We start from the raw sequence: 56,179 nt of genomic DNA on the forward strand, positions 1-56,179 counted from the left end.
CTCGCGGACCACCACCGCGCAGCGGTCGGCGTCCGGGTCGTTGGCGATCGCCAGGTCGGCGTCGGTGGCGTCGGCGAGGGCCACCAACCGGTCCACCGCGCCGGGCTCCTCCGGGTTGGGGAAGCTGACGGTGGGGAAGGCCGGGTCCGGTTCCGCCTGGTCGGGCACCACCCCGGGGGTCGGAAAACCCGCCCGGGCGAAGGTCGCGGTCAGCACCGCCGCCCCCACCCCGTGCAATGGCGTGTACGCCACCCGCAGGTCACGTGGTCCGCCCGCTTCGATCACCGCGACGGCCCGTTCCACGTACGCGGCGACCAGGTCGTCGCCGAGCACCTGGCCGGGCGGCCCCAACGGCACCTGCGCCAGCGGGCCGACCGCCCGGATGGCCGCCTCGATGCCGGCGTCGGCGGGCGGCACGATCTGCGCCCCCGCGCCGAGCGCCCCACCGAGCTGGGCACCCAGATAGACCTTGTAGCCGTTGTCCTGCGGCGGGTTGTGGCTGGCCGTCACCATCACCCCGGCCACCCCGCCGAGCCTGCGCACCGCGTACGCCAGCACGGGGGTGGGCAGCGGCCGGGGCAGCAGCAGCGCCGGCCGGCCCGCGCCGGTGGCGACCTGGGCGGTGCGCTCGGCGAACTCCCGGGAACCGTGCCGGGCGTCGTACCCGATCACCAGCGGACCCTCGCCGCCCTCGGCGGCGAGCCAGCCGACCAGCCCGGCCGCCGCCCGGGTGACCACCGCGAGGTTCATGCCGTTCGGCCCGGCGCGCAGCGGGCCGCGCAGCCCGGCCGTGCCGAAGGTCAGCGGGCCGGCGAACCGGTCGGCCAGCTCCGGCGCGCTGGCCGGCAGCCGGTCGAGCACGGCCCGCAGCTCGTCCCGGCTGGCCGGGTCGGGGTCGTCGTCGAGCCAGCGTCGAGCCTGGTCGCGCATCCGGTCGAGGTCAGTGCTTTCCGCCACCATTGCCTCTTGATAGCACGACGGCGGAACACCGCGTCCGGTCGACCCGGATCACCTTGCCGGGCGGGCCGGTCCGGCCCGCCCCACGAGCCGGCTCAGCTGGAGCCGGTGAGCTGGAACGACTTGACCATCTCGTCGAAGATCGGCTTGCTCTCGGCGAACTTGGCGTCGTTGGCGGTGAGATAGAACGAGTAGACCTTCCCCTCGTGCACCACCCCACGCCACACCCCGTGCCGCTTGTCGCCGCCGTCGCCGCAGGTGTACTCGAACTCGGCGGCCGACTTGCCGGCCAGGTTCTTCTCGCCCATCGCCAGCTGCTCGTAGGGCCTGGCGCAGGAACTCGTCCGCTTGCGGAGGCCGTCCGCTGCCACTTCGACCCAGCGGCTCGAGGAGCCGCCGAACTTCTCGGTGAGGATGCGCACCTTGCGCCCCTTGTCCTGCGGGTCGACGTAGTCGATGTAGACCCCGCCGGTCGCCCGCTGCCAGCCCTTCGGCACGTTCACCCGGATGCCCCGGGCGCTGTGCTCCTGCATCGGCGGCAGCTCGCCGCCACCCGCAGCCGGTGCGCTCGGGCCGGCCTGCGGGGGTGGGGTCGACTCCGGGTCGCCGCCGCTGAACAGGGCCACCGCTCCGATCAGCAACACCACGGCCAGGCCGCCGGCCGCCGCGAGCTGGAGCTTGCGCGGCCAGCCCTTGACCGTGCCGACGAGTCGACCGCCGGCACCCTTCGCCCGGCCGAGCGCGCCACCGTCGGCCCCGCCCGGCGGCGCGGGTGGCGACGTCCACGACTGGCCGGTGCCGGGGATGGACCACTGCCCGCCGTACACCGCCTGGGTCTGCTCGGAGTTGCCGCCACCGCCGTAGATGGCCTGGGTCGGCTCCGCCGTCCCGTAGCCGGCCCGGGCCGGCTCGGGGCCCCCGCCGATGCGCTGGGTGGCGTCGGTGGTGCCGCCACCGATGCGCTGGGTGGCCTCCGGGGCGGCGCTCGGGGTGATCCCGCTGGGTGGCCTCCGGCCGGCCGTACGTCCCGGCGGTCGGGCGGGTCGGCAGCGGGTCGACGGTGGGCCCGCCCGATGCCGGCATCGCATCGGTCGGGGTGTGCAGCGGGCCGGCGAACGCGTCGGCGCTGGTGTCGTCGAGGGCGGCGGCCGAGGTCGCCACCGGCTCGGGGCGTTCACCCCGGCGCAGCTTCGCCAGCCGGTCGGTCAGCGACTCACCGGCGGCCAGCATCGCCCGGCCACCGATCTGCCCGCTCGGCTTCGACTCGGCCGGCGGCGCGGTGACGGCCGGCGGCCCCGACGGGCGCTGCACCGGCACCACCGAGTACGGGTCGGTGATCGAGTTGACCGCCGTCGCCGTGCTGGTCAGCGGGCCGGCGAGCAACTCGCGCAGCATCGCCCGCGCAGTGTGCACGTCGAGCCGGCGGGCCGGGTCCTTCTCCAGCAGGCCCATCAGCACCCGGGTCAGCGGGCCGCTGCGCTGCGGGGTGGCCGGCGGGTCCTCGACGACCGCGTGCATGGTCTCGATCGGGTCGCCCTTGTCGAACGGGGGCCGCCCCTCGACCGCCGTGTAGAGGGTCACACCGAGCGAGAACAGGTCGCTGGGCGGGCCGAAATCCTGCCCCATGGCGCGCTCGGGGGAGATGAAGTGCGGCGAGCCGAGCACCATCCCGGGGGTGGTGAGCTGGACGTCGGTGGGCATCCGGGCCACCCCGAAGTCGGTCAGCACACAGCGGCCGTCGGTGCAGATCAGCACGTTCGCCGGCTTGACGTCACGGTGCAGCACCCCGTTGGCGTGCGCCACCTCCAGCGCGCCGAGCAGCGCGATGCCGATCTTGGCGACCGCGCGTCCGGCCACCGGGCCGTCCTCGATCACCATGTCGGCGAGGCTGCGGGCGTCCAGCAGCTCCATCACGATCCACGGCCGGCCACCCTCGGTGACCACGTCGTAGACCTGGACCACGGCCGGGTGCTGGATCGCGGCGGCGGCACGCGCCTCGCGCAGGGTGCGTTCGTACATCGCGTCCCGGTCGCTGGGGGCCAGCCCGGGCGGCAGGACGACCTCCTTGACCGCCACGTCGCGCCGCAGCAGGGTGTCTGTCGCGCGCCAGACCGTGCCCATGCCGCCGTTGCCCACCGAGGAGCGCAACTCGTACCGGCCGCCGATGATGGTGCCGGGTGCTGCGCGTCCGTTGGGAGGACTCACTGGTCCGCCGCTCCACGTCGGGATCTGAGTCACAGGAAAAGCCACCGGGAAAGTCGAGGGGGCTGGGACACAACGTCTCTATCTTGCTGGTTCCGACGCCCGATGCGAAACCCGACGCGGCGGACCTTTGTCCTATCCGACGCTACCGACCGCCATGCCGAACGGTGTGTACCTGGCCGTTCACCTGCCGTCGACCGATGCCGAACCGAGATGTGCGCCATCCCTCACCCCACCGATGCCGCCGGGCGTCCTACCATCCCTGGATGAGTGAAGCGCGGGCGAGCGAGTCGGGGTTCCCCATCAAGGGCGTCTACACGGCTGCGGACCTCCCCCCGGAGCTGGACTCCCGCCTCGGCGAACCGGGCCAGTACCCGTACGCCCGGGGGGTCTACCCGACGATGTACACCTCCCGGCCGTGGACGATGCGCCAGTACGCCGGCTTCGGCACCGCCACCGAGTCCAACGCGCGCTACCACCAGCTGCTGAAGGCCGGCACGATGGGCCTGTCGGTCGCCTTCGACCTGCCCACCCAGATGGGGTACGACTCCGACGACGCCATCGCGAGCGGCGAGGTGGGCAAGGTCGGGGTGGCGATCGACTCCATCGAGGACATGCGGCTGCTCTTCGCCGGCATCCCGCTGGACAAGGTCTCCACCTCGATGACCATCAACGCGCCCGGCTCGGTGCTGCTGCTGCTCTACCAGCTCGTCGCCGAGGAGAACGGCCTGTCCGGCTCGGCGCTCAACGGCACCATCCAGAACGACATCCTCAAGGAGTACATCGCCCGGGGGACGTACATCTTCCCGCCGAAGCCGTCGCTGCGGCTGGTCGCCGACACCTTCGCGTACTGCCGCAAGGAGGTGCCGAAGTGGAACACCATCTCCATCTCCGGCTACCACATGGCGGAGGCCGGGGCGACGCCCGCGCAGGAGATCGCGTTCACCCTGGCCAACGGGGTCGAGTACGTCCGGGCGGCGCTGGCCGCCGGGCTGGCGGTCGACGATTTCGCCCCCCGGTTGTCGTTCTTCTTCGTGGCCCGCACCACCCTGCTGGAGGAGGTCGCGAAGTTCCGCGCCGCCCGGCGGATCTGGGCCCGGCTGCTGCGTGACGACTTCGGCGCGAAGGACCCGAAGTCGATGATGCTGCGGTTCCACACCCAGACGGCGGGGGTGCAGCTGACCGCCCAGCAGCCCGAGGTGAACCTGGTCCGGGTGGCGGTGCAGGGGCTCGCCGCGGTGCTCGGCGGCACCCAGTCGCTGCACACCAACAGCTTCGACGAGGCGATCGCGCTGCCCACCGAGAAGGCCGCCCGGCTGGCGCTGCGTACCCAGCAGGTGCTGGCGTACGAGACGGACCTGACCGCCACCGTCGACCCGTTCGCCGGGTCGTACGTGGTGGAGGCGATGACCGCCGAGATCGAGGCGGCGGTCAACGACCTGATGGACCGGGTCTTCGACCACGGTTCGGCGGTGGACGCGATCGAGGCCGGGTTCCAGAAGCGGGAGATCGAGCAGTCGGCCTACCGGTTCGCCCAGCAGATCGACGCGGGGGAGCGGGTGGTGGTCGGGTTGAACCGCTTCCAGATCGACACCGAGGAGCCGTACGAGCCGCTGCGGGTGGACCCGACGATCGAGGCGACCCAGGCGGAACGGCTGGCCCGGCTGCGGGCCGAGCGGGACGCCGGGGCGGTCGAGCGGGCGCTGGCCGAGCTGCGGGCCGCCGCCGAGGGGGACGAGAACGTGCTCTACCCGATGAAGGAGGCGCTGCGGGCCCGGGCCACGGTGGGTGAGGTCTGCGGGCTGCTGCGCCAGGTCTGGGGGACGTACCGCCCGAGCGACCGTTTCTGACCCCGGTCCGACCGCTGCGGTCCCGGCCGGTGTGCCGCCCGCGACCCGGCGGGTGGGCCGAGCCCCACGTTGATCCGCACGGCGACCTCCGCCGGCAGTCCGCTGCCGGCAGGGGTCGCCGTCGTCGTCCGGTCTGGGCCGCTAGGGGTCGCCAGGCCGACGCGCCCGGGGCTACCGTCGGTGACAGCCTGCGGTGGTGTGCCAGGTCGGCCCGGCAGGCGGCGGGGCGGCTCGGGTGGCCGGGGCGTGCGGTGCGGGGTTCGTGGGTAAACCCGGACGGGTGGACGGGGCGGACAGCATGTCCGCGCGGGCCCGGAGACGCCGTGTCACCGTCGGGCACCGGCTGTTCACCCGGCGGCGTCGGCTAATTGTCGGACCGGCGGTCGACCGGGGCGACCAATGCGACAATTCGGGTACGACGGCCCCGGATCGACGCCGATTTCGCGACCGCCCAATCGGTTACGCGTTGTAGGAGGTGGGGGGCAGATGACGGCGTCCGACCGCGATCTACCTGCTGTCCCGCAGATATTTGACCCCTCCCACCAGGGCTTACGTGACGCTGTGCGCTCCGATCACTACCGTAACGAGGTTGCGCAGCGTCACCGTCGGAGGTCTAGGCTGTCTGCTGTCCTCCCCGATGATCCATCCATTTCTAGTGATCGAGAATTCGACGTGACGAGTGCGTTGACGCTGCCGAACGGCAGCCAGCTGGCGTCGTCCTGGGCGGAGGCGCCGTCCGGGTCCCAGCCCCTGCCCCACGATCTGGATCACCTGCTCGCGCTGCGGGTACCCGGCCTGATCGCCACCCGCCGCCACCTCCACTCCCACCCGGAACTCTCCGGTGAGGAGTTCGAGACGGCGGCGCTGATCGCCCGGGAACTCACCCTCGCCGGGCTGCATCCCCGACTGCTGCCCAAGGGCAACGGGGTGATCTGCGACATCGACGGGCGGCCCGACGGCCCGGTCGTGGCGCTCCGCGCCGACATCGACGCCCTGCCGCTGACCGACGTCAAGGACGTCTCCTACCGGTCCACGGTGGACGGTGTGTGCCACGCCTGCGGCCATGACGTGCACACGGCCGTGCTGCTCGGCGTCGGCATGCTGCTGGCCCAGCTCGCCGACGCCGGCCAGCTCGACGGCCGGGTCCGGATGATCTTCCAGCCGGCGGAGGAGATCCTGCCCTGCGGCTCCCTGGAGGTCATCGAGGCCGGCGGCCTGGACGACGTGGTGCAGATCTTCGCCCTGCACTGTGACCCCAACCAGCCGGTGGGCCGGGTGGGGTTGCGGGTCGGTCCGATCACCGCGGCGGCCGACAACGTCACCGTCAAGCTCACCGGGCCGGGCGGGCACACCGCCCGCCCCCACCTGACCGTCGACCTGGTCGACGCGCTCGGCCGGCTGGTCACCGAGGTCCCGGCCCTGGTCACCCGCCGGGTGCCGGCCAACAGCGGGCTGCTGCTGGTGTTCGGCCACGCCTCGGCCGGCACCCGGTACAACGTCATCCCGTCCGAGGCGTGCGCGGCCGGCACCCTGCGGGTGATGGACCGCGACACCTGGGAACGGGCCCCGGAGATCGTCGCTCAGGTCGTCCGGGACGTCCTCGCGCCCACCGGCGCCACCGTCGACCTGGAATACCTGCGCGGCCGGCCACCCGTCAGCAACGACGCCCGCGCCATCGGCATCCTCACCGCCGCCACCGCCGCCGCGCTCGGCCCGGAGGGGATCGCGGAGACCCCGCAGAGCATGGGCGGCGAGGACTTCTCCTGGTATCTCGAACACGTCCCCGGTGCGCTGGCCCGGCTCGGCGTGGGCCGCGCCGGGGGCCCCACCATGGACCTGCACCGGGCGTCCTTCGACGTCGACGAGCGGGCCATCCCGGTCGGCGTGCGCGTCATGGTGCAGACCGCGTTGCGGGCACTGGCGGCGGCCCGGTAGGAGCCGGCGGGTGACCCCCGCCGCCCGGTCCACCAGGCATCGGTGCGCGTCCCCCGCCGACCGGCCCCGCCGGCGGCGGGGGCTGCCGCCGCCGGCCCCGCCGCCGCAGCACCACCACGAGCGCCGTCACGGGCACCCCGATGATCAGCAGCCAGGGCAGCAGCGCCCCGAGCACAGTGAGCAGTACGCCCATCGAGGCGAGGAAGACGGTCCAGCCGCCGCGCAGGCCCACCATGAACCCGGTCCGGTCCGCCGGTTCGTCGTCGGCCGTCGAGGCGTCCCGGCCGACGAAGGTCACCGTGATCGTGGAGAGCGCGGTCAGGTCGGCCAGCCGACGCTTCTTCGCCTCCAGCGAGGCCAGGTCCGCCTCCCGGCGGGTCACCTCGTTCTCCAACGAGACCAGCTCCGCCACCGTGTCGGCCCGGGCCAGCAGCCGGCGGGCGCTGTCCACCCGGGCCCGCTGGGTGACGATCCGGGCGTCCAGGTCGACGGTCTCCTCGGTGACGTCCTGGGTACGGATCTCCCGGCGCTGCTGCCGACCGTAGGTGGCCAACTCGTCGACGAGCGCGGTGAACTTCGCCGCCGGCACCCGCAGTTGCAGCTCCGCCTGGGCGGACGCGTCGACACTGCGACGCTGGTCGCCGCCGACGAACCCGCCGGTGGCGGTGACCGCGTCCACCGCCCGCCGGGCGGCAGCCTCCACGTCGTCCACCTGCACCCGCATCGTTCCGGTGTAGATGATCGCGCGCTGGTCGACCCGCAGGTCGGCCGCGCCCGTACCGGCCTGTCCGTTCGCCGCATCGCGGTCCGGCGCCGCGCCGCCCGGTGCCCCCTGCGCCGGCGCCTTCTCCTGCGGCGCGGAACCGGCCGAACTGCCGTCGCGGTCGCCCGCCCCGCACCCGGCCAGCAGCAGCGCCGCCAACCCGATCGCCGCCAGGGCCCGTGCCCCACCGGCCGCTGTCCCCAGTGTCATCCCCGCTCCCGTCGTCGTCCGTCCCCCGGTTCCGGGGCGATAGCTCGGACGCGGCGCACGGCCGCCCCGGTTCCGGCAGACTGCGCTGAGGACATCACGATTCGATAAGCGAGGAGTCACGATGCGGCTCACCAAGTTCTCGCACTCCTGTCTGCGCATCGAACGCGACGGGGCGGTGCTGGTCGTCGATCCGGGCGTGTTCAGCGAGGCGGCGGCGCTGGACGGGGCGGACGCGGTGCTGGTCACCCACGAACACCCCGACCACCTCGACACGGCGGCGCTCGCCCGCCGGCTGGACCGGGAACCCGTCCCGGTGTACGGCCCGGCGGCGCTCGGTGCCGTCCTCGGCGACGCCGCGGCGGCCCTCACCCCGGTCACCCCGGGTGACACGTTCACCGCCGCCGGCATCCCGGTGAGCGCCGTCGGTGGCCGGCACGCCGTGATCCACCCCGACATCCCGGTGGTGGACAACATCGGTTACCTGATCGACGGCACGGTCTACCACCCCGGCGACGCGCTGTACGTCCCCGAGGGGGTCGAGGTGGACACGCTCTTCGCCCCGATCCACGCACCCTGGTCGAAGTTCTCCGAGGTGGTCGACTTCATCCGGGCGGTCGCCCCGCGCCGGGCGTACGCCCTGCACGACGCGCTGCTCAACGACAACGGGTACGGCGTGCTCGACCGGCAGTACACCGCGCTGTCCCGCACCGACTACCAGCGGCTGGAGCCGGGCAGCCGGATCGACGCCTGAGCCGTGGCCGTCGACGAGTCCACGCTGGCCCGGCAGCTCTACCGCACCCCGCCCGACCGGTTCGTGGCCGCCCGGGACGCCGCCGTCGCCGAGGCCCGCCGGGTCGGGGACGTCGCCACCGCCCGGCGGATCGCCGGATGGAAGCGGCCCACGGTGGCGGCCTGGCTGGTGAACCTGCTCGCCCTGGACCGGCCCGAGCTGGTCGCCGACCTCGGGCCGCTGGCCGAGGCGCTGCGCACCGCCCAACGCGATCTCGAGGGTGCCCGGCTGCGGGAGTTGTCCGCCCAGCGGCGGGAACTGGTCGCCGCGCTGGTCACCGAGGTACGCCGGATCGTCGCCGACATTCCCGACGCACCGCCGGCCACCCGACTACCACTGGCCGAGGTCGAGGCCACCCTGCACGCCGCGCTCGCCGACACCGGGGTGGCCGGGCAGGTCCGGTCCGGACGGCTGCTGCGGGCGGTGCACCACTCCGGGTTCGGCGAGGTGCCCCGCCCCCAGCTGCGGCTGGTCACCGGCGGCGTCGCCGAGGAGGCGACCGGTGGCAGGGCGGCGGCTGGTGGTGGCGCGCGGGCGGCCGGGGGTGGGACGGCGGCCGGTGGTGCCGGGACGGCGGCTGGCCGCGTACCGGCGCGGGAGGCGGACCGGGGCGGTGCGCGACGGGCCCGTGACGAGCGGGTGGCGGCGCGGGCCGCCCAGGCCGAACGGGCCAGGCGTCGCCGCGCGTTGGACCGGGAGTTGGCGGCGGCACGGGCCGCCCAGCGGCAGGCGGAGCAGGACCTGGACGGTGCGGCGACGGCCGAGCGGGCGGGTGCCGACGCGCTCGACCGGATCGAGGGGGAACTGGCCGAACTGGAACGCCGCCGGGCCGCCGCCGAACAGGAGCTGAGCCGGGCCAAACTGGCCCGTCGGGCGGCTGAGCGGGCACTCACCGCCGCCCGCCGCCGCACCGGGGAGGTCGAGGGGGTGATCGAGGCGGCGGACGCCGAGGAGGCGGACCCCACGGCGGACGCTGAGGGGGCAGACTGAACACGATGAATGCGTGCATCGGGCGGTCGGGATGACGCCGGAACAGGTCGCCGCCGGCAGCAAACCCGCCGTGCTGGAGCTGGGGGAGCTGTTCAGCCGCTGCCCGGGGACCCTGCGGCGGGCCAGGACGATGGGCATTCCCGGCTGGGCGTTCTATGTCACCGGGCGGGCCGGCGCGTTGGGTGACATCCGCGCCGAGACGGTGGCGGCGGCGCTGGGGTTCCTCGCCCCGGAGGCCGTCGCCGACGGGTGGGACACCGCCGTGCGGGTGGTCCGACCGTTGGAGGTGGCCACCGCGAACCTGACCGAGTGCTGCCGGTGGGGTGCCCAGCACCTCGACGACCTGCCCGACACACCCCGGCTGACGGCCCTGCTGGAACGGGTGGTGGCCGCCGCCGACGCGACCGGCATGCCGCTCTTCGCGGCCTGGCGGGCCATGCCGCTGCCCGAGCACACCGAGGGGGCCCGCGCTGCCGTGGCACTGCTGCTGTTGCGGGAACACTTCGTCGGGGCCTACCTGCTGGCGGTGCGGGCGGCCGGGATGACACCGCTGGAGGCCGTACTGGCCGGGCCGGAGGGGGAGGCCGGGGCGGCGGCGTGCGGGTGGTCTCCGCCGTACCCGCCGGTCGGGCCGTTGGTGCGGCGTCGGCTCTGGGCCGAGGCGGTGACCGACCGGTTGGCCTCGGCCGGGTTCCGGGCGCTCCCCCCGGCCGAGGGCCGGGAGCTGATCGAGTTGCTCACCGACGTGCGGGCCCGGCTCCGCGCCGAAGCGGACGGCTGACCGATCCCGGCCGGCCCGGTGCGGCCGGTCCCGGCGCGGCCCGGTGCGGCCGGTCCCAGCCGGCCCGGTGCGGTGCGGCCGGTCCCAGCCCGGTCCGGCCCGGCCCGGTGCGACCGGCAGTTCGGTGCGACCGGTCGGCGACCCGAAAAATCAGCGGCGGGGTGGCGGGCTGGCTGCCAGGATCTGCGGCGTGACGCTCCCCGCCGGCTGGACCGCCCGCCGCCCCACCCTGGACGACGTGCCCGCGCTGCTCGCCGTGGTGCACGCCGCCGACACGTTCGCCATCGGCCACCCCGACTTCGACGCCGACGACGTCCGGGCCGCGCTGACCGCGCCGTTCTTCGACCCGCAGCACGACTCCTGGGTCCTGACCGATCCTGATCAGCAGGTGGTCGGCTGGACCCTTGTCGACAACCCGACCGGGGTGGGCCGCGAATACCTCGACGTCTTCGTCGATCCGGAGCGCGCGACGGAGCAGCGGGCCGTGCTGCTCGACCGGATGCTGCGCCGGATCGCCGAACGCGCCACCGAGCGGGGCCGGCCCGCGCTGACCGTCCGCGCCGCCGCCTGCCCGCCGGAGACCCGCTGGGCCGGTGAGCTGACCGCCGCCGGTTTCACCCGGGCCAAACGGTACCTGCGGATGAGCCGGTCGCTGGCCGACCTGCCCGCCGAGCCGCCACCTCCACCCGGGGTGACCGTCCGGCCGCTGCGCCCCGACGACGAGGCCGACCTACGGCTGTTCCACCGGATCCACGACACGGCGTTCCGGGACACCCCGGACTACGAGCCGATCGGCTTCGAGGGCTGGCGGGACCGGCTCACCGACGGCGGGCGGGTCTGGGACGAGTGGTTCCTCGCCGAGGTCGACGGCGAGCCGGCGGGCGCGCTCAACTCGTCCGACCAGGCGCTGGAACAGGACATGGGCTGGGTGCGCACGCTGTCGGTGCTGCCCGCGTACCGGCGGCGCGGGGTGGGGGCGGCGCTGCTGCGGCGGGCGTTCGCCGTCTACGCGGCCAAGGGCCGGGGTCACGCCGGGCTGGGGTTCGACCTGGCCAACCCCACGACGCCGGTCACCCTCTACCGCGCGGTGGGGCTACGCGAGACCCGCTGGATCGATCTGTACGAGCGGAGCGTGCCCGCCACCTGACCGGCCCGGCACGCGCCGGCCGCCCCGGTGCGTGCCCGGCTGTCCCGGCCGGCCCGGTGTGTGCCGGAGCTGACGCCCGACGGGGTCGCCGTCGGGCGTCAGCGACGCCGGTAGCACACTGGACGGGTGCGACACGCGTTACGCCGAGGCGGTGCCGGTGGGGCGGGACCGCAGCTCGGAGACGTAGTCGTCGGGTGCGCCCGCCTTCTCGGCGGCGTTGGCGATCTCCGACAGGTACCAGGCGGTCGGCAGGCCGCCCTCGTAGCCGTCGAAGACGTACACCCAGGCGGTCACGTCACCGTCCAGCGTCAAGACCCGCACGGTGAGTTTGCGGTACGTGCCGGCGGTGACGCCCTCCAACTCGTCGAGCTGAGCGGCGTCGTACGGGTCGATGTCGTAGAGCGCCACGAAGACCCGGTCGCCCGGGGACTCGACCACGGTGCTGACGGACCCCTCCCAGCCGATCACGTCCTCGCCCGCGAAGGTCAGCCGCCACCCCTCCAGCCAGCCGACGCCCACCATCGGCGAATGCGGACAGTAGGCACGCATCCGGGCAGGGTCCAGGTTTGAGCCGTAGGCCGCGTAGTGACGCACGGCGATGACGATAGCCCGGCAGACGGGTGGGGGAGAATACGACGGTGCGTGTCGCACGGGTTCGGGAGAAGAAAGTCACTGTGAACACCGAGAGAGGGCGAGGGCTGTGAGCCACATCGTGATCATCGGCGGGGGGCCGGCCGGCTACGAGGCGGCCCTGGTCGCCGCCCAGCTGGACGCCGACGTCACCGTGGTGGAGGCCGACGGCGCCGGAGGTGCCTGCGTACTCTCCGACTGTGTCCCGTCGAAGACCTTCATCGCCAGCTCGGAGGTGGTGACCGGCTACCGGGACACCGAGGCGTTCGGCATCCACTCCGACGGCCTGGAGGCGGTCACGGTCGACGCCCGGGCCGTGCACGAGCGGGTGAAGCGGCTCGCCCTGGCCCAGTCCGCCGACATCCACGCCAAGCTGATCAAGGCCGGGGTGACCTTCGTCGCGGGCACCGCCCGACTCGGCGAGGACACCCTGGGTCACACCCACCGGGTCGTCGTCACCCCGACCGACGGTGGCGAGGAATACTCGATCGCCGCGTCCACCGTGCTGGTCGCGACCGGCGCCACCCCGCGTCAGCTGCCCACCGCGTTGCCCGACGGGGAGCGCATCCTCACCTGGCGGCAGGTGTACGACCTGCCCGAGTTGCCCAGCCACCTGATCGTGGTGGGGTCCGGCGTCACCGGTGCCGAGTTCGCCAGCGCCTACCAGGCGATGGGGGTCGAGGTGACGTTGGTCTCCAGCCGGGACCGGGTGATGCCGCACGAGGACGCCGACGCGGCGATGGCCATCGAGCAGGTCTTCCGCAGCCGGGGCATGAGCATCCTCAACAACTCCCGGGCGGACGCGGTCCGGCGTACCGACGACGGGGTGGAGGTGGTCCTCTCCGACGGGCGGGTGGTGACCGGTTCGCACGCCCTGATCGCCGTCGGCTCGATCCCGAACACCGCCGGCCTCGGCCTGGCCGAGTACGGCGTCGAGCTGGCCAAGGGCGGTTACGTCACGGTCGACCGGGTGTCGCGTACCAACGTCCCCGGCATCTACGCCGCCGGCGACTGCACCGGCGTGCTGCCGCTGGCCAGCGTGGCCGCCATGCAGGGCCGGATCGCGATGTGGCACGCCCTCGGCGAGGCGGTCCGGCCGCTGCGGCTGCGGACCGTCGCCGCGAACGTCTTCACCGACCCGGAGCTGGCCACCGTGGGTGTCTCGCAGGACGAGGCGGACGCCGGCCGGACCCTGGCCCGTCAGGTGATGCTGCCGCTGACCGGCAACGCCCGGGCGAAGATGGACGACCTGGCCGACGGCTTCGTCAAACTGTTCTGCCGTCCGTCGACCGGTCAGGTGATCGGCGGGGTGGTGGTGGCCCCCAAGGCCAGCGAGCTGATCCTGCCGATCACGATGGCGATCGAGAACAACCTCACCGTCAACGAGTTGGCCCAGACCATCACCATCTATCCGAGCCTGTCCGGTTCGATCACCGAGGCGGCCCGCCAGCTGATGCTGCACGAACTCGAATGACCCGGTGACCTCGGCGGGCGTCGGTCGAGCAGCTGACCGACGCCCGACCGTGCGACGTCAGCCGCAGTGGAGGCTGACGTGCGTTGCCGGTCGACCGACAAGCCGACCGGCGGTGGCATCTCAGGCCACGTTGAGTTGGATGTTCCCGATGCGGACGACCACGTCCACCTGGCCGCCAAGTCCGGTGACGTACGCGCGAAGGGTCTCCAGGCTGGTGTGTTCGCCGGTCTCGATCTGGCTGATCCTGGCCTGGGACAGGCCGGATGCTTCGGCGAGTTGCTGCTGGGTCATGCCGAGCTGCCGGCGGATCTCGGCCAGTTGCGCGCCGCTCACCGAGGCGAGCATCTTTTCGCGGAACCGGCTGCGCCGGGCGATCCGCTCGGGGTCCTCCCAGGAGGGGTCCAGCTCGCGGGCCTTGGCTTTGACCTCACGCCAGTCGGATCCGTTGCTCATCGTCCACCTCAGGATGCAGTCTGATGTCCCACACCCCGTCAATATAAGCAAACCTTATGCCGGTGGGGATGTGGACGCGCTCAGGTCGGTGCGGGTGTCCCGGCTGGCGGCGCGGGCGCTGAGCAGGGTCATCGTCCAGCCGGCCGCCCCGAACCCGACCGCCGCTGCTGCCGCGACCAGCCCCAACCGCCAGGCCGATCCGGTGAGCGCGGTGCCACCGAGGTGGCCCACCATGGCCCCGTAACTGGCCCAGCCGACGGCGGCCAGCGCCTCGTAGCAGAGGAACAGCCGGTAGGGGTAGCGGCTGCGGCCGGCGGAGAAGCAGGCCGCCATCCGGCCGCCGGGCACGAACCGGCAGAGCAGGATGGTCAGCGGTCCGGGGCGGCGCAGCCCCCGGGTGACCCGACCGGCGACCCGACGGGCCCGACCGGGTGCGACGTGCCGGGCCTGTCGCCGGTCCGGGGCGCTGCGGCCGAGCAGGTAGCAGGCGAGGTCGCCGACGAAGACGCCGAGCGCCCCGACGCCGATGGTCAACGGCAGGCTCAGCCCACCCACCACGGTGAGCGCACCGCCGGTGATCATGACGGCCTGGGTGGGGATGACCGGCACGAAGGCGTCCGCGACGAGCAGGCCCATCAGCAGCAGGTACGCCAGCAGGGGCGATGCGACGTCAGTGAGTAGCTCGGGCACGACTGCCACCTCGCCGGTCAGGGCCGATTCCAGGCACCGAGCCTCCCGGTGGCTTCGCCCGCACCGGCGACCGGACCGGCCGGTGGTGACCACGGACACCACCGGTGCCTGCTGGGGAGACCGCGCGACTGCGCGCCGTGTGCCACCGGTAGCAGCGGGGAGGGCCGCCTGCCGTCTGCCGCTCGCGGTCCGCCGTTCGCCGCTCGCCGCCCGGAGGGGGTCGGCGGATCGTCGGTCGTCGGCGTACCGTTGGGTACGCGGCCCCCCACCCGTCGGGTCCCCCGTTCCTGACGAGCGGGCCGCCGTGGGTCGCCGGCAGGTCCCGTGCCGGCGACCCTCCTAATCTCCGCCCCGGTGAACCCGGACAGCCGCGTGCTGACCAGCGGGAACGCCACACCGGTGAGCGTCGGATCCGGTCCGGTCCCCCGCTCTGCGCCGGCCACGGATGATGATCGTTGATCATGACGGCTGTCGATTCTGACGATGGCAACTGAGCCAACCGTATCGCCGTCACCGGCCCGGACCCGGTGATTGACCCCAGCCGCGCGGCGACGACCCGGCGGGTCGGACCGGTGCCGCCGGCCCGACCCCGGCTGCGCCGGTCACCCGCACCCGGTCGAGCCGGGCACCCTCCCCCTTCCCGGCGGTCGGCCGCGCGGGTCGTACGACGTCTCACGGCCGTCACAGCGGCGTCGCGCCGCTACCGGCCGACCGGTGATCATCGTTCGGACACACCGGCTGTCGGCCCGGGGACACGACGCCCCACCCGCCGGTGTCGCCCGGATAGCGTTCCGGGCTCAACCGACATTCCTTTCGGAGGCTCGTAGATGGTTTCCATCCTGGTGCGGGGCGCGCTCGCCGTGACCCTGGCGCTCGGCAGCACCCTCGTCGTCGTGACCGGCCCGGCCGAGGCGGCGGCGACGAAGTACAAGAACTGCACCGAACTGAACAAGAAGTACAAGCACGGGGTGGGCAAGAAGGGCGCGAAGGACAAGGTCCGGGGCAGCACCAAGCCGGTCACGAACTTCACCGTGTCGGATTCGGTCTACGCGAAGAACACCCACCTGGACCGGGACAAGGACAAGGTCGCCTGCGAGAAGCGCTGACCGTGCCGCAGCGGATCGCAGGGCCGGACCGCAGCGCCGGACCGCAGCGCCGGACCGCGCCGCGCCGCGCGCCGTGCCGGACAGCGCGGGGCCGGGGGGACCGCGCGCCGCAGGCCGGTCGGCCGTAAAGCGTTCGCCCCGGGCGTCGCCGGGCTCGTACGGTGACGGTATGCGCAGTGCTGTGGTGACCACGACGCCGGGAGATCCCGGCGTGCCGCACTGACGTTCACCGTCGACGAGGCCCCGGGCGATCCGCCCGGGGCCTCGTGGCGTCGCGGGCACGGTCGCCTCCGGGTCGTACCCGATCAAGGAGCGCGACATGATCGACCACCGTAGGCTCGGCCGCGAACTGGACCTGTTCGTCTCCGATCCGCTCGCGGGGGCCGGGCTGCCGATCTGGCTGCCGGCCGGCGCGGCGGCCCGGCACGCCGTCGAGGAGTACGTCCGCGAGCTGGAACGCCGGGCCGGCTACCAGCACGTCTACTCGCCACCGCTGGGCCGGCGCGAGTTGTTCGCGCTGTCCGGGCACCTCGGCCACTTCGCCGACGAGATGTTCCCACCGATGCGGATGGGTGACGACGAGTTGCTGCTCCGGCCGGCGCTCTGCCCGCACCACGCACTGGTCTACCGGGCCCGGGGCCGCTCCTACCGGGAGTTGCCGCTGCGCGTCGGCGAGCTGGGCGGGATGTACCGGGCGGAACGGTCCGGGGTGCTCGGCGGGCTGGCCCGGGTGCGGGCGATCTCGCTCAACGACGCGCACAACTTCTGCACCCTGGAGCAGGTCGGCGACGAGGTGCGGGAGATCCTGCGGCTGATCCACCAGGCGCACGCGGCGCTCGGCGTCCGCCCGGCCGGGTTCCGGTTGTCGCTGCGCGGGCCGGGCGCGAAGTACGTCGGGGACGACGCGTCCTGGGCGCGCGCCGAGGAGCTGCTCCGGGCCGCCCTCGACGGGGTGGACCACGTGGAGGTCCCCGGTGAGGCCGCCTTCTACGGCCCGAAGATCGACATCCAGATCGTCGACGCGGCAGGCCGGGAGTCGACCATCTCCACCGTGCAGATCGACTTCGACAAGCCGGAGAAGTTCGACCTGTCGTACACCGATGCGGCCGGTGCCCGGCGACGACCGGTGCTGGTGCACCGCAGCCTGGTCGGGAGCATGGAGCGGCTGTTCGCCTACCTGATCGAGGCGCACGAGGGCGCCTTCCCGCCCTGGTACGCCCCGGTGCAGCTGCTGCTCCTGCCGGTCGACGCCGGGCAGGCCGACGCGGTGGACCGGGTGGCCCGCCGGGCGGTCGACGCCGGGCTGCGGGTCGAGGTGGACGCGGGCGGTTCGCTGGGTGCCCGGGTCCGCGACGCGGCCCGCCGCCGGGCGCCGTACGTCGGGGTGGTCGGGGCCCGCGAGGCCGCCGACGACGCGGTGGCCCTGCGGCTGCGCGACGGTCGCAGCCTCGACCCGATGCCGGCGGCGGACGCGGTGCGGCTGATCGGCGCGGTGGTCGCGGCCCGCTCGGCGCAACTGCTCCCCGCCGGCTGACGGTGCGGGGGCCGGAGGGTCGTCCCCCCGGCCCCCGCACCGGTCTGTCACTCAGCCCCGGGCCGGTGCCGGTGCCGCCGCTGCCGGCGCAACCTCGTCGTCGACCACCGCCGCGGCGAACTGCGCCTGGTAGAGCCGGTGGTACGCCCCCCGCGCGGCGAGCAGTTGCTGGTGGGTGCCCTGCTCGACGATCCGCCCGTCCTCCATCATCAGGATCAGGTGGGCGTCGCGGATCGTGGACAGCCGGTGCGCGATGACGAAGCTGGTCCGGTCGGAGCGCAGCGCCGCCATCGCCCGTTGCAGCAGCACCTCGGTACGGGTGTCCACCGAGCTGGTCGCCTCGTCCAGGATCAGCAGCGACGGCTCCGCCAGGAACGCCCGCGCGATGGTGATGAGCTGCTTCTCCCCGGCGCTGACGTTGCTGCCCTCCTCGTCGATGACGGTGTCGTACCCGTCGGGGAGGCTACGGACGAACCGGTCCACGAAGGTGGCCCGCGCGGCGGCGAGGATCTCCTCCTCGGTGGCGTCCGGCCGGCCGTAGGCGATGTTGTCCCGGATGGTGCCGCCGAACAGCCAGGTGTCCTGGAGCACCATGCCGATCCGGCCGCGCAGGTCGTCGCGGCGCAGCGTGGTGATGTCCACCCCGTCGAGGGTGATCCGCCCGGCGTCCAGTTCGTAGAAGCGCATCACCAGGTTGACCAGGGTGGTCTTGCCGGCGCCGGTGGGGCCGACGATGGCGACGGTGTGGCCGGGCTCGGCGACCAGCGACAGGTCGTCGATCAGCGGCTTGTCCGGGTCGTACCGGAAGGAGATGTTCTCGAACTCGACCCGGCCGTGCGGTTCGACGACCCGGGCCGGCGTGGCCGGGTCGGGGCTCTGCTCGTCGGCGTCGAGGACGGCGAACACCCGTTCGGCGGAGGCCACCCCGGACTGGAGCAGGTTCGCCATCGAGGCGAGCTGGGTGAGCGGCTGGGTGAACTGCCGCGAGTACTGGATGAACGCCTGCACGTCACCGAGGCTCATCGACCCGGAGGCCACCCGCAGCCCGCCGACCACGGCGATCGCCACGTAGCTGAGGTTCCCGACGAACATCATCGCCGGCATGATGATCCCGGAGATGAACTGGGCGCCGAAGCTGGCCCGGAACAACTCCTCGTTCTTGGCGTGGAAGGTGGCCTCCACCTCCGGGGAGCGACCGAAGACCTTGACCAGTTCGTGGCCGGTGAACGCCTCCTCGATCTGACCGTTCAGCTCGCCGGTGTGGGTCCACTGGGCGATGAACTTCTGCTGCGACCGCTTGGCGATCTGCTGCGTCACGATCACCGACAGCGGCACCGCGACCAGCGCGACCAGCGCCAGCAGCGGCGAGATCCAGAACATCATCGCCAGTACGCCGACCACGGTCAGCAGCGAGGTGAGCAGTTGGCTCAGCGTCTGCGACAGGGTCTGCGAGATGTTGTCGATGTCGTTGGTGACCCGGCTGAGCAGCTCGCCGCGCGGCTGCCGGTCGAAGTAGGGCAGCGGCAGCCGGTTGAGTTTCTCCTCCACCTCGGCACGCAACCGCAGCACGGTGGCCTGCACCACCCCGTTGAGCAGCCAGCCCTGCCACCACATCAGCAGGCTGGCGGCGACATAGAGGCCGAGGGCGAACAGCAGCGTCCGGCCGAGGGCGTCGAAGTCGATGCCGGCCCCGGGGACCACGTCCATCCGGGCGACCATGTCGGCGAGGTTGTCGTTGCCGGCGGCCCGCATCCCGGACACCGCCTGGTCGACGGTGGTGCCCGCAGGCAACTGCCGGCCGATCACCCCGGCGAAGATGATGTCGGTGGCGTGGCCGAGGATCTTCGGCCCGATCACGCTGAACCCGACGCTGGTCACCGCCAGGGCGATGATGCCGGTCAGCGTCACCCGGTGCGGTCGCAGCCGGCCGAGCAGCCGGCGGGCCGACGGCCCGAAGTTCATCGACTTCTCCGCCGGCATGCCGGCGCTCATCCACGGCGGCCCGCCGGTGCGCCGGCCGGCCGCCGGCAGCCGCTTCGGCGTGGTCTCCTCCGGGGCCTTCTTCTGCTCGGGTACGGCGGTCATGCCGGCACCCCCGTCGTCTGCTGGGACGCCACGATCTCGGCGTACGTGGGACAGTCGTCGAGTAGTTCGTCGTGGCGGCCCATCCCGACCACGCCTCCGTCCTCCAGCACGATGATCTGGTCGGCGTCGATGATCGTGGAGACCCGTTGGGCGACGATCACCACTGCGGCGTCGGCGGTGACCGGGCGCAGCGCGGCCCGCAACCGGGCGTCGGTGCCCAGGTCGAGCGCCGAGAACGAGTCGTCGAACAGGTAGATCTCCGGCTTGCGGACGAGCGCCCGCGCGATGGCGAGGCGTTGCCGCTGCCCGCCGGAGACGTTCGTCCCGCCCTGCGTGATCGGGGCGTCCAGCCCGCCGGTCATCTGGGCCACGAAGTCCCGGGCCTGGGCGATCTCCAACGCCGTCCACAGCTCGTCGTCGGTGGCGTCCGGGTTGCCGTAGCGCAGGTTGCTGGCCACCGTGCCGGTGAACAGGTAGGGCTTCTGCGGCACCAGGCCGATCCGCCGCCACAGCTCCTCGGGGGCCAGTTCGCGGACGTCGACCCCGTCGACCAGCACTGTGCCGGCGGTCGGGTCGACCAGCCGGGGGATCAGGGTCAGCAGGGTGGTCTTGCCGGCGCCGGTCGACCCGATCACGGCGGTGGTCCGCCCCGGGGTGGCCCGGAACGAGATGTCGTGCAGCACCGGCGCGCTGGCCCCCGGGTACTGGAAGGCCACACCGCGCAGCTCCAGCTCACCGTGGCCGTCGACCCGGGTGACCGGGTCGGCCGGTGGCACCACAGTGGACTCGGTGTCCAGCACCTCGGTGACGCGTTCGGCGCAGACCGCCGCGCGCGGCACCATCATCAGCATGAAAGTGGCCATCATGACGGCCATCAGGATCTGCATCAGGTACGCCAGGAAGGCGGTCAGCGCGCCGATCTGGATCTGCCCGGAGTCGACCCGCTGCGCCCCGAACCACAGCACGGCGACGCTGGAGACGTTGAGCACCAGCATCACCACCGGGAAGATCAGCGCCATCAGCCGACCGACCCGCAGGGCGGTGGCGGTCAGGTCGGCGTTGGCCACCCCGAACCGCTGCGTCTCGTACGGCTCGCGGACGAACGCCCGGACCACCCGGATGCCGGTGATCTGCTCGCGGAGCACCCGGTTGACCGTGTCGATGCGGGTCTGCATGAGCCGGAACCCGGGCACCATCTGGCGGATGACCAGGCCCAGCGCGATGGCGAGCACCGGCACGCTGACCAGCATCAGCCAGGACAGGCCGATGTCCTCCCGCAGCGCCATCACCACCCCGCCGACGCTCATGATCGGCGCGGCGACCAGCATGGTGCAGCTCATCAGCACGAGCATCTGCACCTGTTGCACGTCGTTGGTGTTGCGGGTGATCAGCGAGGGTGCGCCGAAGCGGGCCACCTCGCGGGCGGAGAACCGGTTGACCTGCCTGAAGATCGCCGCGCGGACGTCCCGGCCGAAGGCCATCGCGGTACGCGCGCCGAAGTAGACCGCCGTCACCGCGCAGGCGATCTGGAGCAGGCTGACCAGCAGCATCCAACCGCCGGTACGGATGATGTAGTCGGTGTCGCCCCGGGCCACCCCCAGGTCGATGATGTCGGCGTTGAGGCTCGGCAGGTAGAGCGAGGCCATCGTGCCGACGAACTGGAGCAGCACCACCGCGCCCAGCGGCCGGTGGTAGGGCCGCAGGTAGCGGCGCAGCAGACTGATCAGCACGGATGGCTCCCGGGCCTCGGGTCGTCGGTCGTGTCCTGGTGCTGTGTTGTCAACCTCTTGTCCTCCCCGTCGGACATGGTCGTGATGACCTCGATCAGAAAATCCCGGATCACCGCGCGTCGGGCCGGGTCGGCGTCGACGGAGGTGAGCGGGGTGTCGGTGCGCATCCGGTCGACCAGGGAGCGGGTGTGTTCCCGCCCCTTGTCGGTCAGCGCCAGTCGGACGGTCCGCCGGTCGGCGTCGTCGCGGCGGCGCTCGACGAAGCCGTCCCGTTCGAGGGTGTCGACGATCCCGGTGAGGGTGGCGGGCCGGACGAAGCAGCGGTCGGCGACGTCCCGGTGGGTGGCGTCGTCGAGATGGGTCAGGGTGAACAGCACCCGCATCCCGGCCGGGGTGAGGCCGTGGTGTTCGGCCAGGTAACGACCCCAGTGCTGGTCGACGAGGTGGCCGGCGACCGACAGCAGCCGCCCGAGCGGCACGCTGCGGAGCACGTCGGGATAGGCAGCCAGTGGTTCCATCTGCACGCTGAGTATGTTAGCCCCCAGACCGTCAGGGGCCAAACGAAATGGCCAGGGCTGCTCCGACGTACAGGATCTGGAGCGCCGTACGCGGACCGAGCGGGGTGACGGGTCGACCGGCCAGGGTCAGGCCGCGTCGGGCCGCCGAGACGTTCGCGGGGAACATCGCCACCATCATCAGGGCCAGGCCGGCGGCGACCGGGCGGGCGGTGACCGGGATCAGCAGGCCCACCGCGCCCGCCAGCTCCAGCGCTCCGGTCATGGTGACCAGGGCGCCGGGGAAGGGCAGGCGGGGCGGGACCATGGCGATCAGACCCTCCCGGCGGGGCGAGGTGAAGTGGGCGAAACCGGTCAGCACGAAAAGTAGTGCCAGGCCGACGCGGAGCGCGGGGTGCCAGCCGTCGAGCGCGTCCACGCCCGCCAGGCCGACCAGGCGTGCGACGGCGGTGCCGACGAGCAGAGCGATGAACGGAACCATGCGAACCTCCTGAGGCGCAAATCTTTATATTGCCAAGATAGCCGCCCCGATCGCTTTCTTGTCAACGTAAAGATACGATCGTGTCATGACCGTCACCCGCGCCTACCACCACGGAGATCTGCCTCGCGCCCTGCTCACGGCGGCGGTGGCGGCGATCGAAGAATCCGGCCCGGCGGCGCTCAGCCTGCGCGACCTCGCCCGCCGCGCGGGCGTCTCGCACGCCGCCCCGACCCACCACTTCGGTGACAAGGCCGGGTTGCTCACCGCCCTCGCCGTCGAGGGGTTCGACCTGCTGGCCGCCGCGCTGACCGCAGCCGGTGGCGACCTGCTCGACGTCGGGGTGGCCTACGTGGACTTCGCCGTCAGTCACCGGGCGCACTTCGAGGTGATGTTCCGACCCGACCTGTACCGGGCCGACGCCCCCGAGGTGCGGGCCGCCCGGGAGCGCGCGGGTGCGGCGCTGCACCTCGGCGTGGCGGCCCTGCCACCGCACCGGGCCGAGCCGGGCGAGTCACGGACGGACGCGTTGGCCGCCTGGTCGATCGTGCACGGCTTCGCCACGCTCTGGCTCTCCGGCGCGCTACCCCCCGACGTCGACGCCGACCCCCGCGCCGCCGCCCGCACCGTAATCCGCCACCTAATCCCCCCACCCTGACCCACCCACCCCCACCCCCACCCCGCCCCACCCCACCCCCGCCCCCGCCCCCGCCCCCGGGTGAGTTGATCAAGAGGTTTACGTCACCCCGTCCACCCCAGCTGACGCAAACCTCTTGATCACCCCACCGTCTGAGTGCCTGAGTCGGTGATCAAGAGATTCGCGTCAGGAATTCCGTTGCCGGTGACGTAAACCTCTTGATCACCCGAGCAGAGCGGGTTGGTGAGGTGGTGATCAAGAAGTTTGCGTCGGGAATCTGGCGGTGGGTGACGCAAACCTCTCGATCAACTCGTCCGGGGGCGGGGCGGGGCGGGGGGGTGGGGGCGAGGGGTGGGAGGGGGAGTGGGAGGGGGAGGGGGGTTACCAGCTGGTGGGGAGGGGCATGCCTTCGGTGTAGCCGGCGTGGCTCTGGACGCCGACCAGGGCGCGTTCGTGGAACTCGTCGAGGGTGCGGGCGCCGGCGTAGGTGCAGGCGCTGCGTACCCCGGAGATGATCTCGTCGATCAGGTCCTCGACACCGGGGCGGGCCGGGTCCAGGTACATCCGGGCGGTGGAGATGCCCTCCTCGAAGATCGCCTTACGGGCCCGGTCGAAGGCGCTGTCCTCGGCGGTCCGGGCGCTGACGGCCCGCGACGAGGCCATCCCGAAGCTCTCCTTGTAGCGTCGGCCGTCCGGCTCGGTGTAGAGGTCACCCGGTGACTCGTAGGTGCCGGCGAACCAGGAGCCCACCATCACGTTGGACGCCCCGGCGGCCAGCGCCAGCGCCACGTCCCGGGGGTGGCGTACCCCGCCGTCGGCCCAGACGTGCCGGCCGAGGGCGCGGGCCGCCGCCGCGCAGTCCAGCACGGCGGAGAACTGGGGTCGGCCGACCCCGGTCATCATCCGGGTGGTGCACATCGCGCCCGGCCCCACCCCGACCTTGATGATGTCCGCGCCCGCCTCGACCAGGTCGTGTACCCCCTCGGCGGTGACCACGTTGCCGGCGGCCACCGGGACCGGGGGGTCGAGTTTGCGGACCGCCCGCAACGCGGACATCATCCGTTCCTGGTGCCCGTGCGCGGTGTCCACCACGAGGGTGTCGACGCCCGCCGCGAGCAGCGCCTCGGCCTTTCCGGTGACGTCACCGTTGATGCCGACCGCCGCCGCGATGCGCAGCCGCCCCCGGTCGTCGACGGCCGGCCGGTAGAGGGTGGCCCGCAGCGCGCCCTGCCGGGTGAGCACCCCGACCAGGCGACCGTCGTCGTCGACCACCGGGGCCAGTCGCCGCCGTCCCGCGTTGAGCCGTTCGAATCCGGTACGCGGGTCCGCGTCGGCCGGCACCGTGTGCAGCTCGGTCGACATCACGTGTTGGAGCTGGGCGAACCGGTCCACCTCGTGGGTGTCCGCCTCGGTGACCACCCCCACCGGCCGACCGGCCTCGTCGACCACCACCACCGCGCCGTGGGACTTCTTGGGCAGCAGGTGGATGGCGTCGCCGACGGTGTCGGTCGGGCCGAGCGTGATCGGGGTGTCGTGCACCAGGTGCCGCTGCTTGACCCAGTCGACCACGGTGGCGACCACCTCGATCGGGATGTCCTGCGGGATGACCGCGATCGCGCCGCGCCGGGCCACCGTCTCGGCCATCCGCCGGCCGGCCACCGCCGTCATGTTCGCCACCACCAGCGGGATGGTGGTGCCGGTGCCGTCACCGGTGGACAGGTCGACGTCGAGCCGCGAACCGACCTCGGACCGGGCCGGGGCCATGAAGACGTCGTTGTAGGTCAGGTCGTGCGCGGGCACCGCGCCATGAAGGAACCTCACCCCGCCATCATTCCCGCTTCCGCCCCGTCCCGCCGCCGTCGGTGGCCCAGACCACCCCACCGCTGCGGGGGCCGTCCGGCGGCGGGGGGCCGGGGATCTGCCGGCCCACCGGGGGTACGGCCGGAAGGCGGAACAGGCGGCGGGCCGTGGAGCGGGTCAGGCGATGGTGCAGATCGCCGCGCCGGCGGTGAGCACCGCACCGACCTCGGCGGCGAGCCCCGCGACCGTGCCCGCCTTGTGCGCGTGCAACGGCTGCTCCATCTTCATCGCCTCCAGGACGACGACCAGGTCCCCCTCGGCGACGGTGTCCCCGTCCGCGACGGCGATCTTGACGATGGTGCCCTGCATGGGGGAGGTGAGCGCGTCGCCGCTGACCGCCGTACCCGTGCCGGTGCCGCCACCGCGACGGGCCGGCCGGCGGGCGGCGGGGGCGGCGGTGGTCGTACCCCCGGTGAGGCCGGCGGGGAGGGTGACCTCCAGCCGCTTGCCGCCCACCTCGACCACGACGGTCTCGCGTGCCGCCGCCGTCTCGGCGGGGCCGGCGGTCGGGGTGAACGCCGGGACGGTGTTGTCGAACTCGGTCTCGATCCATCGGGTGTGCACGGTGAACGGCTCGGTGGTGAACGCCGGGTCGCGGACGACGAGGCGGTGGAACGGCAGCGCGGTGGCCATCCCCTCGACGACCATCTCGTCGAGCACCCGGCGGGCCCGTTCGATCGCCTCGGCGCGGGTCTCGCCGGTGACGATCACCTTGGCCAGCAGCGAGTCGAAGTTGCCGCCGATCACGTCGCCGGCGCTGACCCCGGTGTCGACCCGGACGCCGGGGCCGGTGGGCAGCCGCAGCGCGGTGATGGTGCCGGGGGCGGGCAGGAAGTTGCGGCCCGGGTCCTCGCCGTTGATCCGGAACTCGATGGCGTGCCCGCGCGGGGTCGGGTCCGCGGTGAACCGCAGTTTCTCGCCGTCGGCGATCCGGAACTGTTCGCGGACCAGGTCGACGCCGGCGGTCTCCTCGGTGACCGGGTGCTCCACCTGGAGCCGGGTGTTGACCTCCAGGAAGGAGACGGTGCCGTCGCCGCCGACCAGGTATTCGACCGTGCCGGCACCGTGGTAGCCGGCCTCCCGGCAGATCGCCTTGGCGCTGTCGTGGATCTGGTTGCGCTGCGCGTCGGTGAGGAACGGCGCGGGGGCCTCCTCGACCAGCTTCTGGTGCCGGCGTTGCAGGGAGCAGTCCCGGGTGCCGACCACGACGACGTTGCCGTGCCGGTCGGCCAGCACCTGCGCCTCGACGTGCCGGGGCTGGTCGAGGTAGCGCTCGACGAAGCACTCGCCCCGGCCGAACGCGGCGACTGCCTCCCGGGTGGCCGACTCGAACAGGTGGGGGATCTCCTCCAGGGTGCGGGCTACCTTGAGGCCCCGCCCGCCCCCGCCGAAGGCGGCCTTGATGGCGACCGGCAGGCCGTGCTCCACGGCGAAGGCGGTCACCTCGTCGGCGTCGGCGACCGGGTCGGCGGTGCCGGGGACCAGGGGTGCACCGGCCCGTTGGGCGAGGTGCCGGGCGGTGACCTTGTCACCGAGGTCGCGGATCGCCTGCGGGGTCGGACCGATCCAGGTCAGGCCCGCGTCCAGCACGGCCTGGGCGAAGTCGGCGTTCTCGGAGAGGAAGCCGTAACCCGGGTGTACGGCGTCCGCGCCGGCCCGCCGGGCCACCTCGATCAGCTTGTCGATGCGCAGGTAGCTGTCGGCGGCGGTGTCGCCACCGAGGGCGTACGCCTCGTCGGCGAGGGTGGTGTGCAGGGCGTCCCGGTCGGAGTCCGCGTAGACGGCGACGCTGCCCAGACCCGCGTCGCGGCAGGCCCGGATGACGCGGACGGCGATCTCTCCACGGTTGGCGATGAGTACCTTGCGCACCTTGGTGCTCCTCCCGGGGTCGTTGCCTCGGGAGTGTATCGGCAGCCCGGAGGCCCCCTAACGATCATTCAGTGTGGGATGCCGCACTGTGGTCGCGGTCGACTAGTCAAACTTGGTTATTACGCTTGTACGGTGTCTGCGACTCGGTTGATGATCCTGGGGCTGGTTCGGTGGATGCAGCCCGTGCACGGCTACGACGTACGCCGCGAGCTGTTGAGCTGGGGTGCCGACAAGTGGGCGAACGTGCAGCCCGGCTCGATCTACCACGCGTTGCGCAAGCTGACCGAGGAGGGCCTGTTGCGGGCGGTCGCCACCGAGCAGGTCGGTGCCCGTCCGGCGCGCACCACCTACGAGGTGACGCCCAAGGGGGGCGAGGAGTTCGAGACGTTGCTGCGGGCGCAGTGGTGGCAGCTGCACGAGGTGCCGGACCCGTTCGCGGCGGCCTTCTCGTTCCTGCCGGCGATGCCCCGCGAGGAGGCGGCGGCGGCGCTGCGCAACCGGGCGAACCTGCTGCGCGCCGGTGTCGAGTCGATGCGTGCCTCGTTGGACTCCGACTGGGTGCGCGACAGCAAGCCGGTGCACGTGACCTGGATGTTCGAGCTGTGGCTGGCCCGGGCCGAGGCGGAGATGGCGTGGTGCGGGCGGATCGCCGAGCGGATCGACTCCGGGGTGTCGTACCTGCCTGCTGGGCTGACGGGGGCGGGCGTCTGGCCCGGCTGGACCGACGGCGCTCCGCAGCGCGGCACGGCCGAGGGTGCTCTGCCGCCCGGCACGACCGACGGTGCTCCGCCGCCCGTCGAGAAAAGCAATAATCAACGTTGACCATAGAAGCTATATCGCGTTAGCCTGCTTCCGGCCCGTTGCGGGAGTGCGCCGCACGGCGTCACGGGGGCAGACGACGGCCGGCACCACCCGGCCCGGACGACCAGGAGCAGAGATGATCGAGACCAGAGGGCTGCGGAAGTCGTTCCGCTCCCGGCAGGGTCGGGAGACGAAAACGGTCGACGCCGTCCGGGGGGTGAACCTCCAGGTCCCGGCGGGAGAGATCTTCGGTTTCCTCGGCCCCAACGGCGCCGGCAAGACCACCACCCTGCGGATGCTCGCCACGCTCATCGAGCCGGACGGCGGCGAGGCCACCATCGCCGGTGCCGACCTGCGCAAGGACCCGGCCGAGGTACGCCGCCGGATCGGCTACGTCGCCCAGGGCGGCAGCACCTGGGACGAGAGCACCGCCCGCGAGGAACTCGTCCTGCACGCCCGGATGTACGGCATCGGCAAGGCCGACGCGCACCGCCGCGCGGTCCGCGCCCTGGAGGCCTTCCAGCTCACCGAGTACGCGGACCGCAAGTGCAAGACCTACTCGGGCGGCCAGCGGCGACGGGTGGAGATCGCCCTCGGCATCATCCACGAGCCGAAGATCGTCTTTCTCGACGAGCCGACCACCGGCCTCGACCCGCAGAGCCGCGCGCACATGTGGGACGAGATCCGCCGGCTGCGTACCGAGGGGATGACCGTCTTCATCACCACGCACTACCTCGACGAGGCCGACGCGCTCTGCGACCGGATCGCGATCATGGACCACGGCGAGGTGGTCGCCGAGGGCACCCCGGCCGAGCTGAAGCGGGAGATCTCCGGCGACGTCGTGCTCGTCGGACTCGACGTGGCGAGCACCCCGCAGGCCGCCGAACTCCTCGACAGCGAGGAATACCTCAACAAGCTGGAGACCGTCGACGAGGGCGGGCTGCGCCTCTACGTCGACGAGGGCACCACCGCCATCCCGCAGGTCCTGCGCCGGCTCGACCACGCCGGGCTGGTCATGAGCTCCATCGAGCTGCACCGCCCCAGCCTCGACGACGTCTTCCTCACCAAGACCGGCCGCTCGCTGCGCGAGTCCTGAGACACCGGAGACCACGGATGAAATTCGCCCGCGACACCTGGCTGATCTTCCAACGCCAACTTCAACTGCTGCTGCGCAACCCGGTCTGGGTCTTCGTCGGCGTCTTCCAGCCGGTGATGTACCTGCTGCTCTTCGCCCCGCTGCTCAAGCCGGCGCTGAACGCGCCCACCCAGGCCGCCGCCTACAAGATCTTCGTACCGGGCCTGCTGGTGCTGCTGGCCATCTTCGGCGGACTGTTCCAGGGCTTCGGCCTGATCGCCGAACTGCGCGCCGGGGTCATCGAGCGGTCCCGGGTCACCCCGATCAGCCGGCTCGCCCTGCTGCTCGGCCGCTCCCTGCGCGACGTCGTCTCGCTGATCGTGCAGGCGATCATCATCACCCTGCTGGCGCTCCTGTTCGACCTGCGGGTCTTCATCGGGGACCTGCTGCTGGCGTACCTGATGCTGGCCCTGATCGCGCTGATGACCTCGGCCGTCTCGTACGGCGTCGCGCTCAAGGTCAAGAGCGAGGACGCGCTCGCCCCGTTGATGAACACCGTGGCCCAGCCGGTGCTGCTGCTCTCCGGCATCCTGCTGCCGCTCACCTTCGCCCCCGGCTGGCTCCAGGGGGTCGCCGAGTGGAACCCGTTCTCCTGGGCGGTCGACGGCACCCGGGCGTTGTTCGCCGGTGACCTCGCCAACGACAAGGTATGGCAGGGGCTGGGCATCATCGCGGTGCTCGCCGCCGCCGGGGTCTTCTGGGCGGCCCGACAGTTCGCCCGCAGCGTCCGCTGACGATCCCCACCCCGGGCGAGGCCCGGTCACGGGCTCGTCGCGTCAGACCGTCGCCCCACCTCCCCACGACTCCCCACCTCCCCACGGCATCCCGGCTTCCCGGCCGGATGCCGTGGGGAGGTGATCGACTGTGTGCCGCCGAGCGGTATCGGTGCGAGGTGGACACCGCAACATCGGCCCAGGGGAGCCGAACTCGCCATTCCCCCGGCCGGCCGGTCAGTGCACCCGGGCGAGGGTGACGCCGTCGGCCAGGGGGAGCAGCACCGCGTCGACGCGTACGTCGGCGAGCACCTCGTCGTTGAAAGCGGCGATCGCCCGGTCGGCGGCGTCACGGGGGGCGAGCACCCGGCCGCCGCGCAGGGTGTTGTCGACCGCGATGACCGCGCCGGGCCGCATCCTCGGCACCAACTCCGCCCAGTACACCGGGTAGCCGGTCTTGTCGGCGTCGATGAAGGCGAAGTCCAGGTAACGCTCGTGCGGCAACTCCCGCAGCGTCTCCGCAGCCGGGCCGATGCGCAACTCGATCCGGTCGGCCACTCCGGCGCGCTGCCAGTAGGACCGGGCGATACCGGTGAACTCCTCCGAAATGTCGAAGCAGGTGAGCCGACCGTCCTCGGGCAGCCCACGGGCGATCGCCAGCGACGACAGCCCGGTGAACGTGCCCACCTCGACGGCCTGCCGGGCACCCAGCAGCCGGGTCAGGAAGGTGAGGAACGCCGCCTGCTCCGGCGCCACCTGCATCTCGGCGTGCGCCGGCAGCACCGCGCGGGTCTCCTCAGCCAGATCGCGGATGATCTCGTCCGGCGGAGACCCGTGGGCGACGAGGTAGGCGTGCAGTTCCGGCGTCAGCGGCAGCGACTTCGTGGTCATGACCGGACGTTAGCCCAGCGGCTCGATCTCCTGGGCGCCCGGCGCGACCTTCGACCACAGGTCGGTGATGCTCAGCTCCAGATCGCGCAACAACCCACGGAGCAGCGGCAACGACAACCCGACCACCGTTCCCGGATCACCCTCGATCCCGTTCAGGAACGCCCCGCCCAACCCGTCGATGGTGAACGCCCCCGCCACCGCCAACGGTTCACCCGTGGCCACGTACGCGGCGATCTCCGCATCGGTGACGTCCGCGAAGTGCACGACCGTCGAGGCCACCGCCTCCGCGCGGGACTCACGCACCACGTCGAGCAGACAGTGCCCGGTGTGCAACACCCCGCTGCGCCCACGCATCCGCTCCCACCGTCGGGTGGCGTCGGCCGCATCCGCCGGCTTGCCGAGAATCTCACCGTCGAACGCGAGCACCGAGTCGCACCCCAACACCAGAGTCCGCTCGTCCGCAGTGGTACGCAGCCGGTCGGACACCGCCTGCGCCTTCAGCCGGGCCAACTCCAGGCAGAGATCCTCGGCCCGATCCGCGACCACCTGGGACTCGTCGACCCCACTCACCAGTACGTCCGGCTCGATCCCGGCGGCCTGGAGCAACTTGCGGCGGGCGGGGCTCTGCGAGGCGAGTACGAGGCGCAGCGGCAAAGAATTGGACACGGGCCGACGCTACCGGCTGATCCGTGGTGGCGGGTCGTCGGCACGTCGGCGACGACGCCACACCAGGAACCCGCACCCGGCAGCCACGATCACCCCCAACGTCGCCCACCCCCGTGCGGCGGCACCGCCATCGTCGTTCCCACCGGACGATGACGTGGCTGCGCTCGTCGTCCCTGCCTGCGGGGGAGCGGCGGTGACGCTCTCGAAGCCGAGGGGTGGGACATCGGCGGTGAGCGCGGCCACCAGGTCGATGACGCCATAGCCGTACTCGTCGTCCCGGCCGGGAGGACCTTTGTCGACAGCTGTGGCCGTCAGCCGGTGTACGACCTCGGCGGCGGGAAGGTAGGGGTACTTCGAGCGGACCAGCGCCGCCGCCCCGGCAACAATGGCCGTCGCATCGGACGTACCGGTTCCCTTGCGGTACTTGCCGTTGATGCTGGTGCTGTAGATGTCGACAGCCGGCGCAACAACATCAACCTCGGGACCACTCACAGAAATGGAAGCATGTTCCCCTTTTCGACCGACGCCAGCAACTGCCAACACGCCATCCTCCGCTGCAGGGTAGATCACGGCGTTGTCGTCGGGTGCATTGCCTGCTGCTGCGACAATAACTACGTTGGCCTGCAGTGCGGCTCTAACTGCCTGTCGCAGATTGGCATTTGAGGCTCCGCCGCTTGAGATGCAAACCACTTGTGCGCCTTGTCGGGTCGCATATGCGATGCCTGCCGCCATCGCATCCGCCGTCGCACCTCCTTCCGATGTCACATGTATGGGGAGAATCTTGGCTTTCGGTGCTATTCCTAAAACTCCTTGGTGGCCCTTGCCGTGGGCTGCTATTAGGCCAGCCATGCCAGTTCCGTGACCGCTTCGGTCTCGTCTCCCGTCGGCACCTTCTTCTGTTAGGTCTACTCCTTGAAGAAGGTTTCTGGCTAAGTCTGGATGTGGTGATACGCCGGTGTCCGGAACTGCGACTATTACTCCTTCTCCCTGGTTGATGGCTTGCGCTTCTGGTGCTTTAAGGTAGTTGAGGTGCCACTGATCTTTTCGAACCCGAACGGAGCTGTCCGTTGAAAACTGGATATTCGGGAATGAGGCGGCAAGAAATGCAGTCGTGATTGCCAAGATGATGGATTGAAATTTCATCTATTATGACCAATTGCTGGACCCGGGTCTATCGGGCCTCCGTCGTCGGGTGGGCGGACGACTGGCGGTACGCCGCCTTGAACTTCCCATGGCTGATCGGGGTTCCAGTGCCGACCGATCTCGTCGGGTCGACGACTCTGGCTGCCCCATCCTGACGTCGTGCCCATGGAGCCGAGAGGGCCGCCGCCGAAGGGAGGAATTTGAGTGCCGCCCGTTTGTCGTCCGCCGCCAGGTCGGGAGCCGGCGCCTCCGGTTGGTGTAGTTCCGGCTGCGCCGCCACCGATTACACCGCCAATTGGATTGATTTTTCGTGGCGGTGGTTGTGTTGGTGGCTGGGTGAAGCCGATGCTGGGAGTGCTGCCGATTAGGCCATTCGGGTGAGCCGGAAATGTTGGTTTTTTCTGGGAAACTCCTCGGCTCGTTTCTGGCGATGATCGAATGGGGCTTGCGTTCGACCGATTTCTGACTTCGGTATAGTTTGAGGTTCCTTGGGGTGGTGTTGTTGGCGGTATAGGCAATTGCCCGCCGTTTGGATTTGGTGTGGTTGGGGGAGTTGGTGTTGTTGCGGTGTTAACCAGTTGGCTAGGCGCAACGCCTGTGGTGCCAAGCACTGGACCGCCTTGAGAAATAGGTGGAACTGGAACGCCCCGCCTTGCAGTCGATGATCTTCTGTCCTTCGTGCCGCTGCTTCCCGAAATCGGGATAGGGGCTATGGGTGGAATTGCTACGGGGGGTGCCGTGATGCCGTAGGCATCCGAGTTTGACGGGTCCTTCGAGGGGAGCTTAGGAGGTAAAGATGGAGGTTTTTGGAGCATTGCTTGGGCTTGTTGGAGTTCACCACTGAGCCCGAACATGATCCCGCGTGCTTGCACGTTCAACCGCTCCAGGTCGCCATCGCTCACCGGTGGGTCCACCACCCGGCTGCCCATCGCCGCCTTGGGGTCGGCCAGTGTGGCTTCGTACCCCCGCTTCTGCTGGAGCTTCGTCGCGTACTCGTCGTGCAGCCGCTTCAGTTGCGGTCTGGTGCTGTCGATGGCGCGGGCGGCGGCGGCGAGGGCGTCGTGGTTGGCGGCGGCGGTGTCGTGGGTGTGCTGCACCCTGCTGATCAGCTCGTCCAGTTCACCGAGGTACGCCTTGGCGGCGTCGTTGGTGGCGGGTGGCCATGCCTCGGCGAGGCCGCTGCGGTACTGCTGGAGTCTCCGCAGATGAGCCTGGGCGAGGTCGCAGACCTTGCGCCATCCCGCGACGTGTTTCCAGTGCCCCTGGGTCTCCTGGTCCTGGAGGCAGGCCCACATGCTGAGCACGTCCATGAGTTGCCAGTCGGTGAGGCCGGAGGTGCGGCCGCTGCCCCGTTCGATCACGGCAGCACCACCGGGCCCGGATTTTCGGGGCTGTTGGGCGCGGGAGCGGTCCACGAGGAACGGCCGGTGAGAGTGGATGCGGTGACCTGTGCGCCGTGCAGGGCGCGTTCGACGTCGGTCACCCGGGCGTGGGCGAAGGCGTCGGCACCCTGGTAGTCGGTGGCGATCCGGTTGGCGGCGGTCGCCAGCCGGCCGGTGGCGCCGGCCAGGCCGTGCACCAGGTCGGAGGTGGCCTGCTGGGTCTCCCAGTGCGCCTGGAGGAAGTGCACCAGCTCGATGAACGCGTCGCACGGGTTGGGTACGGCGGCGGTCATGTCGTCGGCGATGTAGCGCAGGTGTGGCGTGTAGTTCCGTTCGACCTCGGCCTGGAGTTGGTCGGCGAACTCCCGCATCTGTCGGATGTCGGCCTCGATGCCGCCGTAGTTGCCCAGCCAAGAAGCTGGGCGGCCCTCCTCAGGGATCACTGGTCCTCCCGAACGTCACGACACCGTCTCCCAGAGTGAGGCTAGTGGCTGTTCGGCGATCCCGGCAGCCCCGGCACTGGCCCCGGCCGCCCTCCGCCAGTCAGCAGCCCGGCACTGGCTCCGGCCGTCCTCGGCCAGTCAGCAGCCCCGGACGGCCGCCGTCGGCCGCCGGCCGTCGGCCGGCAAGCCTGGCCCGGTGGCGTCGGCTGTCAGCGGGGCAGGCCGGAGGTGCGCCAGGCGTCACGACCGGGCACCGGGACCACGCCGACCGGACGGGCGCTACGGGCCCACGTGGACCCTACGGCGGGCCTGGGTGTGCCGGCCGGCCGGGAACGGAGGGTGATCGCGCCCACGAGCGCGGCCAGTTCCTCGGCGGTGGGAACCCCCCGGACTACCCGGAACAGCGGCTCTTCGGCAGACATGTCGCCAGGGTACGCGTCGACAAGTTGACCCACGTCGCACAGTGGCGTGCCGGCGGTGTGCGCGTTGGTGCGGCCGGGTACCGTCTCACCGATGTCTGACGTGCCTTCCCAACTCGTCGCTGACCGGTACCGGCTGCTCGCGCCGCTCGGTCAGGGTGGCATGGGCCGGGTCTGGAGGGCACGTGACGAGGTGCTGCACCGGGACGTCGCCATCAAGGAGTTGGTCCCGCCGCCCAGCCTGACCGACGACGAGCGGCGCGAGATGCGGGAGCGGTCGCTGCGTGAGGCGCGGGCGATCGCCCGGCTCAACCACGTCAACGTGGTGCGCATCTTCGACGTGCTGCGTACCGACGGTGACCCGTGGATCGTCATGGAGTACGTGGCGTCGAGGTCGTTGCAGGACACCCTCGCCGAGGACGGCCCGGTGCCCCCGGCCCGCGCGGTGGAGATCGGCCTGGGCGTGCTGGGCGCGCTGAAGTCCGCCCACAAGGCCGGGGTGATGCACCGGGACGTCAAGCCGGGCAACGTGCTGCTCGGCACCGACGGTCGGGTGGTGCTGACCGATTTCGGACTGGCCACCATTCCCGGCGACCCGAACGTCACCCGGACGGGAATGGTGCTGGGCTCGCCCGCGTACATCGCGCCGGAGCGGGCCCGCGACGGCACCGCCGGGCCGGAGGCGGACCTCTGGTCGTTGGGGGCGACGCTCTACGCGGCCGTGGAGGGCAAGTCGCCGTACGCCCGGCCGTCGGCGATCGGCACCCTGGCCGCGCTGGCCACGGAGCCGCTGCCGCCGGCCAGGAACGCCGGCCCGTTGAAGCCGGTGCTGACCGGCCTGCTCCGCAAGGACCCGACCGAGCGGATCACCGCCGAGGTCGCGGAGCGCATGCTGCGCCGGGCCGCCGGCAAGCGCGCCAGGGGCATCTCACTGCTCGACGGGGTACGCCGGCCGGGGCCGAACGGCCCACGTGAGCCGCGTACGCCGGTGGTGCCGGCACCCCGCCCGGCGCAGGGCGGGGGCGCGAAGACCTCGTCGTCCCTGGCCGCCGCGGCGGGGGCCGCCACCGGCACCGCGGCGGCGAAGGCGGCGTCGGACAGTGCCGCCGCGCGGGCCACGGCGGGTGGTGCCACCGCTACGGGTGGCGCTGCGGAGGCGACTGTCGTCACCGGGGCGTCGACCACGGGTGCGGACGTCACCACGAAGATGTCGGCCGGTGCGGACGCCGGGCCCACCACGAAGGTCACCCCACCGGGTGGTGTCGACGACGCGCCGACCAGCATGGTGGAGTCGGCCGGGACTACGCCCACCGGTGGGGCTGCCGCGTCGGTGGCTGCGGATGCCGCACCGACCGGTGGGGTCGTCCCGTCGAGCGACGCGGACGCCGCACCGACCACCCGGGTCCCCGGGTCGACGCCTGCGGAAACCGCGCCGACCGGGAAGGCCGGTGTGCCGACCGATGCCGGGCCGTCGGGCGCGGTCGCCCCGGCGGCCCGCGCCGGCCTCGACCCGGCCCCGCCGGCCAACCCTACCGCCGTGCTGGACACGCCGGTCAGCCCGTCCGCCGGGTCCGCCGGAGTCGTCTCCGTCCCGGTGTACGACGAGACGCCACCGGACCACAAGCGACGTAACCTGCTGATCGGCGCGCTGGTCGCGGTGCTGCTGGTGGGATTGGCGCTGGCCGTCCCATTGCTGACCAGCTCCGACGAGCCGGGGGACGGCACCCCGCAGGCCGACCCGACGAGCGTCGCCGCGTCCTCCGCCGCCCCGACGTCGGCTCCGGCGGCTCCGCCCCCGACCAGCGCCGCGCCCAGCCCGACGCCGTCGGCCACCCCTTCCACCGACCCGAACGCGCTGCCTGAGGGTTGGGAGATGTACCAGGGGCCGACGTTCAAGGTCCCGGTGCCGAAGGGCTGGCGGCGCAGCGTCCGTTCCGACGCGGTGGTCATCACCGAGCCGAACGGGGTGCGGGAACTGTTCATCCAGTGGACGTCCAGCCCGCTCAAGGATGCGGTCGCCGACTGGAAGAACAAGGAACCGGACCGCAAGAAGTTCGTCAACAACTACCAGTACCTCGACATCAAGGCGTGCGGCGGTTACCGCACCTGCGCCGACTGGGACTGGTTGGAGAGCCGGGACAACACCCGCATCCACGTCCGCAACCGGGGTTTCGTCACCGCCACCAACCGGGGCTACGGGCTGCGGTGGGAGGTGGCGGCGAAGGACTGGAACGCCAACCTGGACAACTTCGCCCTGATCACCAGCCGGTTCGTGCCGGACCGGAATAACTGACCCGGGGGATTCCCGCCGGGGGTGAAATCGTTTCGCATGACTTTCCGTCATCCGGGGTATCTGACCCGGGACGACGGAAGGAGGTAGCGAGATGAGTTACCGACGCAGGGATGCCCGGCCGAGACTGGCACTGTGGATGCTCGTCGCCCTCGGCGATGTCGTCCTGCTGCTGTTGAGCGCCGGCGTGGCCGCGCTGGTCGTGTCGATCGCCGTCGTGACGGTCGCCGCCGCCGGGGTCGCCGCCTGGCGGCTGAGCCGACGGACCGCGACGCCCGCCGCCACGGATGCCGTGACCATGCCGTTGACCAGCCGGAAGAGCGCCTGACCCGACGGGGTCCACGAACCGCGACGGCGGCAGCCGGACCAGCCATCGACCCTACGGTGATGACCGGTCCCGCTGCCGCCGAGCCGGCTGCGGGGGCGGTCAGGTGTTGTTCGCGAGCGCGACCAGCCGGGACCGGGTGCCGTTCCAGTAGTTGCGGTCGACGTTGCCGCTGATCCCGGAGACGCTGCCGGTGCTGGTGTACTGCCAGAAGCTCCAGACCGAGGCGCCGGCCGGCAGGGTGCCGGGCGCGCTCGCCCAGCGGGCCACCCAGAGCGGGTGGTTGGCCCACGGGGCCGTCCAACTGCCGGTGCACTGGTTCCACCAGCTCGTGGTGGTGTAGATGACCGCGTACCGGCCGGTGCGGGAGCGGTAGGTGTTGAGGAAGTCCTGGATCCAGTTGCGCATCCCGGTGGTGGACAGCCCGTAGCAGGTGCCGCCGCTGTACGGGTTGGCCTCGACGTCGAGCGCGGCCGGCAGGGTGCGGCTGTCCGCCGACCAGGCCCCGCCGTTGCTGGCGAGGTAGTTGGCCTGGGTGGCGCCGGAGGAGATGTTCGGCCGGGCGAAGTGGTACGCGCCCCGGATCACCCCGGCGTTGTAGGCGTTGACGTAGTTGGTGTTGAAGTCCGGGTCCTTGTAGCTCGTACCCTCGGTGGCCTTGATGAAGGCGAACTCGATTCCGGCGTTGCGGGCGCTGCTCCAGTTGATGGAGCCCTGGTAGTGGGAGACGTCGACGCCGGCGGTGGTGGCGGCGGCCGCGGGTGCGGCCGTGACGACGAGGGCCGCGGCCGCGGTGGCGGCGACGGTGAGACCGGCGGCGAACAGCCGGCGCAACGACAATCTGGTACGGGTCATGGATTCCTCCAGGGACGCCAATCGATTGACGCCAATCTTTGGAGATTCCTGCCCTTGATCGCAAGAGGTCCTAAGGAAACTTTCATCGACAACGGTCGAGTCGATCTGCGGTGATCCGAAGCGGTCAGGGCAGGCCAGACGCGGTATCAGGCAGCGGCTCAGCGCAGCGCGGCCGGGTCGAGCTGCCACCGGAACGGCTCGGCCAGGGTCAGCGTCTCGCCGGCCTTCGCCACCTGGTCCTCCACGTAGTGCCTGCCGTCGAGCCGGTGCAGCCGCAGCGAGTGGGCGTCGCCGTCCTGCTCGACCAGCAAATACCACGGGATGCCGGCGAGCGCGTAGAGCTGCATCTTGACCAGACGGTCGGCGGCGGCGTTGCCCGGGGAGACGATCTCGCAGACCAGCGCGACCTCACCGGCCTCGACCACCGTGCCCTCGTCGTCGGTGTCGGCGACCACCACGTCGGGAATGATGATCCGGTCCACCCCGAGCCGCACGTTCACCGCCTTGAACACCAGCAGCCGACCCGCCGCAGCCTCGGCGCTGTTGGCCAGCAAGCGGGACACCCGCTGGTGCCGCTTGCTCGGAGCAGGGCTCACGATCAGGCTCCCGTCGAGCAGTTCGATCCGGTTCGGGGTGTCGCCCATGGCGAGGTAGTCGGCCTCGGTCCAGAGGCCGACGTGGTGTTCCAGGGGAGCCGCGCTCACCGGCCCTCACCTCCCGTTCCGCTCGCCGCCCGGTCAGTCTCACACGATACGAGGCGACGAGCGTCGAGCGACATGAACCGGGCCGGGTAGGCTCCCCGGCCATGGTGTCGATCGACGGGCTGGGCGACCTCTGGGACCGGCTGTTCAGCGCCCAACCCGACCCGCCGCCCCTGCTGGTGGTGCTCACCGCCCTGGCCGCGCTGGCGGTCGTCGCGGTCCGGTCGTCCTGGCGGGTCGCCCGCAACGCGGTGACCATCGCCCACGAGGGGGGTCACGCCCTGGCGGCGCTGCTCACCGGGCGGCGGCTGCACGGCATCCGGCTGCACTCGGACACCTCCGGCCTCACCCTCAGCGCCGGCCGCCCCACCGGCCCCGGCATGATCCTCACCCTGCTCGCCGGGTACGTCGCGCCGTCGCTGGTCGGCCTGGGTGGTGCCTGGCTGCTCGGTGGCAACCGGATCACCCTGCTGCTCTGGGTCGCGGTGGCACTGCTGCTCGCCATGCTGCTGCTGGTCCGCAACGTCTTCGGGATGCTCTCCCTGCTGGTCACCGGCGGGGTAGTGCTCGTCGTCTCCTGGTACGCCACCCCGCAGGTGCAGGCCGTGTTCGCCTGGACCTCGGTCTGGTTCCTGCTGATCGGCGGCGTCCGGCCGGTCTTCGAGCTGCAACGGCTGCGCAGCCGGGGCCGGATGCCCGAGTCCGACGCCGACCAGCTGGCCCACCTGACGCCCTTCCCGGCGTTGCTCTGGGTGGTCGTCTTCGGGCTGGTCAACCTGTTCGCCCTCGCCGTCGGCGCGGTCCTGCTCGCCGGGCCGCTGCTCACCAGGGCCGGCATTCCGCTCTGAGGCCGTCCACCCGGGCCGCTCCACCGCGACCGCACCTCCAGCGGCACCCCGCGTCGAGCCGTCGGGCGTCCGTGCGGTGCGCGCACCTGCGGGCGACGCCGGGTCGCCGACCTGGCCGGATGCGGGCAGAATCGGTCCGATGCGATACGTGATCATCGGAGCGGGCGCGGTCGGCGGCACCATCGGCGTACTGCTGGGAGAGGCCGGGCGCGACGTCACACTGGTGGCTCGGGGCGCGCACCTGGACGCGATCCGCCGCCGGGGGCTCACGCTGCGTACCCCCGACCGGTCGCTGACCTGGCGTGGGCCGGCCACCGGCGGGCCGGGCCCGGAGCCGCTGCCGGCCGACACCGCCCTGGTACTGACCGTCAAGTCGCAGCACACCTGGGCCGCCCTGGACGCCTGGGCGGACACCCCGGTCGTCGGCGGTGGCACGGCCGGGCAACGGTTGCCACTGTTCACCGCGCAGAACGGGGTGGCGAACGAGCCGACCGCGCTGCGCCTGTTCGCCCATGTCCACCCGGTCTGCGTGTGGTTGCCGGCGACCCATCTCGACCCGGGACGGGTGATCGCCAGTGGTCACCCGTACCCGGGGATGTTGCACCTGGGCCGCTATCCGGCCGGTGCCGACGAGACCGACGTGGCGGTGTCGGCGGACCTGACCGCCGCCGGCTTCGTCGCCCCGGTGCGGCCCGACGTGATGCGGTGGAAGTACGGCAAGCTGTTGAACAACCTCGGCAACGGGGTGCAGGCCCTGCTCGGTGGCGACCTTCCCGGCTGGCTGCTCGACCGGGTCCGGGCCGAGGGCGTCGCCGTGCTCGCCGCCGCCGGCATCGCGCACTCCAGCGAGGACGAGGAACGGACCGAGCGGGGTGACCGGGTCGGCACCCGGCCGGTCGACGGGCAACCCCGCAGCGGCAGCTCGACCTGGCAGAGCCTGACCCGGGCGGCGGGTTCCACCGAGGCCGACCACCTCAACGGTGAGATCGTGCAGCTCGGCCGCCGGCACGGGGTGCCCACGCCGGCCAACACCGCCGTGCAGATCGCGGTCCGCCGGCTGGCGCGGGAACGACTGCCCGCCGGCACCTTCCCGCTGGCCGAACTGACCGACCTGGTGCAGCGACCAGAATGATCGGCTGACCACGCAACCCACCGGTGTGCGGCGCGCGTGTCACCTGCGACCGCCACGGGGAGGTACCAGGGTGCCGGACGTCGACGGGTTCGACGAGTTCTACCGGGGCAGCCGACACCGGCTGCTCGGCTTCGTCTGCGCGCTCACCGGCAACCTGGCCGAGGCGCAGGACGCCGTGCAGGAGGCGTACGTGCGGGCCTGGCAACGCTGGTCGACGGTGAGCGGGTACGACGACCCGGAAGCCTGGGTACGGGTGGTGGCCTCCAGGATCGCGGTCAGCCGTTGGCGCAGCCTGCGCAGTCGGGCCCGCGCCTACCTGCGGCACGGGGCGACCGAGAGCGTGCCCGGCCCCGGCACCGACACCCTGGAAGTGGTCGCCGCCCTGCGGCAACTGCCCGAGGAACAGCGCATCGCGCTCGCCCTGTACTACCTGGTCGGCATGCCCGTCGCCGAGGTGGCCCGGCAGACCGCAGCCCCGGTGGGCACGGTCAAGGCCCGGCTCTCCCGGGGGCGTGCCGCGCTCGCCGGGCTGCTCACCGTTGCTGACCTGGAGGAGGTCTGATGGCTGAGGATCCGACCTTCGTCGACCGGCTGCACCGGGACCTGCGTACGGTTCACTGGCCCGAGCCGGCGGAGATCCGGGCCCGCGCCCGTCGCCGGGCCCGTCGGACGGCGGGGCTGTCGGCGGTGACGGTGCTCGTGGTGCTGGCCGGCTCCGCCGCGCTGGTGACCGGGCGGTCCGCCGGGCTGCCGTCACCCACCGCCCCGGTGGCGGCCTCGGACTCCGCACCGGTCGTCTACCCGGCCCGGACGGAGATCCCCCTCGCCGCCCTGCTGACCCCCGCCGACCTGCCCGTGCGGACCGGGGCCCGGCTGGGCGGGACGGGGCTGGCCGAGACCGTCCAGGTCGACCCGCTGCTCGAATCGTGCGGGCGGGAACGTGCGGTCGCCGCCCAACTGCCGGTGTCCCGCGCCTCCCGTTCACAGACCCTGCTGCGTCCCGGAGCCCGCACCGACGTCCCGGTCGCCCAGGTGCTGAGCCAGGACGTCTACCGGATCGACCCACCCCGGGGCCGGTGGCTGTTCGGGGAGATCTACCGGCTGCTCGACGCCTGCGCGACGTGGACCCTCGGCGCGTCCCTGCTGACCGCCGATCAGCAGCCGGCCCGCACCGGGCAGGAGCACCGCTGGGAGCCCGCGGCGAGAGACTTCGCCGGTGACCAGTCGGTGCTGCTGCGGCACGTGACGTCGCAGCCCCGGGCGCAGGCCGACGGGGAGCCGGCCGGCCGGCCGGCAGCCGTCGAGGCGACCCTGGTGGTCCGGGTCGGTGACCTGGTGACCGTGGTCGCGCCCGCCCCGGAAACGGTCGCCGACCGGGTCGACGGCACCGGTCCGGAGCTGACCCAGGCCGCCCTCGTCGCGTTGGGCGGGAGAGCCGCGAAACGCCTCTGCCCGGCCACCGACTCGCCCTGCTGACCGGCCCGGGTTCCCCCGGCCCTGCTGACTGGCCTGCGGGCTGCCGGCCCTTACCGGCTCGCTTGCCCCCGGCGGGGGTCCTGCTCTGCTGCCCGGTGCGCGCCAGGGCGGCTGCCCGGTCCACCGTCGGCACGTCCGGGGCCGGGTCGGCTACAGCGGGATGTTGCCGTGCTTCTTCGGCGGCAACGTCTCCCGCTTGGTCCGCAGCACCCGCAGCGCCCGGACGATCTGGGTCCGGGTCTCGTGCGGCGGGATCACCGCGTCGACGTACCCGCGCTCGGCGGCGACGTACGGGTTGGCCAGGGTGTCCTCGTACTCGGCGATCCGCTCGGCCCGGACGGCGGCGGGGTCCTCGGCGGCGGCCAGCTCCTGCCGGTAGAGAATGTTCACCGCGCCCTGCGCACCCATCACCGCGATCTGCGCCGTCGGCCAGGCGAAGTTCAGGTCCGCCCCGAGATGCTTGGAGCCCATCACGTCGTACGCCCCGCCGTACGCCTTGCGGGTGATCACGGTGACCTTCGGCACGGTCGCCTCGGCGTACGCGTAGAGCAGCTTCGCGCCCCGGCGGATGATGCCGTCCCACTCCTGGCCGGTGCCGGGCAGGAACCCGGGAACGTCCACGAAGGTCAGCACCGGGATGTTGAACGCGTCGCAGGTACGCACGAACCGGGCCGCCTTCTCCGAGGCGGCGATGTCGAGGGTGCCGGCGAAGTGCATCGGCTGGTTGGCGACCACCCCCACCGGGCGGCCCTCCACCCGGCCGTAGCCGACCACGATGTTCTGCGCGTAGAGCGGCTGCACCTCTAGGAACTCGCCGTCGTCGAGGACGTGCTCGACGACCCGGTGCATGTCGTACGGCTGGTTGGCCGAGTCGGGGACCAGGGTGTCCAGTTCCCGGTCGGCGTCGGTGACGTCGAGGTCGGCCGGCGCGTCGAGGACCACCGGTTCGTCCAGGTTGTTCGACGGCAGGTAGGACAGCAGCGCCTTGACGTAGTCGATCGCGTCGTCCTCGTCGGTGGCCAGGTAGTGCGCGTTGCCGCTGCGCGTGTTGTGGGTACGCGCGCCACCCAGCTCCTCCATCGCCACGTCCTCGCCGGTGACCGTCTTGATGACGTCCGGGCCGGTGATGAACATGTGCGAGGTCTGGTCGACCATCACGGTGAAGTCGGTGACCGCCGGGGAGTAGACGGCGCCACCCGCGCACGGACCCATGATCAGCGAAACCTGGGGGATGACCCCGCTGGCCCGTACGTTGCGGAAGAAGATCTCGCCGTAGAGGCCGAGCGAGACGACGCCCTCCTGGATGCGCGCGCCACCGGAGTCGTTGATCCCGACCACCGGGCAGCCGATCTTCATGGCCAGGTCCATCACCTTGACGATCTTTTCGCCGAAGACCTCGCCGAGGGAGCCGCCGAAGACGGTGAAGTCCTGCGCGAAGATGCAGACCTGCCGGCCGTCCACGGTGCCGTAACCGGTGACCACCCCGTCGCCGTACGGGCGGGTGCGGTCCAGGCCGAAATTGGTGGACCGGTGCCGGGCGAACTCGTCCAGCTCGACGAAGGAGCCCTCGTCGAGCAGCAGCTCGATCCGCTCCCGGGCGGTCTTCTTGCCCCGCGCGTGCTGCTTCTCCACCCCGCGCGCGCCCGCGTGGACCGCCTCGTCGACCCGTCGCTCCAGGTCCGCCAGCTTGCCCGCGGTGCTGTGGATGTTGGTCCCGGTCTCGGTAGTCACCCTGGGAATATAACGATGGTTCAGGCCGACGCCGCTGTGCAGTACGCCTCAGTAGCTTCCGGCGGAGGCTGGCCGGGCGGCGGCGTCGGCCCCGGCCCGTAGGCTGGCGGGATGCCGGGTTCGCCGTACACCGATCTGGATCGACCGCCGCTGTCGGCGGCGCGGCTGTCCCGGGCGTTGACCGCGCCGCTGGGCCCCTGGCGGCGGCTGGACCTGCGGTCGGAGACCGGCTCGACCAACGCCGACGTGGCCGACGCCGCGCGGGCCGGCGAGCCGGAGGGCCTGGTCGTGGTCGCCGAGCGGCAGACCGCCGGCCGGGGCCGACGCGGTCGGGTCTGGCAGTCACCGCCGCGGGCGGGCCTCGCGACCAGCGTCCTGCTGCGGCCCGGAGAGGCCGTCACCGAGCGCGACTGGCCGCCCGCGCCCCCGACCGGGTACGGCTGGCTGCCGCTGCTCGCCGGTGTCGCGCTGGTCGAGGCGGTGTCCCGGCTGGCCGAGCTGGACGCCGGGTTGAAGTGGCCCAACGACCTGCTGGTCGGCGAGGCCAAGTGCGCCGGCATCCTGGCCGAGGCGGTGCCGGCGGCCGGGTCGGCCGAGCCACCCGCGATCGTGCTCGGCATCGGCCTGAACGTGACGCTGCGCGCCGACGAACTGCCGGAGAACCCCACCGGCCTGCCGGCCACCTCGCTGCAACTGGCCGGGGCCACCGCGACCGACCGTGATCCGCTGCTACGGGCCCTGCTGCGCGGCCTCGCCGACTGGTACGACAGGTGGCGGGTGGCCGGCGGTGACGCCGACGCGTGCGGCCTGCGGGAGGCGTACCTGGTCTCCTGCGCCACGGTGGGCCGGCAGGTGCGGGTGCTGCTGCCCGACGGTTCCGCGTTGACCGGGCTCGCCACCGGGGTGGATCCCGACGGGCACCTGCTGGTCGACACCGCTGCCGGTCAGCGGCGGCTGGCCGCCGGGGACGTGCTGCACCTGCGCTGACCGGGCCGTCTGCGGTCGGTTCGTGCGTGGGGTGCACGGCGGGCCGCCCGGCTGATCCGGCGGGTCGTGTCGACCGGTTACGGTCAGCGCGTCCGGTTGTCGGCTAGGAGGTTCCCGTGGCGTTCCCCGAAGACGTGCTCACCGAGGACGAGCACGTCGTCCTGCACCTGCACCCGCACTGGAAGGCGCTGCTGCGGCCGGTCCTGGTGCTGGTCATCGGTGTCGCGGCGGTGGTGGCGGGCTGGCTCCTGCTGCCCGACGGCGACGGTGGCGCGCTGGTGCTCGCCGTGGTCGCCGGTCTGTTCCTGATCGCGGTGCTCTGGCTGGGGTTGTGGCCGTTCCTGGTCTGGCGCAGCACGCACTACCTGTTCACCAACGAGCGGGTGCTGCTCCAGGAGGGGGTCTTCTCCCGGCACCGGCGGGACCTGCCGCTGGCCCGGATCAACGACCACTCGATGACCCAGCGGTTCACCGAACGGCTGCTGGGGTGCGGCACGCTCACCATCGAGTCGGCCGGCGAGCGGGGGCAGTCGGTGCTCGTCGACGTGCCCCGGGTCGACCGGGTGCAGACCACCCTCTACGAGCTGGTGGAGGCGCAGCACGACAAGCACACGCTTGGCGACGGGGAGATGCGCGACATCCTGGCCGACATGCGGGAGGGCAAGCCGCTGCGCGACACCACCGGCTGACCCGGGCGGGGGTGCGCGACGGCCCCGGGGCGTTCCCGGGGCCGTACCGGTCGGATCGCGGGACCGGGTCGGTCAGGCGCGTGGCGCGCGGTTGGTGCCGGCGTGCAGCTCGGTGGGCAGTTTCGCGTTCAGGTCACCGCCGGCCGCCGTCCGGCCGACGCCGCTGCTTCCGCCCCGGGCCTGTGTGAACACCGTTTCGGTGGCCGGCGCGGGGGTGCGCGGCGGTTCGGCGGCGGGTCGGAGCGTGGGGCCGGTGGTCGGGCCGGGTCGTGGTTCCGGCTGGGCCTGGGCCTCCTCCAGCTCGCTGACCGATTCGGCCAGTTCGGCCACCGGGTCCAGTTCGGCCATGGTGTCCCACTCGTCCCGCTTGATGGCGTGCCAGCTCTCCTCGGCGTGCCGGGGGACCGGCTGGAAGACGAAGGTCCGGTAGGACCAGAACCGGAACAGGGTGGCGAGCAGTACGCCGCCGGTCTTCGCCACGTTGAGCGCGAGCAGGCTGTTGAACCCCAGGCCGTACTTGGCGGCGGCGAGCACGCCCAGTTCGATGATCAGGCCGGCGCCGTTGAACAGAAAGAAAAGGGCGTATTCGCGCTTAAGTGCTGATTTGGGACGATCCCGGTACGTCCAGTGACGATTCATCAGATACGACGTGATAGTCGCCACGATGGTGGCGATGACCGTCGCCTTCAGTTGACCGTCGACAAAGACCGTGAGTGCCAGGGCATTGAACACCGCGTAATTGATGACGGTGTTGACGCCCCCGACGATGCCGAATTTGAGCGCCTCGCGGATGAACTTCTGCCAGCGCTCGGGCAGCAGACGGACAAGACGCATGCGCAACACCTTAGGGCAGTGGACGATGCCGGAGGCTCCGGCTGGACGGGGAGGGCGACCGCTCACGACCCGGGCGACGGGTCGTCGGTGGTCGCCTCCGGAAGCGGGGGAGTTCCCGCTTCGACGAAGACGAACCGTCGGTACGACCAGAACCGGAACAGCGTGCCGAGCGCGGTGCCGACCACGTAGCTGGCGATGTTGTCGGCCAACGGGGTGCGGAAGACGTCGGGCCAGATGCTGCCCAGGCCGTAGCGGCTGCCCGCCAGGCAGGCCACCGCGATGCCCAGGCCGACCGCGTTGAAGAAGAAGAACAGCGCGTACTCGCGGGCCGGGTTGGAGCGGACCCGGTGCCGCCAGGTCCAGAACCGGTTGCCGACGAACGCGACAGTCGCCGCGATCACCGTGGAGATGACCCGGGCGGTCACCGGCTCCATCCCGCGGGCCAGCGTGAGGAAGTTGAACAGCGCGAAGTCGACCAGGAAGGCCACCCCGCCCACGGTGGCGAACTTGCTCAACTCGCGGATGAGGTGACCGAACCGGTCCAGCAGCGAACGGACCAGACCCGGGCGGGTCTGTGGGGTCCCCGGTTGGTCCCCGGTCATCGTCGCGGCCACCTCGCGAGCGTACCGGTTGCCGGCTGATCGGACGGGGCACCACCGGCGACCTGTCGCGCGCCGCGCGCCGATCCGCCCGGACGCCCGGTTTCTCCGTCGCCGGCCGTCCGTTCTCGCGGTCACCGGCAGTTCGCCTGAGGATTTGCGTGAAACTGCGCGTGAAAGCGGGTATCAGCTCGTGTTACCGCAGCCGGGCGGCACCTTGTGCAGTTGTTCACAACCAGTCCCACTGACTCGCGGGTCCGCCCGGTTTACGCTGAGGCCAATCCCAGGTTTCCACGAAGGCGACGCGGCCCGCGTCCGCCGAGACTCGTGCATCCCATAAATCGGTCAGCGTCGACCACAAGGAGATGAGTCATGGTTGCTCCGGCTACTGTGCGGGGGATCGATCAGGCCCCCACGACCCACCCCAAGCTGCTCGCCTGGGTCCGGGAGATCGCGGAACTGACGACCCCGGACCGGGTGGTCTGGGTGGACGGAACCGACGAGGAGTGGCGGCGTCTCACCGACGAACTCGTCGACAGCGGGACCCTGATCCGGCTCAACCCGGAAAAGAAGCCGAACTCCTTCTACGCCCGCACCGACCCCACGGACGTCGCCCGGGTCGAGGAGCGCACCTTCATCTGCTCGGTGGACGAAGCGGACGCCGGCCCCACCAACAACTGGATGGCGCCGGCCGAGATGAAGCGGACGATGACCGAGTTGTACCGGGGTGCGATGCGCGGCCGGACGATGTACGTCATCCCGTTCTGCATGGGCCCGGTCGAGGCCGAGAACCCGATGTTCGGCGTCGAGATCACCGACAGCCCGTACGTGGTCGCCTCGATGCGGATCATGACCCGGATGGGTGCCGCCGTGCTGGAGGCGATGGGCGACGACGCCGACTTCGTGCACGCGCTGCACTCCATCGGCGCCCCGCTCGCCCCCGGCCAGTCCGACGTGGCCTGGCCGTGCAACGAGACGAAGTACATCTCGCACTTCCCGGAGAGCCGGGAGATCTGGTCCTACGGCTCCGGCTACGGCGGCAACTCGCTGCTGGGCAAGAAGTGCTACTCGCTGCGGATCGCCAGCGTGATGGGGCGGGACGAGGGCTGGCTCGCCGAGCACATGCTGATCCTCAAGATCACCTCCCCGGAGGGGAAGGTCTACCACGTGGCGGGCGCGTTCCCGTCCGCCTGCGGCAAGACCAACCTGGCCATGCTGGAGCCGACCATCCCCGGTTGGAAGGTCGAGACCATCGGCGACGACATCGCCTGGATGCGGTTCGGCCCCGACGGTCGCCTCTACGCGGTCAACCCGGAGTACGGCCTGTTCGGCGTCGCCCCGGGCACCGACTGGAAGACCAACGCCAACGCCATGCGCACGCTGGACCGGGGCAACTCCGTGTTCACCAACGTCGCCCTCACCGACGACGGTGACATCTGGTGGGAGGGCATGGGTGAGCCGCCGGCCCACCTGACCGACTGGAAGGGCAACGACTGGACGCCGGAGAGCGAGCAGCTCTCCTCCCACGCGAACAGCCGGTTCTGCACCCCGATCACCCAGTGCCCGATCCTGGCCGACGACTACTTCGACCCCAACGGGGTACCGATCGACGCGATCCTGTTCGGCGGGCGTCGCCGGGACACCATCCCGCTGGTCACCGAGGCCCGCGACTGGGTGCACGGGGTCTACCTGGGGGCGACGCTCTCCTCGGAGACCACCGCCGCCGCGTCCGGCGCGGTCGGCGTGGTGCGCCGCGACCCGATGGCGATGCTGCCGTTCATCGGCTACCACGCCGGTGACTACTTCAACCACTGGATCGAGATGGGCAAGGGCGTCGACGGGGACGCCGCCAAGCTGCCGAAGATCTACTACGTGAACTGGTTCCGCAAGGACGCCGAGGGCAACTTCCTCTGGCCCGGCTTCGGCGAGAACTCGCGCGTGCTGAAGTGGGTCGTCGAGCGGCTCGAGGGCACCGCCGCCGCGGTGGAGACCCCGATCGGCATGGTGCCGACCGCCGACGCGCTGGACGTCGAGGGGCTCGACATGACCCCTGAGGACGTCCGGATCGCCCTGAAGGTCGACCCCGAGGAGTGGCGCAACGAGTTGCCGCTGGTCACCGAGTGGTTCGAGAAGTTCGGTGACAAGCTGCCCGCCGTCCTGTGGTCGGAGCTGGACGCGCTGCGCGCCCGGCTCGACGCGGAGCAGCCGCGGTAACCAGACACCGGGCAGCCTCCGTCGCGGCGCAGCGGTGACAGGTGTGCCGGAGGCCCGTTGCGGGCAACATCACCAACCATGAGGACGGCCGCCGTGACCCCGCAGGTCCGGCGGCCGTCCGCCGTCCGGGTGTTGACCGTCCTGCTGGCGTCGACCGCCGCCGCCACCGTCGTGGTCGAGCTGCTCAACTGGTGGTACGCCCCGGAGCAGGAGTTCGGCCTCGCGGTACGCACCGGCTGGGCGATGCTGCGCTCGTTGGGTTTCCTGGTGCTGATCGGGCAGGTGACCCGGGGACGGGCCGGGGCGAAGCCGTTCGGGCTGATCCTCGCCGTGACCACCGTCTTCGCGGTCGGCCGGCTGGTGGTGCCCCGGCAGGGCGTGCCGCCGCTGCCCGGCCTGCTCGGCTTCGCCGTGCTCACCGCGCTCTGCGTCGCCGTGGTCGTGCTGCTCTACCGCTGCGACGCGGTCACCGGGCATCTGGTGCGCCACCGCCGGGGCCTGGTGGTCGAGGACGGGACGATCGCCTGGCGGGAGGTCGCCCCGAAACGCCCCCAGGTCACCGGTTGGCTGCTCACCGCCCGGGTGGCCGCCTTCACCTACAGTCCGCTGATGCTGGTGCCCGCCCTGGTGGCCGGCGGCGCGGTGCTGGACGGCCGGCTCGCCGCCGTACCGGTGGTGCTGCTCTGGTTCGGTGGCGGCATCGTGGTCAGCTATCTGGTGCTGTTCTGTACGGCGTTCCTGATGCGTGGCCGACCCTGGGCCCGCCGCCTGCTGGTGACGGTCACCCTGGGCGTCCTCGCGGTCAACGTCCCCCTGTGCTGGTGGCTCCTCGGCCTGGACGGCCTGGTCCGCGACGGCGCCCCCCTCCTGGCGGCGGCCTCCCTCACCCTCTATTCCCTCCACCGCGCCACCCCCGCCCCCGAGGGCCCGCCCGGGTGATCAAGAGGTTTCGGTCAGCGGCAGGCGGTGGGATGGCGTATTTCTCTTGATCACGCCCGTAGTGCGCCCACCGAGGCACTGATATTCGGTGCGGGTCGCTACGCTGCAGGGTGATGACTCTGCGGAACCTTATCTACTCCGTCTACGAGCGCCGGTTGACGGCCAGGCTCGCAGGTCGGCCGGTGCCCCGGCACGTGGGCGTGATGTGCGACGGCAATCGTCGGTGGGCGCGGGAGATGGGCCTCGTCGATCCGAACGACGGGCACCGGATGGGTGCCGAGCGGATCAAGGAGTTGCTGCGCTGGTGTGACGCGGCCGGGGTGGGTCACGTCACCCTCTGGTTGCTCTCCACCGACAACCTGTCCAGGCCGGCGGAGGAACTCGACCCGCTGCTCCAGATCATCGAGGATCTGACCACCGAGCTGGCCGAGGAGGGCAACCCCTGGCGGCTGCGGATGGTCGGCGCGCTCGACGTGCTGCCGACCCAGCACGCCCAGGCGCTCAAGGCCGCCGAGGAACGCACCCGGGAGCGCAGCGGCGGCGCCCAGGTCAACATCGCCGTCGGGTACGGCGGCCGGCGCGAGATCGCCGACGCGGTCCGTTCGCTGCTGGTGGAGCACGCCGCCAAGGGCGGCACCATCGAGGAACTGGCCAACTCGTTGGACGTGGACCACATCTCGGAGCACCTCTACACCCGGGGCCTGCCCGACCCGGATCTGATCATCCGGACCAGCGGCGAGCAGCGCCTGTCGGGCTTCATGCTCTGGCAGTCGGCGCACTCGGAGTTCTACTTCTGCGAGCTGAACTGGCCGGACTTCCGGCGGGTCGACTTCCTCCGCGCCCTGCGCTCCTACGGCACCCGGCAACGCCGCTACGGCACCTGACCCACCGACGCGACCGGGCGGGCCGTCCATGGCACCCCCGGAGAACGCCCGCGCGGCTGCGGTCAGGTCAGGTGGTGTACGGCCCGGGTGAGGAAGTCGCCCAGCGCGGCGGGCGAGTCGATGGTGAGGTCGGCGGCCTCGGCGACCTCACGGCCGGTCTCCGGATTGGCCACCGCCACGCAGACGCCGAGGAAACCGGGGTCGGCGGCGGACCGGGCGCGCAGTGCCGCGAACGCCTTGATGTCGGAGACGTCGTCGCCGAAGTACCAGGCGCCACCGGCGTCCCGGACCACCTCGCCGATGACCAGCCCCTTGTCCCGGTCGACGGGGGGCTTGAGCTCCAGCACCATCCGGCCCGCCTGCACCCGCAGCCCGAGCCGTTCGGCCTGGGCCCGGCCCCACTGCTCGACCGTCGGGCCGAGCTGCTGGGCGGTACGCCAGTGCAGCGCGACGCTCAGCCGCTTGAACTCCACCAGCGCTCCGGCGGGCAGTTCGGCGCGGGCCAGGTCGGCCAGTTCGGCCATGGTGGGCACCCAGGGCAGCGCGGCGGGTTCGGTGACCGTCTCGCCGCCGGAGTGGCTGTGCTCCAGGCCGTAGAGGCCGTAGAGGTCGATCCCGCTGAGGCCACCGAGGTGGTCGCGAAGGAAGTCGACGGGGCGGGCGGAGACGATCGCCACCCGCTGCACCACCGGGGCCAGCGCCTCCAACGCGGCGAGCACCTTGGGGGCGGGGCGTACCGCGGTGGGATCGTCGTCGACCGGCGCGAGGGTGCCGTCGAAGTCGAAGAAGAGGACGGTGTCGGCGGCCCGCTCGGCGGTGGTACGCCAGGCGTGCTCAGCATCCAGCGGAATCGGTGGCTGCTGGTTACCCAGATTCAACGACGGCACGCGCGACAGCGTACCCCGGGGGTGGTGGCTGATTCGTGGCTTCGGAGTGGCTTCTTGACACCGGCGGGATGGGCTGATCGTGGTGCGCCTCAGCGCTCGGCGGCTCCCCGGCCGCGTCGTCCCAACGGCACCACTGTGGCCTGCCGGCCCTGGTTGAGCAGGTAACCCTCGACGAAACCGGTGTTCCGGTCGCCGGTGCGGGCCTCGATCTCGTTGAGCCGCGCCACCATGAAGTCGGTGAGCGCGCTGACCCGGTCGTCGAGTCGGTCGTGCAGTTCGGCGACCACCGCCAGGACGACGGCGGTGCCGGCGGCGGTGAGGGCGAAGAGGTTGACGACCAGCGGAATCTGCCCGCCGGGGCCCAGGCCGACCACCAGGTTCGCGGTCACGCACGCGGTCAGGGAGACTGCCGCGACCACGACTGCCCACCATTTCAGGGTCATGGACAGACCCCTCCTTCTGTCCCGCAGGGCTGAGTTCGGCCTTGTCCCGTCCCCCCGCCGACGACGAGCCCAAGCAGTACGGATACGGACGCTAGCGTGCCCGTTGCGGCCCCGGAGCGAAACGGTCGGGTCTGCTCAGGCGTTCTTTCGCCATCTGAGGAACTACCCGGCCTGCTCGCCTCCATTTCGGACATCGAGGGGGAGCGTAGGGCGGTATGCGAGATAACGAATGGTTTCCCGGATGTGGAACTTCTCCGCGTCCGACACGGCGGGATCGACCAGCCGGCGCAGCAACGCCTCGACGTCCGGGTCCATCGGAGGGGTGTTCGCCGCACCCCGGGGAGCGGCGGCCCGGTCCCAGCCGAGGGCGGTGAAGGCGGCGGCGGGGTTGAGGCCGAGCCCCTCACAGAACGCCACCACCCGTTCGGCCTCCGGGTCGCTGGCCCAGTCGCCGCGGACCCACCGGTTGATCGTCTGGCGGGAGACGCCGGTGCGGCGGGAGACCTCGGTGCCGGTCCAGGCCCGCATGGCCCGGGCGTCGTCGAGCGCCCGGCGAACGAAGGTGGCGAATGCGATCTTCCGGGCGGGGGCGGTCTCGGTCACCCCGTGACGGTACGGCCGTAACGCCCGTCCGGGGTGCCCGGGGCGGATCTTTGTCACGCATGTGAGACGCACTCATCGTGCGGCCCGACGCCTGCCGATTCCTCGCTTCATGGGTGTTTACCTGGGCATAATAGCTGCGTTGCGGGTCGGGGGGAACCGGGCAAAAAGCTGATACTGTCACGCTCATGGGACATTCTACGGTTTGTCACGTGCTTGAGACGATCACTGCTCACATGCGTCACGCGTCCGGTGCCAGGGGGGCGCGGTGACCGAACTCACGACCCGCGCCCAGGCGTTCGGCCTGATCGCGGAGGGGGTCGCCGCAGGACTCAGCGCACCCTGGCGGCTCTACCTGGCCCGCGGTTGCCGCTACCTGTCCCTGAGCGTCGGCGACCGGGACGAGTGGAACGCCTGGCGGACCCATCTGGGCTGCCCGGAGATGAGCGTCCGGGTCTACGACGCCGGGGGCGAGATCCGACGGTCCTCAATGGCCGAGGTCGTCCTGGACGGCTGCCGGATCAGCGTGGAGCTGGTCGAGGAGGTCAGCACCGAGGACCTGGAACGGTTGCTGGTCGTCGATCCGAGCCCGGCCGAGCCGGAGGACCGGTGATCCGGCCGACGCGGCCCACCGGAGCCGCCCGATGAGCCCGCTTCTCGCCGTGTTCCTCGTCCTCGTGCTGGGTGCGACCAGTTACGCCGCCGGTCGGTTGCACGGCCAGCTGAGCTATCGGATCGGCTACCGCTTCGGCTATCGGCAGGGCTACTTCGACGGGGACCGGGGCGCCTGGAACCGGCGTCGGCGTGACGCCCAGGCGGTGCTCGCCTCGGCGCTCGCCGTCCCAGCTGGGACGGCTGCGGCTGCGGGACCGTCCGCCCCGGCGGTCCGCCAGGGCACCACCTACGCCGGCTCCTCGTTCACCGCCCCGCCGGGCCCGGTCGCCGTCCGTCCTGCCCCGATGGCCGCCCCGCCGGGGCCGGTCGCTGCCCGTCCGGGGCCGGTCACCGGTCGGCACCCGACCGGCACGCTGGTTCGCCGGACCGGCTGAACCGCAGGGGCCACCTTCGTCGGTCACGGCGGACGCGGCCCAGCAGTTGGCTCGTCACCCTCCACGGCGTCGTCGACGATGTCGACCGCGTCGGACGGGTGACGCGGTTCCACCGGCCGGGATGCGCGCAGGGGGCTGGCATCCCGGCCGGTCCGCCGTCGGCCACCGCACCGGGGGCGGATCCTCGTCTGCCTCTAGCCGAGGCGGCCCGACGCCGCTAGCGTCTAGGCATGACCCGGGGTTTTCCCGGGTCAGCCGGCCGCCCGGATCTGCGACCTCGCGCACGGGGTTCCGCATCCGACCCCGTGTCCCCGGGCACCGGAGGAGGCGGAACGCGGATGGCGGATGCCCGTCCGTCGGAGCAGGCCTGTGACGACTCGCCGTACGCCCGCCGGTGTCGACCAGATCCCGGCCGCGACTGCCACGACCCGCCGATCCACCCGGAGCCGCCGTACGACGGCCGCTGCTCCGCCCGGCCCCGAGGAGCCCGGACCAAGCGGCCAGGTGTTCGTCCTGGACACGTCGGTGCTCCTGTCCGACCCGGCGGCCTTCCACCGCTTCGCCGAGCACGAGGTGGTCCTGCCCCTCGTGGTGATCTCGGAGCTGGAGGGCAAGCGGCACCACCCGGAGCTGGGTTGGTTCGCCCGCCAGTCCCTGCGGATGCTCGACGAGCTGCGGGTCCGGCACGGTCGGCTGGACCGCCCGGTGCCCGCCAACGAGTCCGGCGGCACGCTCACGGTGGAGCTGAACCACTCGGACGGCGGCGTCCTCCCCCCGGGCTTCCGCAACGAGTCCAACGACGCCCGCATCCTGTCGGTGGCGCTGAACCTGGCCGCCGAGGGGCGGGAGGTGACCCTGGTCAGCAAGGACATGCCGTTGCGGGTCAAGGCCGCCGCGGTGGGCCTGCGGGCCGACGAGTACCGGCACGGCCAGGCCAGCGATCCGACCTGGACGGGGATGGCCGAGCTGGAGCTGGGTGAGGACGAGATCGGCCGGCTCTACGCCGGGGACTGCCTCGACCTGGACGCCGCCGCCGGGCTGTCCTGCCACACCGGCCTGGTGCTGCACTCCACCCGGGGGTCGGCCCTGGGTCGGGTGCTGCCCGACAAGACGGTCCGGCTGGTCCGGGGCGACCGGGAGGCGTTCGGGGTGCACGGGCGGTCGGCCGAGCAGCGGATCGCGCTGGACCTGCTGCTGGACGAGTCGATCGGGATCGTGTCGCTGGGCGGTCGGGCCGGCACCGGCAAGTCGGCGTTGGCGCTCTGCGCCGGGCTGGAGGCGGTGATGGAACGCCGCCGGCACAAGAAGGTGGTGGTCTTCCGCCCGCTCTATGCCGTCGGCGGTCAGGAGTTGGGCTACCTGCCGGGCTCGGAGTCGGAGAAGATGTCGCCCTGGGCGCAGGCCGTCTTCGACACCCTCGGCGCGGTGGTGCACGAGAACGTGCTGGAGGAGGTCACCTCCCGGGGCATTCTGGAGGTCCTCCCGCTGACCCACATCCGGGGCCGGAGCCTGCACGACGCCTTCGTCATCGTCGACGAGGCGCAGTCGCTGGAGCGGGGGGTGCTGCTCACCGTGCTGTCCCGGATCGGGCAGGGCTCGCGGGTGGTGCTGACCCACGACGTCGCCCAGCGGGACAACCTGCGGGTGGGCCGGCACGACGGGGTGACGGCGGTGATCGAGGCGCTGAAGGGACATCCGCTCTTCGCGCACGTCACGCTGAACCGGTCCGAGCGTTCCCCGATCGCGGCGATGGTGACCGATCTGTTGGAGGACATCCCGGGCTGAGTCCTGCGAGGGGTGGGGTCGCCCCCCATCGTCCGCATTCACTTTGTGGCACAGGTCACAATTCGCGCGCCGGGTTTCCCATCAGCCTCACTGTGCGCGATGGTGTCCCACGAGCGCCCACGTCCCGGTGGGGGTCATTGGTGAACGTTCGTCCCATCCGTGGACGAGCCGCCACCGCCCGCCGGTACGTCGGCGGCGACCGGCTGAGGTCGGGGCGCTCGTGGTGCGACCACGCCCGGCACGGGCTGGTCCGCGCCGCGCCATTGCCCCCGACGAAGGGATACTTCGTGAGTCGGCTGTGGAGCCGGTTCGGTGCCCGTACGGCCGCTGTCGCACTGCTCTCCGTGGGCGTTGCCGGCGGTTTCTACCTGGGCGAAGACCGGGAAACCCAGCAACAGGGCCTGACCGCACAGGTCGGCCTCCAGGTCGACCAGGCCGAGTACGACTACCAGCGTGACCGGCAGGCCGACCACCGGCGGGAGTCCGCCAAGCAGCGGTCCGCCGAGTACCAGGCGCGGCAGCGGGCCGCCGCAGCGGCCAAGGAGGCCGCCCAGCGGGCCAAGGCCGCCGAGGCCGCGGCGGCGTCGCGCAAGAAGGAACGTGATGAGGCCGAGGCCAAGGCCAAGTCGGAG

53 protein-coding genes and 1 pseudogene (2 of these 54 only partly in view) are annotated in these 56,179 nt (G+C 71.8%); 28 read left to right on the top strand and 26 right to left on the bottom strand.

The window, feature by feature from the left end; all coding sequences use genetic code 11:
• Both ACQP2H_RS04285 and ACQP2H_RS04290 read right to left on the bottom strand, forming a co-directional pair.
• Nucleotides 1-960: the 5' portion of a phospho-sugar mutase gene (locus tag ACQP2H_RS04285; protein ID WP_433231189.1), read on the bottom strand. Its footprint begins 717 nt before the window's first position; 960 of the gene's 1,677 nt are visible here — the first part of the coding sequence; it begins with the start codon at nt 958-960; its stop codon lies beyond the left edge, outside the window.
• Nucleotides 961-1,052: 92 nt separating this feature from the next.
• Nucleotides 1,053-3,195, bottom strand: a pseudogene (locus ACQP2H_RS04290) (protein kinase domain-containing protein).
• 230 nt (nt 3,196-3,425) lie between these two features.
• Here ACQP2H_RS04290 and ACQP2H_RS04295 point away from each other — a divergent pair.
• Together ACQP2H_RS04295 and ACQP2H_RS04300 are read left to right on the top strand one after the other, a co-directional pair.
• A complete protein-coding gene (locus ACQP2H_RS04295; protein WP_219467006.1) occupies nt 3,426-5,009 on the top strand; it encodes an acyl-CoA mutase large subunit family protein in 1,584 nt (527 codons plus the stop codon).
• A 672-nt stretch (nt 5,010-5,681) separates the two neighbouring features.
• Nucleotides 5,682-6,944: an amidohydrolase gene (locus tag ACQP2H_RS04300; protein ID WP_208568617.1), complete on the top strand. Its 1,263-nt coding sequence runs from the start codon at nt 5,682-5,684 to the stop codon at nt 6,942-6,944.
• Here the strand turns inward: ACQP2H_RS04300 and ACQP2H_RS04305 are convergent.
• The gene (locus tag ACQP2H_RS04305) at nt 6,901-7,917 is read right to left on the bottom strand and encodes a DUF4349 domain-containing protein (RefSeq protein WP_433231192.1); all 1,017 of its coding nucleotides are present in this window, start codon (nt 7,915-7,917) and stop codon (nt 6,901-6,903) included. The two genes, ACQP2H_RS04300 and ACQP2H_RS04305, sit on opposite strands and share 44 nt — an antisense overlap.
• A gap of 121 nt (nt 7,918-8,038) precedes the next feature.
• Here ACQP2H_RS04305 and ACQP2H_RS04310 point away from each other — a divergent pair, with 121 nt between their 5' ends.
• From ACQP2H_RS04310 to ACQP2H_RS04325, 4 genes are all read left to right on the top strand, one after another.
• On the top strand, nt 8,039-8,668 hold the full coding sequence (locus ACQP2H_RS04310; RefSeq protein ID WP_219467010.1) for an MBL fold metallo-hydrolase: 630 nt from the start codon (nt 8,039-8,041) through the stop codon (nt 8,666-8,668).
• Nucleotides 8,669-8,671: 3 nt separating this feature from the next.
• Nucleotides 8,672-9,697, top strand: coding sequence for a hypothetical protein (locus ACQP2H_RS04315; protein ID WP_433231195.1), 1,026 nt, complete (start codon nt 8,672-8,674; stop codon nt 9,695-9,697).
• 31 nt (nt 9,698-9,728) lie between these two features.
• Complete coding sequence (locus tag ACQP2H_RS04320) at nt 9,729-10,478, top strand: SCO6745 family protein (protein ID WP_208568668.1); 750 nt, start codon at nt 9,729-9,731, stop codon at nt 10,476-10,478.
• A 190-nt stretch (nt 10,479-10,668) separates the two neighbouring features.
• Nucleotides 10,669-11,625, top strand: coding sequence for a GNAT family N-acetyltransferase (locus ACQP2H_RS04325; protein WP_208568613.1), 957 nt, complete (start codon nt 10,669-10,671; stop codon nt 11,623-11,625).
• A gap of 138 nt (nt 11,626-11,763) precedes the next feature.
• Here the strand turns inward: ACQP2H_RS04325 and ACQP2H_RS04330 are convergent, their stop codons facing one another.
• Entirely contained in the window at nt 11,764-12,219 is a 456-nt protein-coding gene (locus ACQP2H_RS04330; RefSeq protein ID WP_208568612.1) for a gamma-glutamylcyclotransferase, read from the bottom strand.
• Nucleotides 12,220-12,325: 106 nt separating this feature from the next.
• Here ACQP2H_RS04330 and ACQP2H_RS04335 point away from each other — a divergent pair, with 106 nt between their 5' ends.
• The gene (locus ACQP2H_RS04335) at nt 12,326-13,729 is read left to right on the top strand and encodes an NAD(P)H-quinone dehydrogenase (RefSeq protein ID WP_219467012.1); all 1,404 of its coding nucleotides are present in this window, start codon (nt 12,326-12,328) and stop codon (nt 13,727-13,729) included.
• Between the two features lie 120 nt (nt 13,730-13,849).
• Here the strand turns inward: ACQP2H_RS04335 and ACQP2H_RS04340 are convergent, their stop codons facing one another.
• Nucleotides 13,850-14,182 carry a helix-turn-helix domain-containing protein gene (locus tag ACQP2H_RS04340; RefSeq protein WP_219467021.1) on the bottom strand — a complete coding sequence of 111 codons (333 nt, stop codon included), beginning with the start codon at nt 14,180-14,182 and terminating at the stop codon, nt 13,850-13,852.
• Between the two features lie 54 nt (nt 14,183-14,236).
• Nucleotides 14,237-14,872 carry a DedA family protein gene (locus tag ACQP2H_RS04345; RefSeq protein ID WP_219467023.1) on the bottom strand — a complete coding sequence of 212 codons (636 nt, stop codon included), beginning with the start codon at nt 14,870-14,872 and terminating at the stop codon, nt 14,237-14,239.
• A gap of 827 nt (nt 14,873-15,699) precedes the next feature.
• Between ACQP2H_RS04345 and ACQP2H_RS04350 the strand changes: the two genes are divergently transcribed.
• Nucleotides 15,700-15,978 carry an excalibur calcium-binding domain-containing protein gene (locus ACQP2H_RS04350; protein ID WP_208568609.1) on the top strand — a complete coding sequence of 93 codons (279 nt, stop codon included), beginning with the start codon at nt 15,700-15,702 and terminating at the stop codon, nt 15,976-15,978.
• A 319-nt stretch (nt 15,979-16,297) separates the two neighbouring features.
• Nucleotides 16,298-17,512, top strand: coding sequence for a threonine--tRNA ligase (gene thrS, locus ACQP2H_RS04355; protein ID WP_433231201.1), 1,215 nt, complete (start codon nt 16,298-16,300; stop codon nt 17,510-17,512).
• Between the two features lie 51 nt (nt 17,513-17,563).
• Here the strand turns inward: thrS and ACQP2H_RS04360 are convergent, their stop codons facing one another.
• Genes ACQP2H_RS04360 through ACQP2H_RS04375 form a run of 4 tightly spaced genes read right to left on the bottom strand, consistent with a single transcriptional unit; the run spans nt 17,564 to nt 22,323 of the window.
• The gene (locus tag ACQP2H_RS04360) at nt 17,564-19,597 is read right to left on the bottom strand and encodes an ABC transporter ATP-binding protein (protein WP_219467027.1); all 2,034 of its coding nucleotides are present in this window, start codon (nt 19,595-19,597) and stop codon (nt 17,564-17,566) included.
• The gene (locus ACQP2H_RS04365) at nt 19,594-21,327 is read right to left on the bottom strand and encodes an ABC transporter ATP-binding protein (RefSeq protein ID WP_219467029.1); all 1,734 of its coding nucleotides are present in this window, start codon (nt 21,325-21,327) and stop codon (nt 19,594-19,596) included. Before ACQP2H_RS04365 ends, ACQP2H_RS04360 begins: the two co-directional genes overlap by 4 nt.
• Complete coding sequence (locus ACQP2H_RS04370; RefSeq protein ID WP_219470663.1) at nt 21,321-21,845, bottom strand: MarR family winged helix-turn-helix transcriptional regulator; 525 nt, start codon at nt 21,843-21,845, stop codon at nt 21,321-21,323. Before ACQP2H_RS04370 ends, ACQP2H_RS04365 begins: the two co-directional genes overlap by 7 nt.
• Before the next feature lie 31 nt (nt 21,846-21,876).
• On the bottom strand, nt 21,877-22,323 hold the full coding sequence (locus ACQP2H_RS04375) for a DoxX family protein (protein WP_433231205.1): 447 nt from the start codon (nt 22,321-22,323) through the stop codon (nt 21,877-21,879).
• A gap of 85 nt (nt 22,324-22,408) precedes the next feature.
• On the opposite strand from ACQP2H_RS04375, the gene ACQP2H_RS04380 reads away from it, so the two are divergent.
• Nucleotides 22,409-22,978 (top strand): TetR/AcrR family transcriptional regulator, encoded by a 570-nt coding sequence (locus ACQP2H_RS04380; protein WP_219467034.1) that lies wholly within the window; start codon nt 22,409-22,411, stop codon nt 22,976-22,978.
• 360 nt (nt 22,979-23,338) lie between these two features.
• Here ACQP2H_RS04380 and ACQP2H_RS04385 read toward each other — a convergent pair whose 3' ends face one another.
• Both ACQP2H_RS04385 and ACQP2H_RS04390 read right to left on the bottom strand, forming a co-directional pair.
• Nucleotides 23,339-24,778, bottom strand: coding sequence for a GuaB1 family IMP dehydrogenase-related protein (locus ACQP2H_RS04385; protein WP_433231208.1), 1,440 nt, complete (start codon nt 24,776-24,778; stop codon nt 23,339-23,341).
• A 156-nt stretch (nt 24,779-24,934) separates the two neighbouring features.
• The gene (locus ACQP2H_RS04390; RefSeq protein ID WP_219467042.1) at nt 24,935-26,686 is read right to left on the bottom strand and encodes an acetyl/propionyl/methylcrotonyl-CoA carboxylase subunit alpha; all 1,752 of its coding nucleotides are present in this window, start codon (nt 26,684-26,686) and stop codon (nt 24,935-24,937) included.
• A 132-nt stretch (nt 26,687-26,818) separates the two neighbouring features.
• On the opposite strand from ACQP2H_RS04390, the gene ACQP2H_RS04395 reads away from it, so the two are divergent.
• The 3 genes from ACQP2H_RS04395 (at nt 26,819) to ACQP2H_RS04405 (ending at nt 29,356) form a co-directional block, all read left to right on the top strand.
• Nucleotides 26,819-27,508, top strand: coding sequence for a PadR family transcriptional regulator (locus tag ACQP2H_RS04395; RefSeq protein ID WP_433231212.1), 690 nt, complete (start codon nt 26,819-26,821; stop codon nt 27,506-27,508).
• A 115-nt stretch (nt 27,509-27,623) separates the two neighbouring features.
• Nucleotides 27,624-28,583, top strand: coding sequence for an ATP-binding cassette domain-containing protein (locus tag ACQP2H_RS04400; protein WP_208568601.1), 960 nt, complete (start codon nt 27,624-27,626; stop codon nt 28,581-28,583).
• Nucleotides 28,584-28,600: 17 nt separating this feature from the next.
• The gene (locus ACQP2H_RS04405) at nt 28,601-29,356 is read left to right on the top strand and encodes an ABC transporter permease (protein WP_208568600.1); all 756 of its coding nucleotides are present in this window, start codon (nt 28,601-28,603) and stop codon (nt 29,354-29,356) included.
• 216 nt (nt 29,357-29,572) lie between these two features.
• On the opposite strand, the gene ACQP2H_RS04410 is transcribed toward ACQP2H_RS04405, so the two are convergent.
• The 6 genes from ACQP2H_RS04410 to ACQP2H_RS04435 all read right to left on the bottom strand — a co-directional run bounded on the left by ACQP2H_RS04410 (nt 29,573) and on the right by ACQP2H_RS04435 (nt 34,282).
• A complete protein-coding gene (locus tag ACQP2H_RS04410; RefSeq protein WP_219467063.1) occupies nt 29,573-30,226 on the bottom strand; it encodes an O-methyltransferase in 654 nt (217 codons plus the stop codon).
• A gap of 9 nt (nt 30,227-30,235) precedes the next feature.
• Nucleotides 30,236-30,892 (bottom strand): Maf family protein, encoded by a 657-nt coding sequence (locus tag ACQP2H_RS04415; protein ID WP_208568598.1) that lies wholly within the window; start codon nt 30,890-30,892, stop codon nt 30,236-30,238.
• A 9-nt stretch (nt 30,893-30,901) separates the two neighbouring features.
• The gene (gene mycP / locus ACQP2H_RS04420) at nt 30,902-32,014 is read right to left on the bottom strand and encodes a type VII secretion-associated serine protease mycosin (RefSeq protein ID WP_433231216.1); all 1,113 of its coding nucleotides are present in this window, start codon (nt 32,012-32,014) and stop codon (nt 30,902-30,904) included.
• 17 nt (nt 32,015-32,031) lie between these two features.
• Nucleotides 32,032-33,396, bottom strand: coding sequence for a hypothetical protein (locus tag ACQP2H_RS04425; RefSeq protein WP_433231219.1), 1,365 nt, complete (start codon nt 33,394-33,396; stop codon nt 32,032-32,034).
• Nucleotides 33,393-33,860, bottom strand: coding sequence for a hypothetical protein (locus ACQP2H_RS04430; RefSeq protein WP_363821266.1), 468 nt, complete (start codon nt 33,858-33,860; stop codon nt 33,393-33,395). Before ACQP2H_RS04430 ends, ACQP2H_RS04425 begins: the two co-directional genes overlap by 4 nt.
• Nucleotides 33,861-34,069: 209 nt before the next feature.
• Nucleotides 34,070-34,282, bottom strand: coding sequence for an acyl-CoA carboxylase subunit epsilon (locus ACQP2H_RS04435; RefSeq protein ID WP_363821269.1), 213 nt, complete (start codon nt 34,280-34,282; stop codon nt 34,070-34,072).
• Nucleotides 34,283-34,373: 91 nt separating this feature from the next.
• Here ACQP2H_RS04435 and ACQP2H_RS04440 point away from each other — a divergent pair, with 91 nt between their 5' ends.
• Both ACQP2H_RS04440 and ACQP2H_RS04445 read left to right on the top strand, forming a co-directional pair.
• Nucleotides 34,374-36,572, top strand: coding sequence for a protein kinase domain-containing protein (locus ACQP2H_RS04440; protein ID WP_433231222.1), 2,199 nt, complete (start codon nt 34,374-34,376; stop codon nt 36,570-36,572).
• A gap of 91 nt (nt 36,573-36,663) precedes the next feature.
• A complete protein-coding gene (locus ACQP2H_RS04445; protein WP_219467080.1) occupies nt 36,664-36,897 on the top strand; it encodes a hypothetical protein in 234 nt (77 codons plus the stop codon).
• 99 nt (nt 36,898-36,996) lie between these two features.
• Here the strand turns inward: ACQP2H_RS04445 and ACQP2H_RS04450 are convergent, their stop codons facing one another.
• Nucleotides 36,997-37,749 carry a GH25 family lysozyme gene (locus ACQP2H_RS04450; RefSeq protein WP_219467083.1) on the bottom strand — a complete coding sequence of 251 codons (753 nt, stop codon included), beginning with the start codon at nt 37,747-37,749 and terminating at the stop codon, nt 36,997-36,999.
• Nucleotides 37,750-37,907: 158 nt separating this feature from the next.
• Entirely contained in the window at nt 37,908-38,453 is a 546-nt protein-coding gene (locus tag ACQP2H_RS04455) for a Uma2 family endonuclease (protein WP_308291017.1), read from the bottom strand.
• A 101-nt stretch (nt 38,454-38,554) separates the two neighbouring features.
• Here ACQP2H_RS04455 and ACQP2H_RS04460 point away from each other — a divergent pair, with 101 nt between their 5' ends.
• The 4 genes from ACQP2H_RS04460 to ACQP2H_RS04475 all read left to right on the top strand — a co-directional run bounded on the left by ACQP2H_RS04460 (nt 38,555) and on the right by ACQP2H_RS04475 (nt 41,906).
• Complete coding sequence (locus ACQP2H_RS04460; RefSeq protein ID WP_219467086.1) at nt 38,555-39,298, top strand: M50 family metallopeptidase; 744 nt, start codon at nt 38,555-38,557, stop codon at nt 39,296-39,298.
• A gap of 139 nt (nt 39,299-39,437) precedes the next feature.
• Complete coding sequence (locus ACQP2H_RS04465) at nt 39,438-40,430, top strand: ketopantoate reductase family protein (RefSeq protein WP_219467089.1); 993 nt, start codon at nt 39,438-39,440, stop codon at nt 40,428-40,430.
• Between the two features lie 70 nt (nt 40,431-40,500).
• On the top strand, nt 40,501-40,992 hold the full coding sequence (locus tag ACQP2H_RS04470) for a SigE family RNA polymerase sigma factor (RefSeq protein WP_208568590.1): 492 nt from the start codon (nt 40,501-40,503) through the stop codon (nt 40,990-40,992).
• Nucleotides 40,992-41,906, top strand: a complete 915-nt coding sequence (locus tag ACQP2H_RS04475) for a hypothetical protein (RefSeq protein ID WP_219467092.1) — start codon at nt 40,992-40,994, stop codon at nt 41,904-41,906. The genes ACQP2H_RS04470 and ACQP2H_RS04475 overlap by 1 nt, the downstream gene beginning before the upstream one ends.
• Before the next feature lie 150 nt (nt 41,907-42,056).
• Here ACQP2H_RS04475 and ACQP2H_RS04480 read toward each other — a convergent pair whose 3' ends face one another.
• Nucleotides 42,057-43,637: an acyl-CoA carboxylase subunit beta gene (locus ACQP2H_RS04480; RefSeq protein WP_433231227.1), complete on the bottom strand. Its 1,581-nt coding sequence runs from the start codon at nt 43,635-43,637 to the stop codon at nt 42,057-42,059.
• 111 nt (nt 43,638-43,748) lie between these two features.
• On the opposite strand from ACQP2H_RS04480, the gene ACQP2H_RS04485 reads away from it, so the two are divergent.
• Together ACQP2H_RS04485 and ACQP2H_RS04490 are read left to right on the top strand one after the other, a co-directional pair.
• A complete protein-coding gene (locus ACQP2H_RS04485) occupies nt 43,749-44,624 on the top strand; it encodes a biotin--[acetyl-CoA-carboxylase] ligase (protein ID WP_357536237.1) in 876 nt (291 codons plus the stop codon).
• A 116-nt stretch (nt 44,625-44,740) separates the two neighbouring features.
• Nucleotides 44,741-45,313 (top strand): PH domain-containing protein, encoded by a 573-nt coding sequence (locus ACQP2H_RS04490; RefSeq protein WP_208568586.1) that lies wholly within the window; start codon nt 44,741-44,743, stop codon nt 45,311-45,313.
• Between the two features lie 72 nt (nt 45,314-45,385).
• Here ACQP2H_RS04490 and ACQP2H_RS04495 read toward each other — a convergent pair whose 3' ends face one another.
• Nucleotides 45,386-46,147 carry a GtrA family protein gene (locus ACQP2H_RS04495; protein WP_219470669.1) on the bottom strand — a complete coding sequence of 254 codons (762 nt, stop codon included), beginning with the start codon at nt 46,145-46,147 and terminating at the stop codon, nt 45,386-45,388.
• Nucleotides 46,148-46,209: 62 nt separating this feature from the next.
• Nucleotides 46,210-46,749, bottom strand: coding sequence for a GtrA family protein (locus tag ACQP2H_RS04500; protein WP_208568665.1), 540 nt, complete (start codon nt 46,747-46,749; stop codon nt 46,210-46,212).
• A gap of 369 nt (nt 46,750-47,118) precedes the next feature.
• On the opposite strand from ACQP2H_RS04500, the gene ACQP2H_RS04505 reads away from it, so the two are divergent.
• From ACQP2H_RS04505 to ACQP2H_RS04515, 3 genes are all read left to right on the top strand, one after another.
• Nucleotides 47,119-48,960, top strand: coding sequence for a phosphoenolpyruvate carboxykinase (GTP) (locus tag ACQP2H_RS04505; RefSeq protein ID WP_219467102.1), 1,842 nt, complete (start codon nt 47,119-47,121; stop codon nt 48,958-48,960).
• Between the two features lie 78 nt (nt 48,961-49,038).
• Nucleotides 49,039-49,899 (top strand): hypothetical protein, encoded by an 861-nt coding sequence (locus ACQP2H_RS04510; protein WP_357536240.1) that lies wholly within the window; start codon nt 49,039-49,041, stop codon nt 49,897-49,899.
• A 113-nt stretch (nt 49,900-50,012) separates the two neighbouring features.
• Entirely contained in the window at nt 50,013-50,783 is a 771-nt protein-coding gene (locus ACQP2H_RS04515; protein WP_208568582.1) for an isoprenyl transferase, read from the top strand.
• 62 nt (nt 50,784-50,845) lie between these two features.
• On the opposite strand, the gene otsB is transcribed toward ACQP2H_RS04515, so the two are convergent.
• The 3 genes from otsB to ACQP2H_RS04530 all read right to left on the bottom strand — a co-directional run bounded on the left by otsB (nt 50,846) and on the right by ACQP2H_RS04530 (nt 52,716).
• Entirely contained in the window at nt 50,846-51,670 is an 825-nt protein-coding gene (otsB, locus tag ACQP2H_RS04520) for a trehalose-phosphatase (protein ID WP_208568581.1), read from the bottom strand.
• Nucleotides 51,671-51,759: 89 nt separating this feature from the next.
• The gene (locus ACQP2H_RS04525; RefSeq protein ID WP_219467108.1) at nt 51,760-52,113 is read right to left on the bottom strand and encodes a hypothetical protein; all 354 of its coding nucleotides are present in this window, start codon (nt 52,111-52,113) and stop codon (nt 51,760-51,762) included.
• Nucleotides 52,114-52,275: 162 nt separating this feature from the next.
• The gene (locus ACQP2H_RS04530; protein ID WP_208568579.1) at nt 52,276-52,716 is read right to left on the bottom strand and encodes an XRE family transcriptional regulator; all 441 of its coding nucleotides are present in this window, start codon (nt 52,714-52,716) and stop codon (nt 52,276-52,278) included.
• Nucleotides 52,717-52,981: 265 nt separating this feature from the next.
• Here ACQP2H_RS04530 and ACQP2H_RS04535 point away from each other — a divergent pair, with 265 nt between their 5' ends.
• The 4 genes from ACQP2H_RS04535 to ACQP2H_RS04550 form a co-directional block, all read left to right on the top strand.
• Nucleotides 52,982-53,326, top strand: coding sequence for a hypothetical protein (locus tag ACQP2H_RS04535; protein ID WP_208568578.1), 345 nt, complete (start codon nt 52,982-52,984; stop codon nt 53,324-53,326).
• A gap of 31 nt (nt 53,327-53,357) precedes the next feature.
• Nucleotides 53,358-53,762, top strand: a complete 405-nt coding sequence (locus ACQP2H_RS04540; RefSeq protein WP_219467110.1) for a hypothetical protein — start codon at nt 53,358-53,360, stop codon at nt 53,760-53,762.
• Between the two features lie 369 nt (nt 53,763-54,131).
• A complete protein-coding gene (locus ACQP2H_RS04545; RefSeq protein ID WP_219467112.1) occupies nt 54,132-55,547 on the top strand; it encodes a PhoH family protein in 1,416 nt (471 codons plus the stop codon).
• 287 nt (nt 55,548-55,834) lie between these two features.
• Nucleotides 55,835-56,179 carry the start of a transglycosylase SLT domain-containing protein gene (locus tag ACQP2H_RS04550; RefSeq protein ID WP_208568575.1) on the top strand. The gene runs 354 nt beyond the window's last position, so 345 of the gene's 699 nt are visible here — the first part of the coding sequence; its start codon is at nt 55,835-55,837; the stop codon falls past the right edge of the window.

The sequence above is a fragment of the Micromonospora sp. CA-248260 genome, from assembly GCF_050942205.1.
In the GTDB taxonomy this organism is placed as follows: domain Bacteria; phylum Actinomycetota; class Actinomycetes; order Mycobacteriales; family Micromonosporaceae; genus Micromonospora; species Micromonospora antibiotica.

Bases quoted from the DNA above. Each gene is read 5' to 3' on its own strand.
- ACQP2H_RS04295 (WP_219467006.1), top strand. From the start codon at position 3,426: ATGAGTGAAGCGCGGGCGAGCGAGTCGGGGTTCCCCATCAAGGGCGTC.
- ACQP2H_RS04305 (WP_433231192.1), bottom strand. From the start codon at position 7,917: ATGACACTGGGGACAGCGGCCGGTGGGGCACGGGCCCTGGCGGCGATC.
- ACQP2H_RS04310 (WP_219467010.1), top strand. From the start codon at position 8,039: ATGCGGCTCACCAAGTTCTCGCACTCCTGTCTGCGCATCGAACGCGAC.
- ACQP2H_RS04320 (WP_208568668.1), top strand. From the start codon at position 9,729: ATGACGCCGGAACAGGTCGCCGCCGGCAGCAAACCCGCCGTGCTGGAG.
- ACQP2H_RS04340 (WP_219467021.1), bottom strand. From the start codon at position 14,182: ATGAGCAACGGATCCGACTGGCGTGAGGTCAAAGCCAAGGCCCGCGAG.
- ACQP2H_RS04350 (WP_208568609.1), top strand. From the start codon at position 15,700: ATGGTTTCCATCCTGGTGCGGGGCGCGCTCGCCGTGACCCTGGCGCTC.
- thrS (WP_433231201.1), top strand. From the start codon at position 16,298: ATGATCGACCACCGTAGGCTCGGCCGCGAACTGGACCTGTTCGTCTCC.
- ACQP2H_RS04360 (WP_219467027.1), bottom strand. From the start codon at position 19,597: ATGACCGCCGTACCCGAGCAGAAGAAGGCCCCGGAGGAGACCACGCCG.
- ACQP2H_RS04370 (WP_219470663.1), bottom strand. From the start codon at position 21,845: ATGGAACCACTGGCTGCCTATCCCGACGTGCTCCGCAGCGTGCCGCTC.
- ACQP2H_RS04375 (WP_433231205.1), bottom strand. From the start codon at position 22,323: ATGGTTCCGTTCATCGCTCTGCTCGTCGGCACCGCCGTCGCACGCCTG.
- ACQP2H_RS04380 (WP_219467034.1), top strand. From the start codon at position 22,409: ATGACCGTCACCCGCGCCTACCACCACGGAGATCTGCCTCGCGCCCTG.
- ACQP2H_RS04400 (WP_208568601.1), top strand. From the start codon at position 27,624: ATGATCGAGACCAGAGGGCTGCGGAAGTCGTTCCGCTCCCGGCAGGGT.
- ACQP2H_RS04405 (WP_208568600.1), top strand. From the start codon at position 28,601: ATGAAATTCGCCCGCGACACCTGGCTGATCTTCCAACGCCAACTTCAA.
- ACQP2H_RS04410 (WP_219467063.1), bottom strand. From the start codon at position 30,226: ATGACCACGAAGTCGCTGCCGCTGACGCCGGAACTGCACGCCTACCTC.
- ACQP2H_RS04435 (WP_363821269.1), bottom strand. From the start codon at position 34,282: ATGTCTGCCGAAGAGCCGCTGTTCCGGGTAGTCCGGGGGGTTCCCACC.
- ACQP2H_RS04440 (WP_433231222.1), top strand. From the start codon at position 34,374: ATGTCTGACGTGCCTTCCCAACTCGTCGCTGACCGGTACCGGCTGCTC.
- ACQP2H_RS04445 (WP_219467080.1), top strand. From the start codon at position 36,664: ATGAGTTACCGACGCAGGGATGCCCGGCCGAGACTGGCACTGTGGATG.
- ACQP2H_RS04450 (WP_219467083.1), bottom strand. From the start codon at position 37,749: ATGACCCGTACCAGATTGTCGTTGCGCCGGCTGTTCGCCGCCGGTCTC.
- ACQP2H_RS04460 (WP_219467086.1), top strand. From the start codon at position 38,555: ATGGTGTCGATCGACGGGCTGGGCGACCTCTGGGACCGGCTGTTCAGC.
- ACQP2H_RS04465 (WP_219467089.1), top strand. From the start codon at position 39,438: ATGCGATACGTGATCATCGGAGCGGGCGCGGTCGGCGGCACCATCGGC.
- ACQP2H_RS04475 (WP_219467092.1), top strand. From the start codon at position 40,992: ATGGCTGAGGATCCGACCTTCGTCGACCGGCTGCACCGGGACCTGCGT.
- ACQP2H_RS04485 (WP_357536237.1), top strand. From the start codon at position 43,749: ATGCCGGGTTCGCCGTACACCGATCTGGATCGACCGCCGCTGTCGGCG.
- ACQP2H_RS04495 (WP_219470669.1), bottom strand. From the start codon at position 46,147: ATGCGTCTTGTCCGTCTGCTGCCCGAGCGCTGGCAGAAGTTCATCCGC.
- ACQP2H_RS04500 (WP_208568665.1), bottom strand. From the start codon at position 46,749: ATGACCGGGGACCAACCGGGGACCCCACAGACCCGCCCGGGTCTGGTC.
- ACQP2H_RS04505 (WP_219467102.1), top strand. From the start codon at position 47,119: ATGGTTGCTCCGGCTACTGTGCGGGGGATCGATCAGGCCCCCACGACC.
- ACQP2H_RS04510 (WP_357536240.1), top strand. From the start codon at position 49,039: ATGAGGACGGCCGCCGTGACCCCGCAGGTCCGGCGGCCGTCCGCCGTC.
- ACQP2H_RS04515 (WP_208568582.1), top strand. From the start codon at position 50,013: ATGACTCTGCGGAACCTTATCTACTCCGTCTACGAGCGCCGGTTGACG.
- ACQP2H_RS04525 (WP_219467108.1), bottom strand. From the start codon at position 52,113: ATGACCCTGAAATGGTGGGCAGTCGTGGTCGCGGCAGTCTCCCTGACC.
- ACQP2H_RS04540 (WP_219467110.1), top strand. From the start codon at position 53,358: ATGAGCCCGCTTCTCGCCGTGTTCCTCGTCCTCGTGCTGGGTGCGACC.